Source organism: Streptomyces sp. NPDC090106, from assembly GCF_044747265.1.
GTDB lineage: Bacteria > Actinomycetota > Actinomycetes > Streptomycetales > Streptomycetaceae > Streptomyces.
Genome location: NZ_JBIVDS010000014.1, coordinates 54,623 through 101,919 on the forward strand (window position 1 = coordinate 54,623; position 47,297 = coordinate 101,919).

A 47,297-nucleotide genomic window follows, 5' to 3' on the forward strand; every position below is an offset into this window, starting at 1 on the left:
CGTCCCGGGCACCGGGGACGGGACGGCGTACGTCCACAACAAGCCCCGGACCGAGCCGGGATACATGCCGATGTACAGCGCGGAGGCACATGCCTTTCGCGGGGACATCGCGGTGGAGGTCTGGGTCTACGACACCGAGCCGATCAGCAAGAAGAGGATCATGGACCTCGCGAAGCGGCAGATGGAGCGGCTGTGACGGAGAACCAGAACGAGCCGGTCGAGCCCGAGAGCGTGCCTGAGCCCGAGGCCGAGGCCGTGTCCGAGGCCGTGTCCGAGGTCGAGCCGGAGGTCCTGCCGGAGGTCGTGCCTGGGTCTGGGCCCGCGGTCGACGGGTCCGCCGTACCCGCCGAGCAGGCCGGGAAGCCCGTCCGCCGTGCTCGTGGCCGCGGTCGTGTTCTCGCGATCGCCGGGAGCGTGCTGCTGGTCGGCGCGGTCGTGTCCGGTGTCGGGTACACGGTCGTGACCGTGGACGGCGCCGACCGGGACGCCGGTGCCCCGGTCTGGGACTTCCCGAAGGCCACGACGGACGAGAAGCGGCCCGCCGACGCCGAAGGACTGGCCGGGATGCTGGTGCCGTACGGGACCCACTACTGGAACCGGGGCCCGGACATCGCCGAGTACGGCTCCGACGTGGCACTCAGCGGCGCCGAGGCGACCGCGCTGCGCAAGAAGTCGCTGACCGGCCTGCCCCGGACACAGCGCCGGCAACTGGAGAAGCAGATCGACAGGCAGGCGACCACCGGCATGGTGATGCGCAGCTATGTCAGTACGTACGGCAGCACGGGATCGGGTGTCTCCTCGGTCGAGATCACGCTGACCCAGATGGAGCGGAGGGCCGCCGCCAAGGACATCGTGACGTCCCAGAACGCCTTCATCGACGCCCTGGACCTCTTCCGTAAAGGTCCCGAGGTCAAGGGCTTCAAGAACGCCAAGTGCTTCCTGCTGCCCAAGGACGCGGACCTGGCGCTCGACGCGATGTACTGCTCCGCCTACCAGGGAGACATCCTGATCAGCGCCACCGCCTTCGGCGTCAAGCCGTTGCCCACCGAGGAGATCGTGACACTTCTCGCCGAACAGCTCGATCGCATCGCGGAGCCGGGGGAGGCGGTATGACCGAGCAGACCAGGACCGAGACCGAGACCGAGACCAGGACCGAGCCCGAGGCCGAGACCAGCACCGAGCCCGAGATCGAGACCGAACCGGTTGTGCCGCCGGTACCCTCTGCGCCGCCCGTGGCGCCTGCGGTGCCCGCGGTGCCTCCGCCGCTCGTCGTCCCGGCCGCGCCGAGGAACCGGCGGGTGCTGCGGGCCGTACTGCGGTGGACCACCACCGTCGTCGTGTTCGCGGTCGCCGGCGTGGGCACGGCGTACGGCGTCAGCCGGATGGAGCGTACGGACGTCCCGGGGCTCGCGACCGAGTCGGACGGGCGCTGGGACTACCCGGAGCTCGTGAAGCCGCCGCTGCCCTCCGGCAGCCCGGGTCCGTTCGCCGGGTCGAACCCGGCAGGCAGCCACTACGCGGACCTGCGCGAGCTCCTGCTGCCCGCACCCGAGGGTGCGAAGACCGACAAGGCGCTGGAGGGGCAGGACGGCTGGCTGTCGACGAAGGACCTCCTGAAGGAGTACGCGCAGGACGACGACGTGGACGCTCTCCGGCACGACTTCGTCGACCAGGGGCTGCGCCATGTGGCGGCCCGCGGCTGGACCATGCCGGACGGCACCCACACGCGGATCTACCTCCTGCAGTTCGGCACCGCGGCCGTCGTGGACACGCTGTACTCCGACCGGCTCACCAACTACAACAGCCCGCAGTTCGAGGTGCGGGGGTCGGACGGGGGGTACACCCGGGACGAGCAGTTCCCCTTGGAGTCGGAACTGCCCGGCGTCGTGCGTGCTCCTTACCTCGAGGTCAAGCCGTACGGCAAGGAGCAGGTCCGCCAGGCGTACCTTTCGGCGGGGGACGTCCTCGCGCTGGTGGTGCAGTCCCGCGCGGGCGGCGCGGAGGCCACGCCCTTCTGGCAGACGGTCGTGCTCCAGGGCCAGCTGCTCCGCTGACCCCGTCGGGGCACCTCGCAGAGAACCCCGGGCCCCGGCCGACTAAGCTGGGGCCCGGATCTGGTACCGCCCACCCTCGCTCATCAAGGAGCACCCCGTGCTTGAGGTTTTCTTCGAGTCCCTGCTCGTCCTGGTCTGCGTCGGCGTCCTCGCCTTCGCCGGTCTGACGGTGAAGAAGCTGTACCAGGGCCAGCGCTGACCCCTCCCACGCGATCCAGGAACAGTAGAAGCTCATGATCGAGATCCCGTCCGACCTCCACAAGGACCTCGTCCCCCTCGTCTTCCTGCTCGGCAACTGGGCGGGCGCGGGAGTGCACGACTTCCCCGGCTCCGAGAAGTGCAACTTCGGGCAGGAGGTCTCCTTCACGCACGACGGCCGTGACTTCCTGGAGTACCGCTCGCACACGTGGGTGCTCGACAACGACGGCAACAAGGTCCGCCCCCTGGAGTCCGAGTACGGCTTCTGGCGCGTCGACGCCGACCGCAAGGTCGAGGTGACGATGGTGCGCGACGACGGCGTCGTGGAGATCTGGTACGGCGACCTGGCCAAGCAGAAGCCGCAGATCGACCTGGTCACGGACGCGGTGGCCCGTACGGCGGCCTCCGGCCCCTACAGCGGCGGCAAGCGTCTGTACGGCTATGTGAACAGCGACCTGATGTGGGTCGGCGAGAAGCAGACCCCCGAGGTCGAGCTGCGCCCCTACATGTCCGCGCACCTGAAGAAGGTCGTCACCCCGGAGGATGTCGAGCGCTGGGCCAAGGCCCTGCCCGACGACATGCCGGACGACGGGATCGCCTTCTTCAAGTAGTCCTAGACTCTTCTGTGTGGTGAGCACCGATTGGAAGAGCGACCTCAGGCAGCGCGGCTATCGACTGACGCCGCAGCGGCAACTCGTGCTGGAAGCCGTGGACACCCTTGAGCACGCGACCCCCGACGCCATCCTCACGGAAGTGAAGAAGACGGCGTCGGGGGTCAACATTTCCACGGTGTACAGGACTCTTGAGCTGCTGGAGGAGCTGGGCCTCGTCAGCCATGCCCACCTCGGGCACGGGGCGCCGACGTACCATCTCGCCGACCGCCACCACCACCTCCACCTGGTCTGCCGCGACTGCGAGAACGTGATCGAGGCGGATGTGCAGGTGGCCGCCGACTTCACCGCCAAGCTGCGCAGCGAGTTCGGCTTCGAGACGGACATGAAGCACTTCGCGATCTTCGGCCGCTGCCGCGACTGTTCATTGAAGACTTCAACTACCGAGTCGTAGGGTAGACACATGAAGAGCCCTCTGCTGTCCCTGCCCGGCGCCGTTCCCGCCGAGGGCGTGGACGAAGACGTCGCCGCCCACTACGGCGACCTGTTCCGCGAGCAGCGCGCTCTCGCCGACGGCACCGGTTTCGTGGACCTCTCCCACCGGGGCGTCATCACCGTCACCGGGGACGACCGGCTGAGCTGGCTGCACCTGCTGCTCACCCAGCACGTCAGCGAGCTGCCCGTCGGCCAGGCCACCGAGGCGCTGATCCTCTCCGCCAACGGCCACATCGAGCACGCGCTCTACCTGGTCGACGACGGCACGACCGTGTGGGCCCATGTCGAGCCCGGCACCCAGGAGGCGCTCCTCGCCTACCTGGAGTCGATGAAGTTCTTCTACCGGGTGGAGACCGCGGACCGCACCGCCGACACCGCCGTCGTCCATCTGCCCGCCGGTTCGATCGCCGAGCCCCCGCAGGGCGCGGTCGTCCGCGAGACGCCGTACGGCCGTGACCTCTTCCTGCCGCGCGCGAACCTGGAGGCGTACGCCGAGAAGGCCGGCCCCGCGGCCGGCATCCTGGCCTACGAGGCGCTGCGCGTGGAACACCACCGCCCCCGCCTCGGCTTCGAGACCGACCACCGCACCATCCCGCACGAGCTGGGCTGGATCGGCACCGCCGTCCACCTCCAGAAGGGCTGCTACCGAGGCCAGGAGACGGTCGCCCGCGTCCAGAACCTCGGCAAGCCCCCGCGCCGTCTGGTCTTCCTCCACCTCGACGGCAGCGAGGTCCACCTGCCCCCGGCCGGCACCGGCATCCGCCTCGCGGACGACGGCCCCGACGGCCGCAGGATCGGCTTCATCACCACATCCGCACGCCACCACGAACTCGGCCCGGTCGCCCTGGCCCTGATCAAGCGCAACACCCCGCCGGACGCCCCCCTGGTGGCCGACACGACAGCCGCGTCCCAGGAACTCGTGGTCGAGCCGTAGGACGGCGGGGCGCGGTCGTCACTTGGGGATGGCGATCTTGCCTGCCAGGGTGAAGCCCAGGCCGGTGATCGTCACGGCACTGCCGAGAGCTTCCAGCACCCCGGGCATCACGATGAGCACGGTGATGGCGCCGGCCAGCGCGGCGACCGCGATGATCACAGCCGTGACGGCGTTCGACATCGGAATCCGAGCGATGCCGCCGCTGTCGGCGCCGTTCGGGTGTCCAGGGTCCTGTCCTGTCGGCGGGTCGGATTGCATGCCGGCTCTCCCTTCGACGATCACATCGGTGATCACGTCAGCCCAGGTGAATGACGGGTGGAACGAGAGGCGAACTGCCTCGTCACGGCCACGCGGTGACAGCCGCATATGCCGTGATGTTCTGTGCTCCGAGAGATGCCCAGCGGCCGGGACGGCCAACACACCCCAGACGTACGGAATTTGGGGACGGAGGACGCAGGGGGCGATGCTCCCCTGCCTGCGGTACGGAAAGTACGACGCAGACGACGGGCGCCCCGCCGGGATGTTCCTCCCCGGCGGGGTCCACCGCTGTCCGGGGCCCGCTGTCACGAGCCCCGCGACTGGCTGTCCGACAACCCGAGAACCTGGCTCACCTGGGCTGACAGGGAGAAGGGTGTTCGGCTGCTGAGCGGTCATGTCGACCAATTGGACTGCCAACTCTAAGGAGTTGTCCCCAGTTGGCACCCGGTCGTAAACACCCGGTCGGGACGGCTTTCAGATCTCGACCAGGACCGTGAACGGGCCGTCGTTGGTCAGGGTCACGCGCATCTGGGCGCCGAAGCGGCCCGTGGCCACGGTGGCTCCCAGGGCGCGGAGTCGGGCCACGACCTCGTCGACGAGGGGTTCGGCCACATCGCCGGGGGCGGCGGCGTTCCAGGTGGGGCGGCGGCCCTTGCGGGCGTCGCCGTACAGGGTGAACTGGCTGATGACGAGCAGCGGTGCGTCGATGTCGCTGCACGACTTCTCGTCCTGGAGCATGCGGATCGACCAGAGTTTGCGGGCGAGTTGGGCCGCCTTCTCCTTGGTGTCCTCATGACTGACCCCGACCAGGACACACAGTCCCTCGCCGCTGATCTCCCCGACCGTCTCGCCCTCGACGACGACGCTCGCGCCGTCGACCCGCTGAACCACTGCACGCATGGCCCCCATGATGCCGTGGCGCGGCGGACGCGCGATCTCCGGGTGTCCGGGAACGCGGGGCCCGGGGCTGCGGGGACGCGGGGACCCAGACGTACGTGTGTGCGGGTGTCCGGGGGGTCGTCCAATGATCCTTCAACCGTCCATTAACCGTCCATCTGGGCCGTTCGGGGGCACTCGGTCACATAGCGGCCACCGGGGGTGGCACGATGCTTCCACACGCCGGTCGAGGGGACGGTTGAGGCACATGAGCACACCGAGTACCGGGCAACGCACGGACCGGGACGGCGGCGTACCGGGGCAGTGGTCGCCCACCGGCCCGGCCGAGCCCGACCTCGCCGTACTGAGCCTGCCCGAGCTGCGCACCCTGCGCCGGGACGCGCAGCGCGACGAGGCCGACCTCAGCTATGTCCGGCGGCTCCTCCAGGGCCGTATCGACATCCTGCGCGCGGAGCTGGCCCGCCGTTCCCCGGCGGGCGAGGGCTCCGTCGTGGACCGGCTGTCGGAGATCCTCACCGACGCCCCCGCGCGCCAGCGCTCCTCCGCCCGCCACGTCACGCTGGGCACCCCGCACAACGAGGAGTACGGGCGACTGGCCGCCGCGATGCTGGCCGAGGTCGAGCTCTCCGACCTCGCCGCCCGCACGGACACCGAACTCACCGACGCGATGGGCCGCCTCGTCCGCTACGAGCAGCAGGTCTCCCGCAGCCGCCAGAGCCTCCAGCACACGGCGGACGACTCCAGCGCGGAGATCGCGCGCCGGTACCGGGAGGGCGAGGCACAGGTGGACGACCTGCTGATGTGACCACCTCTGGCGCGGGAGCGGCAGCGGGCAATGGGTGACGGGTGACGGGTGGCCGGTGACTGGTAGCCGGTGACGGGCGGCGGGTTCGGGCCTGGCCGGGCCGGGCCGGGCGCGCGGGCGGCGGGGCCGAGGCGGGGAAAATCCCCGCGCACGCCCCCACCCCCTCTGCCTACGGTGGCTCCATGACCCGCCGCCCCGACACCGCCGTCCACCGTGACACCGCCGTCCGTCCCGACACCGTCGTCCGCCCCGTCACCGAGGCCGACCTCCCCGACTGGATCCGCGCCCTCAACACCGGCTTCCTGCGCACCCCGGCCGTCACCGCCGCCGAGGTCGCCGACCGCGCCACCTACCTCCTGGACCACCGCACCCAGGGCGCCTTCGACGACCACCGCTGCGTGGCGACGTTCCGCTCCTTCGACCAGCAGCTCACCGCCGTGGGCGGTGCCCTCGTCCCCGCGAACGCCATCTCGAACGTCACCGTCACCTCCACCCACCGGCGCCGCGGCATCCTCTCCCGGATGATGGCCGCCGACCTGGCCGCCGCGAAGGAACGCGGTGACGTCGTCGCCACGCTTATCGCCGCCGAGTACCCGATCTACGGCCGCTACGGCTTCGGCCCCGCCACCTCGACGACCGAGTGGACGATCGAGGTCCCGCGCAGCGGTCTGGACCCCCGCTGGTCCGGCCCGCAGGACGGCGGCCGGGTCGACCTCGTGGACCCCGAGGACGTGCGCAAGCTGGGCCCCGAACTCCACGAGCGCGTCCGCCGCGCCCAGCCCGGCGCGATCAGCCGCGACGACCGCTGGTGGCAGATCGCCACGGGCGCCGTACGCCTGGACCGGGACCCCTGGACGGAGCCGTTCTACGCCCTGTACCGCTCGCCGTCCGGCGAGACCGAGGGCCTCGTGGCGTACACGTGCGACTCCGAGTGGTCCGAGAAGCAGCCCGACGAGACCGCGGCCGTCAAGTGGATGATCGCCACGACCCCGGCCGCCGAACACGCCCTGTGGCGCCACCTCTGCTCGATCGACTGGGTCACGAAGGTGAAGAGCGGCTGGCGCGCCCCCGACGACCTGCTCCCCCTCTTCCTCCCCGACCCGCGCGCCGCCCGGATCACCGGCCAGGCGGACTGGTTGTGGGTACGCCTCCTGGACGTCGTCAGGGCCCTGGAGGCACGGACGTACGAGGGTGAGGGGGCGTTGGTCCTGGAGGTGACCGACCCGGCGGGTCTGGCCGGCGGACGGTACCGTCTGGAGGCGGCGGCCGACGGCCGCGGCACCTGCGCGCCGACCGACGCGAGCGCGGAACTCGCCCTGACTGTGGGCGACTTGGCGGCCCTGTGGCTGGGCGACGAGTCCGCCGTGCGGCTCGCGGCGCTGGGCCGGGTCCGGGAAGAACGAGCGGGCGCCGCCCGGTTGGCCGACGCCCTGCTGCGTACGTCCAGGCGGCCTTGGTGCCCGGACATCTTCTGAGTGCTCCTTTCGATGGCCGACAGGAACGAATCCGTAGCTGTAGCTGTAGCTGTACTGCGTGAGGTCTGACTCTTCAGTTGTGGCTGTGCACGACGAGACGATGTTCAGTTGTCGGTGTTCGGTTGCCGATGTTCAGTTGTGGCTGTGCTCGATGGAGTGCTGCTCGATGTGCTGACCGACCGGGCTCCCGGCTCCCCTCCGGAAGGGAGCCCGATCGGCCGGACTGACGACGGACTTGGGCGGTCCGGTCAGCCGGACTGGGCGAGCAGCATCACGAGGATCGCCGCTCCGATGCCGCCGACCATGGTGCTCTTTGCCTTGATGCCGACGGTGAGGAGGACGAAGGCGATGATGCCCATCGGCCCCCACTTCCACTGGACGAGCTGCTCGAACCCGATGGCGAGGGCGGCTATGGCGATGGCGAACGGCATGACGATCCCCCCTGATCCTGTGTGCCGGTCTGGCACCAACCTCTATGAAGTTTGACCATGTTGTAGAAGTTGGCGACCAACTCAAAGTTAGTTATCTCCGTTTGGAAGCGTCTCATAACCACCTTCCCTCGAACTGCCCAAAGATGGCGGGAAGTTGTAGTGTTTGGTCGTGGACCCGAAACACGCCTCCGTCAATGGGCGGGAGCGGGCACAACGGCCACAGAGATCCCATCGGGAAGTGGCCGACGAACTGCGTGCCCGCATCCGCTCCGGTGAGCTGCGTCCGGGTCAGCGCATGCCCACCCAGGCCGTGCTGGCCGACGAGTTCGGAGTGGAGCGGGGCGCCGTCCGGCAGGCCCTGCGCATTCTCCAGTCGGAGCATCTGCTCACCAACGTGTCCAAGGGAAGTCCGGCGACGGTCGCCCACGACCTCGGCAGGGCGCTGACCGGGCCGGGAGCCCCGCCCCAGCCGACGATGGTCGCGCTCGCGCCCCGGGTCGCGGCGGCCTTCGCGGCACCGCACGTCGAGATCGACGCGCTCTGTCTGACCTCGGTCTCCTTCAACCTCGCCCTCGGCGAACCGCTGCGCCAGATTCACGCCGGACGACTGAATCCGGCCAAGGTCGACGTCCGTGTCCTGCTGCCGAGCCGCGACATCGATCTCGCGTTCCCGACCCCGGTCGACGCCTCCACGGACGGTCGCCTGCAACGCCGTTGGCTCGCCCAGCGCAACGCCCAGGGGCAGGTGCTCAAGCACAATCTGCTCGCCCTGCGCGCGACGCACGGCATCGACGTGAGCGTGACCTTCCGCGCGCTGCCGTTCACTCCGCCCGTGAAGCTCTACCTGCTCAACAACACGGAGGCCCTCTTCGCGTACTACACGCTCAGCAAGCGCGAGGAGGAGATCGACCACGAGCATCTGGTGATGTACGACGCCGAGGGCACCCAGTCGACACTGTTCGCCTTCGAGCAGGGCGCCGGACTGCGGGACACGACCTTCGTCGAGCAGTCCCACCTGTGGTTCAACGCCCTGTGGGAGACGATCAGTTCGGAGCTGACGCTGACGGACTGAGCGCGCCGGGGGTGCCGAGGGCGCCGAGGGTGCCCCCGGCGGTGCTACTGCAGGGCCGGGCCGGAGACGAGCAGCGCCAGCATCACCGCGCCGACGGAACTGACGACCGGGCTCTTGGCCTTGACGCCGATGCTGAGCAGCAGCAGACCGAGGATGCCGGCGGCGCCGTACTTCCACTGAAGGGTCTGCTCGACGCCGACGACGAACACGGCGGAGAAGAGGTAGATGACGGGCACGGGCTTCCCCCTTCGGGCGTGAGGCGGGTATCCGGGGCGAGGACGCCCGGGACGGGAGGCAAAACTTCCGCCAACTCAACCAAGTTGGCAACCAACTCTGATGTAGTTGTCCCCACTTGGCCCCTGCTTTGAAACAACTTCCGGGCAACTCCCCAGGGCTGGAACTAAGTTGTAGCGTTTGGTCGTGACCCAGGAGAACGTGGCAGTGAACGGCAGCAGAAAGCTCTCGCCCCAGGAGATCGCCGACATCCTCCGGGACCGGATCCGCAACGGTGACCTGAAGGCGGGCGACCGCCTGCCCACACAGGCCGAACTGGCCGAGGAGTTCGGCGTCGAACGCGGCACCGTCCGCCAGGCGCTCCGCGCCCTCCAGGAGGACGGGCTCCTCACGAACGTCAGCAAGGGCAGCCCACCCCGCATCGCCACCCCCGCCCCGTCCCGAGGCGAACCCCAGCCCACGATGGTGGGCCTGGCGCCCCGCCTCGCCGAGGCGTTCTCGGTCCCGAACGTCCGCGTGGACGCGGCATGCCTGACGGCGGAGAGCCTCATGGTGGCCATCGGTGAACCGGTCCGCCTCATCCACGAAGGCCGCATACGCCCGCAGTCCATCGACGTCCGCATCCTCCTCCCGTCGCGGGACATCAACCTGGCGTTCCCGGTCCCGGTGGAGGGCGGCGCCGACGAGACCGTCGTGCACGAGCGCTGGTACTCGATGCGCAACGCCCAGGCCCAGGTCCTGCGCCACAACCTCCAGGGCTTCCGCTCCACCCACGGCATCGAGGTCAGCGTCACCTTCAGGGCCCTGCCCTTCACCCCGCCCGTGAAGCTGTACCTGCTCAACGGCGACGAGGCGCTCATCGGCTACTACGTCCTGACCGAGCGCGAGGAGGAGTACGAGAGCCAGACCCTCGAGATGTACGACGCCCTCGGCTCCCAGTCCCTCCTCTTCTCCTTCGCGAAGGCGACGGGCCAACGGGACGCGGCGTTCGTTGAGGAATCCCAGAAGTGGTTCGACGCCCTCTGGGAAACCATCACGACGGACCTGACACTCTCCTAGTGACTTCTGAGACGAAGCAGACTGGTTCGGTGACAGCAGAGACAAGAAACGCTCCAGAAGAACTCGGTGAACTCCGGGAACTGATCAAGGGTGCGAGGGTCGTGCTGTGGGACTTCGACGGCCCGATCTGCCGGTTGTTCGCGGGGCATTCGGCGGACGAGGTGGCCAGGAAGCTGGTCGTGTGGCTGGAGGGCCGAGGACTGCACGGCCTGGTGACGGACGACGAACGGGAGTCACTCGACCCCCATGTCGTTCTGCGTGCCGTCGACGGCCGGCACCCGGGCAGTGACCTGGTCGCGGAGTTGGAGGAACGTCTCACCAAGGAAGAACTGCATGCGGCGTCCTCGGCGATGCCCACGCCCTACGCGGACCCGTTGATACGCACCTGGGCCGCAGTCGGCTCCCGCCTCGCCATAGCCACCAACAATTCCCCGCGGGTCGTCCGCAAGTACCTGGAGAGCCGCGGTCTGACAGCCTGCTTCCACCCCCACATCTACGGCCGCACCCAGGATCTCCATCACCTCAAGCCCCACCCCCACTGTCTCAACCGCGCCCTGAGCGCCATGGGGGCCGCCCCTTCCGCGGCTCTGATGATCGGTGACACGCCCACCGACTATCGGGCGGCCCGGAGCGCCGGTGTGCCGTTCCTGGGCTACGCGCGTAACGAGGACAAGGAGAAGCTGTTGCGAGAGGCTGGGGCCTCGTCCGTGGTCGGTTCGCTCGAGCTGGTTCGGGAACTGCTCCTGGAACGTGAGCATTGACCCCACCACCTTCCGGCTTGTGGGTAGCAACCCACCAACATGCCGTCCAATTGGACTGGTTGATGTACTGCTGGTCTGCCCAGCTCATCTGATCCCTTAACCAGTCGGCCAACTGGACTGTGCAAGTGGCCTGTTCTGGTTTGCAGGTGGCTGGTGGGCGGTACGGTCGAATCATGAGCGCACCCCGGGCCGGTGACGGCGGCAAGGAGTTCACGAGAGTCGCCGAAGAGCTCCGTGCGCGCATCGCGAACGGCACCTATCCGCTGAACTCCGTCCTGCCTTCGCAGCGTGAGCTGGCTGAGCTCTTCGATGTCTCGCGGGACACGATCCAACGGGCGCTGGGCGAACTGACCGCAGAGGGACTGATCCTGACGCGGCAGGGAAGCGGGTCACGAGTGATCAGCACTCCGCTCGTCCAGTCGCAGGTGCCCGGCCCGACGAAGTCGGCCGAAGGGACGACGCTGGGCCCCCTCATAGACGCCGTGTTCGAGAAGCAGGAAGTCCGTCTGGACGTCTTCACGCTGACATCCGAGTCGCTGGACGCCTACCTCCACCTCCAGGCCGAGCGGATCCGGCGGCGCCGAATCGCCCCGGAGCGCATCGCTCTGCGGATGCTCTTGCCCGAGGACGGGGCGAGTCTTCCCTATCCCAGGGTGAAGGACGACGCGGACGATCTTCGTCCGCAGCGGAGGCTGCACGACATCAGCCGACGGCACAGCGAATCGTTGCAGCATTTGCTTGTGGAACTGCGTGATTTGAAGCTGGTGCCGGATGTCGAGGTGGAGATCCGTCGGGTGCGGATGGTTCCCGCGTTCAAGCTGTACTTGTTCAATGACGTCGAGGCGCTGCTCGGGATGTACAACGTCATGGAGCGGACGATGACCTTGGACGATGGCGAAGCGGTGCAGGCGCTGGACGTCATCGGGCTGAGCGCCAGGCTGACCCATCACGTCAAGGACGACGACCCGTACTCTCCGGGGTCCCTCTTCGTGGCGAACATGAAGTCCTGGTACGACTCCGTATGGGATCTTCTCGCGAATTGAGCGGAGTGCACCAACGGCTCGTATTCAAGGGCGGTGGTGACCCTGAGGCCAATGATTCCAGGGGGTGTGAATGCTGTACGGTGCCCCTACCGCAACGCCGGTAAACAAAAGTTTCCGGATCGCGAGCGGAGGCCTGCAGATCAAGCAAGACCTCTGTCGAGTCCAGCCAACACGTGTCAAGCCACTCGTTGTGCGCAGCTCGAGTGTCACCCTAGGCGCGTCGCGTCCAATATCAAGGAGCACGCCCTTTCAGTCCGTGGTGTTCTAGTTCGTGCGAGTTCGGAGCGGCCCAGTGGCCCCACCCTTCGTCCCCAGCCCTGGCGGCGGGGGGAGTGCCGCCGTCGAGCGGCCTCGAATCGCTTCCTCCGAGGCGTTCGAGGAGTTCCTGCGGCATGCCGAGGCGTCGGGGAACGCCATCAGTGGATTTCACAATCGCAATCACGTTCTGCCGGTGACGGGACCTCTGGCGAGACTGATGGATCTAGCCGCCGGTACCTCGGTGATCGTGCGACGACGAAAAGCCGACGCGCTGCCCGTGGTGATCAGGACCTGGCTGAACGAAGGAGAGATCCTCCGGGCCGTCAAAGGTGTTCTGCCGCATGTGCCGGAGTGCCTTCACGAGGGGGACGGGTTCGCGATCCACAGCTATGTGGAAGGTGTTCCGCTCTCCAGCGTCTGCGACAACGGGAAACCGGTGGACCGCCTTCTGATCCAGGCGCTTGCCACTCTGCTCGCGGGAATGGCCAGGGTGCGGGGTTCGGCACTGCCGGCGCTGCCGCTGTCCTGGCCCAGCAACCACACGGACAGCCAGGGCTTCCTGCGGGCTCTGGCGGGCATGGCGGATGTACATGTTCGGCAGTCCAATTGGCCCGCATTCGGTGGACTGTTCGCGGCACTGGGAATTCCCGAGGACGCGCTGATCCGGTTTGCCGAGCGGGTCCCCACCATGGGCCGGCGTCCGTACAGCCTGCTCCACGCGGATCTTCACCGCGACAACGTGATCGTGACGTACGGCGGTGCTCCGCCCTTGATCTGTGTCGACTGGGAACTGGCGACCTACGGCGATCCTCTGCACGATCTCGCGACCCATCTGGTGCGCATGCGGTATCCGGCCCATCAGTGGGACGAGGTCATCTGCGCATGGACGGACGCGATGTCACTGGTCCGTCCGGCTGCCGTCAACGCTGTGGGCAGAGACCTTCGGAACTACGTGGCCTTCGAGCGCGCGCAGTCCGTCTACCCCGACGTCATGCGGGCCGCGATGTCACTGGAGCAGTCCTGCGACCAGAAGGGGCTGGACGAAGCCACGGCGCAGGTCCGCAGCGCCTTGGAAGCTGCCGCTGAGCCGCTCAGGCTGCGTGATGTGCCGAGCGAGCCCGAGATCGAGCGGATCCTCCTGCGCTGGCGAGCCTCCAGGCAACCTTCCGGCACGGAGTGGCGGACACTGAGCGGCCGGATCAGCTGGACCCCGGACGGGCGGGTGCCGGAGCGAGGGGACTTCCCCCACTCCGCCGTCGCCGACGCCCTCTTGCTGGAAGGGGCCGCGCCTGCGAGCAGGGTGTTCAAAGGAACCGCTCACCTCAACTCGGTGGTCCGGGTGCCCGGAGTCCCGACTCCCGTCGTGGTGCGGCGCAAGGTGGCGAACCTGTGTCGGCGCGAGCGGAGTTTCCTCAGCGAGCATTCCGTCCTGGCGCTCATCGAGAAATCGGCGGTGAAGGTTGCCGCGCCTCGGGTTCTGGCGCTGGGCGAGAGTCATGCGAAGGATCCATTCGCCATCCATACCTACGAAGGTCCTGCCGACTCGGGTCACAAGCCCGACCATCCGGTCCACGGCCTTCTGCCGCACGAGGCCGATGGTCTGATCCGTCAGCTCGCCGCCCTGACCGCGGTGGACTGCTCCCCACTTGATCCTTTCGCGGGTCAGGGGACGGACTTCTTCAACTGGCTCAGTGAACAACTTGTCCTACTGGTGGCGGAGTTGCCGAAAGAGTCACAGCAACTCGCCCGTGTGCTGGGGCTTCCCTCCGCCGCCAGGCTTCGCGAGATCCTGGCGCAGCACCATGTCAGCAGGCGCAGCGCCGCCCTGCTGCACGGTGACCTGAACCCCTGGAATTTGGTGCGACGCACCGATGCGTACGCACTGACTCTCATCGACTGGGAAATGGCGGTGGTCGGTGATCCGCTCTACGACCTGGTCCGGCACATGCACCTCACCCCGACCCGGCCGGAGATCCGGCGTCGGCTCTTCCACATGTGGACGAGGGACCTGTCCGCCGAGTTCACCCGTGGCTGGGAGCTGGACTGGCGCGTCTACCGGATGATCGAGACCGTTCGATCCGCATACATCGACCTCGACCGGCTGGTGACCGGAGCGGATCTGGACGCCCCTAACGTTCGGCGCGCCGTGGACTCGTACGCGCTGACCCTGGAAGCGGCCATCGGTTTCCTCGGTCTCTCCGTGCGGCCGCGCGTGAACCCCTACCTGGCTCGCGCGTTGGCATAGCCCGGAAGCGGCTCCGGAGGCGCGGGTCCGCCGGCCCTCGCCCCGTACCCTCACCCCATGACCACCCCCGGCCTGCGCCAGCTCAAGAAACAGCGGATGTACGAGACCGTCTCCGACATCGCCATCAGGCTGTTTCTGGAGCGGGGGTACGACGAGGTGTCCGTGGTGGAGATCGCCGCGGCGGCCGAGATCTCGAAGCCGACCCTGTTCCGGTACTTCCCGGCCAAGGAAGACCTCGTCTTCCACCGGATCGCCGATCACGAGGACGAGGCGGCGAGGGTCGTGCGGCGGGACAGGGACGTGGCGCCGCTCGTGGCGTTGCGGCGGGACTTCCTCGACGGGATCGGGCGGGCCGATCCGATCACCGGGCTCAGTGATCACCCGGCGGTGCTGGCCTTCTACGACCTTCTCTACGGCACCCCCGCCCTCGTCGCCCGCCTCCACCTCCACCTGGAACGCTCCGAGCTGGCCCTCGCCGAGGCGCTCGGCGGGGATCTGGACGCGCGGCTCGCCGCAGCGCAGATCGTCGCGGTGCGGCGCGTGCTCGCGCAGGAGAACTGGCGGCGCATCACGGCGGGGGAGGGCGTGGGCGCGGTGACATCGGACGCCTTGGCCGCTGCGGGGCTGGCCTTCGACCGGCTGGAGGCCGGGTTGCCGCAGTACGCGTGAGTGTCCGGCCAGAGCATTGATCCTCGGTTAAAAATGTAACTCGGTTACGAAAGTGGCGTACGCTCGTTCCATGACGACGCCCTCCGACCCCTCCCCCGCACCCGCCCTCACCTCCGCCCTCCACCTCGAACGCGCCCACCACGACACCTGCCGTGCCGCGCTCGCCGCCATGGTCGACGGGGCTCAGGAGCAGGTCGTCAGCGGGGTGGACGTGTCCGCGTCGGGGGCCGACGCCGAGGTGCTCGGGTACCGGTTGCGCAGCAAGGCGAAGGAGATGCGGGAACTGCCCGAAGGGCCGCTGTTCTTCGGCAAGTTGGAGTTCGGCGACGAGGGCGGCGAGCACGCCGGGCAGACGTACCACGTCGGGCGGCTCCGGGTCGGTGAGCATCCCGCCGCCCCGCCCCTCGTCGTCGACTGGCGTGCCCCCGTCTCCCGTGCCTTCTATCAGGCGAGCGCCCGCGACCCGCAGGGCGTGGCCGTGCGCCGCCGCTTCGGGTGGGCGCCGGGGAGCAAGGGGGACTCGGCCGATCTGACCGGGCTGGAGGACGAGCATCTGGGGCGCGGCGAGTCGAAGGCCGGCGGCATCGTCGTACAGGAGATCGAACGGCCGCGGGTCGGGCCCATGCGGGACATCGCCGCCACCATCCAGCCCGAACAGGACGATCTCGTACGAGGGGACCTCGCCGTCTCCGTGTGTGTGCAGGGCGCTCCCGGCACCGGGAAGACCGCCGTCGGGCTGCACCGCGCCGCCTATCTCCTCTACACGCACCCGCAGCGCATCCGCCGCGGCGGCATGCTGATCCTCGGCCCCAACCGCACCTTCCTGACGTACATCTCGGAGGTGCTGCCCGCGCTCGGGGAGACCGGGGTGCGGCAGTCGACGCTCGGGGAGGAGATCGGGCGGCACGCCGTCACCGGCGTCGACCGGCCGGACACCGCGCGGATCAAGCACGATGTGCGGATGGCGGAGGTGCTGCGGCGGGCGCTGTACGCACGCGTCTCCGCCGATGCCGCCGGGCCGGTCGTGATCCCCGAGGGGTCCTACCGATGGCGGGTGCCGGAGGAGGCCTTCGCGGCGATCGTGGCCGGGGTACGGGCGGAGGAACCGCCGTACGGCGTCGGACGGGAGCGGGTGCGCGAGCGGCTCGTCGCCCACCTGCGGGCGCGGGCGGAACGGCGCGCGGGACCACCGCCCCACTCCTGGCTGCGCCGGATGACACGCGCGGTCGGGCCGTACGTCGACGCCGTGTGGCCCCGCGTGCGGTCGGAGGAGGTGGTCGCCGAACTGCTGCGGGGGGAGCGGGAGACGGACACCCTTGAGGTGCGCGAACGGCGGGCTCTGCTCTGGGAACGGCCGCCGCGGTCCTGGAGGTCGGCGCGCTGGTCGGCCGCCGATCTCGTGCTCCTCGACGAGGTCGCCGGGCTGATCGAACACCCCGAGGGGTACGGCCATGTCGTCGTCGACGAGGCGCAGGACCTGTCCCCGATGGAGTGCCGTGCCATCGCCCGCCGGGCCGCCTTCGGATCGCTGACCGTGCTCGGTGACCTCGCCCAGGGCACTACGCCCTGGGCGGCCCGGAGTTGGGGCACCCTGCTCGCCCACCTCGGGAAACCGGACACGGCCGTCCTGCCGCTGACCGTCGGATTCCGGGTGCCGGAGGCGGTCGTCGGGCTCGCCAACCGGCTGCTGCCGCGCCTGGACGTCGACGTACCGGCCGGCCGATCCCTGCGCCGCGACGGCGAGTTGCGCCTGCGGTACGCCCCGGACGACCTGCCCGGCGCGGTCGTCGACGCCGTACGCGAGGCCCTCGCCCGGGAGGGGTCCGTGGGCGTCGTCGCCGCGGAAGCGGACGTCCCCCGGCTCCGCTCCGCACTCGGCACGGCGGGACTCCCGCCCTCCGCCCCCGACGACCTGACCGCCCGTCTCACCCTCGTACCGGCCTCCCTGGTCAAGGGACTTGAGTACGACCATGTCGTCGCCGTCGAGCCCGCCGCCATCGCGGAGGCGGAGGAACGCGGCTTGCAGCGGCTGTACGTGGTGCTCACGCGGGCGGTGTCGGGGCTGGAGGTGGTGCACGGACGGGAGTTGCCGTTCTGACGCCGTCGCCGGGGCGGGCGCGGCGGCGGGCGTCGCCCGGGGCACCCGTGCCTCGCGTGTGCGGTCGCCGGCCGTGGGACATCATGAGGGATGCGCTCAGAGGGCTGGCAGATCACAGAGGAGCTGGAGGAGTTCGTCGCGGCGGCGGAGGACTTCCTGCGGGCTGAACCCGACCGGCACAACACGCCGTTGACGATCCTGGACCGGTTGCGGCGGCGTGGGTCCGAGGGGGTCGTCTTCGGCTGGACCGAGGGCGACGGCGGTGAGGTGGGGGCCGTGTTCTACCGGCTCGGCACCGGGCGGGTGACCGTCACGCCGGTCGGCCCCGAGCAGGCCGACGCCCTCGCCGTACGGCTGGTCGGGCTCGGGGAGCGGGCCTGCGGGGTCACCGCCGATCACGACAGCGCGACCGCGTTCGCCGAGGCGTGGCGGCGGCGGACGGGTGCGGAGGCGGTGCGGGACTGGCGGGGGCGGCTGCACCGGCTCGACGCGCTCGTCCCGCCCGAGCGGATGCCGGAGGGGCGGGTCGCCGCGAGGGCCGGCCATGAGCAAGTCGTATGCTGGTGCCGCCAGTTCTGCGTCGACGTGGGCGAGCGGGCGACCGTCGACCTGCTCGACTCCGGCGCCTGGGAGGCGTCCCGGTTCGCGGACAAGCACTTCACGTTCTGGGAGACCCCGGACGGCACCCCCGTCTCCATGGCCGGATCGACCGGCCTGGTCGGCGGCATGGTCCGGGTGGACCCCGTCTCCACACCGGCCCACCTGCGCGGACACGGCTACGCGGCGGCCGTCACCGTCGAGGTGACCCGGGCCGCGCTCGCCGCGGGCGCCGAGGAGGTCGTCCTGTTCACCGACCCCGGCAATCCGACGAGCAACGCCCTGTACCGGCGCATCGGTTACGTCCCCCTGTGCGAGTACACCGGGTACGCCTTCCGCGAGGGGGCCACGGCATGAGGATGCCCGAACCCCCCGCGGGCGGCCCGGGCGGCGGCTCATGAGCGGCGCGATCCGTGTCGGCGCCCTCGCCCCGCTCACCCCTCCGGGCTGGACCGAGGCCGGTCAACACCTTCTGGCCGGACTGGAGTTGGGAATCCGGGACGTCAACGCGGGGGGAGGGGTGGGCGGTCGGGCGCTGGAGCTGGTCGTCCGGGACACGGCCGCCGATCCGGGGCGGGCCGAGGCCGCCGTGGAGGAGCTGGCCCGCCTCGGCGTCACCGCGCTGGTGGGGGAGTACCACAGCGTCGTCGCCCGGTCCGCCGCCATCCGCGCGGACGCCCTCGGCCTGCCCTTCCTCTGCTCCTCCGCCGTCCTCGACGCGCTCACCGAGCAGCCGACGGAGTGGGTCGCGCGGATCGCCCCGGCGCAGTCCCGGGGCTGGCGGATCTACGCCGACCACCTCCTCGGCCTTTCCGGCGGCCGGGGCCGCCGCGTCGCCGTCGCCACCCAGCCGAGCCTCTACTGGGCGACCGGCACCCGCGTCCTGCGCGACCACCTCACCCCGCACGGCGGCACCGTCACCGAACTCGACACCCGCGCGCTCCCGCCCGACGCCCTGTGCGACGCCCTCGTCGGGGCCCGCGCGACCGCCCTCCTGCTGCTGGCCGGGCACCCGGACCCGGTGGTGCCGATCGTCCGGGCCGTACGCCGCGACCCGCGTCTCGCGGACCTCCTGATCGGCGCCCCGGCCGGGCAGCCGGAGTTCCCCGAGTGGGCCGAACTCCTCGGGGCGGACGGCACCGGCATCCCCTTCCTGCGCCATCTGCCCGAGCGAATCGGCCCACCGGGACGCCGAGTTGAGGCCGCCCTGCGCCACCACCTGGGCCATTCCCCCTCCTTCGCCGCCTTCGAGGGGTACGACACGATCGCCGTCCTCGCCGAGTCCCTGCGCACGCACGGCACGGACCGGAAGGGCGTCGCCGCGTCCTGGGCCCACGTCGAGGCCGAGGGCACCCGGGGGCGGATCGCCTTCTCCCGGGTGCCCGGCATCGGCGTACACCAGTGGACCTGGCCGCCGGTCCAGGTGGCCGACCGCGACCCGGAGGACCCGGACCGCTTCCGGACCCTGCGCACCGGGTGACCTCACACGCCGGGCGCGGACGCGGGCAGCGTACGGCCCAGCCGGGCCAGCGGGGACAGCGCCATCACCAGGGGTGACAGCAGCATGCCCGCCGCGGTCACCAGGAGACCGGTCCGCGTCCCCCACGCCTGGGCGAGGAACCCGCCGAGCAGCGAGCCGAGCGGCGTCATGCCCATCCCGACGAAGCTGACCGTCGCCGCGGCCCGGCCCTGCATCCCGTCCGGGGTGACGCTCTGCCGTACGGCCATGACGGTGACGTTCACGAGCTGACCGAACGTCCCGAAGGCGAAGTTGACCGCGAGGAGCGCCGGCACCGTCACCGCGGAGGTGCCGTGCAGCGCGGGCACCAGCAGGAACACGCCGTCGCCGAGCGCCGCCGCGCCCACCAGGACCGTGCCGTACCCGAACCGTCGCGGCAGCCGCGCCGCCAGCACCGCGCCCAGCAGCGCCCCCGGCCCCGTCGCCGCGAGCACCAGCCCGACGGCCGTCCCCGACAGCCCCAACTCCCCTGGCAGGAAGACCAGATAGACGGTCATCACGGCCGAGAAGGAGAACTGGAAGGCCGCCGACGCGAGGCACACGGTCCGCAGCGCGGCCTCACCGGCGACGAAACGGAGGCCCTCGTGGATACGCCGCCGGACCCGGGGCGGACGCCGCGCCGAGTCCGGTCCGGGGAGCGGCTCCCGTCGGCCGATCCGCCGTACGGACAGGAACGACAGCGTGAAGAACAGGGCCGCGCAGGCGGCGGCGACCGGCGCCGACAGCATCGTCACCAGCGCGCCGCCCAGCGCCGGTCCGCCGATCTGCGCGGCCGAACGGCTGCCCTCCAGCGCGCTGTTGCCCCGCACCAGCTGGTCCACCTGGTCGCGCCGGACCAGTCGTACGAGGGAGGCCTGGTAGGCCACGTCGAAGAACACGGAGAGCGCCCCGACCGTGAACGCGACCACCAGCAACGCCGGCAGACCGAGCAGGCCGAGCAGACCGGCCACGGCGGCGGCCCCCAGCGCGAGCGCCCGGCCCGCGTCCGTCACCGCCATCACCGTGCGGGTCCGCCAGTGGTCCACCCACGCGCCGACGAACAGCGACAGCAGCAGAACCGGCGCCTGGCCCACCGCCCGCAGCACCCCCAACCGGCCCGCCCCGGCGTGCAGGGTCAGCACCGCGAAGAGCGGCAGCACCACCAGGGTCGCGTGCTCGCCCAGTTGGGAGGCCGTCTGCCCCACCCAGAGCCGGCGGAAGTCCCGGTCGCGCAGCAGGTCAGGGGCGGGGGACGAGGACGGCAGTGGCACGAGAACCCCTCCCAGCGCGCCGCGGGCAGGCGGAAGGAGCGCTCGCCGTACCGCGCGCCACCGGCGACCGCCCCTCAAGGGCGGCACGCTAACTCCCGCCCCACGGAAGGCGAAAGCCGTTTTCCCTCAGCGGGTCAGTGCGGGGCGAGGACGCAGAACTCGTGGCCGTCGGGGTCGGTCAGACACGTCCACGGCACGTCCCCCTGACCGACGTCGAGGTCGGCCGCGCCGAGCCCGCGCAGCCGGGCCACCTCCGCCGCCCGGTCGGTGTCGGGGTACGGCAGCAGGTCGACGTGGACGCGGTCCGGCACGGACTTCGCCTCGGGCGCGCGGAGGAACTCCAGGTACGGCCCGGTGCCCCGCGGGGAGCGCAACGAGGCGTGGGTGTCGGCGACTTCGCACACCGTCCAGTCCGTCGCCGTACCCCAGAACCGCGCCATGGCCCGCGGGTCCGCGCAGTCGACGACCACCGCGGCGATCGGTCCGGTGTCCCGGTAGACCTCCCGGGGCTCCAGCACGCAGAACTCGTTGCCCTCCGGGTCCGCGAGCACCGTCCACGGCACCGCGCCCTGACCGATGTCCACCCGCGTGGCACCGAGCGCCTCGACGCGGGCGATCAGCTCCGCCTGATGGGCGGGCGAGATGGTGGCCAGGTCCAGATGCGTCCGGTTCTTCACCGCCGGCTTGCCCTCCGGCACCGGGACGACGTCCACCCCGACGTACACCGGGTCCGGCCAGACGAGCCCGCCCGCGGGCCCGACGTACGTGGCCGCACCGGCGCCGTAGGCGCTCCACCCGAGCGCCTCCGCCCAGAACCGCCCGACCACCGGGGCGTCGACGGCCTTGACGATCACATGCACGGGTCGGAGCGGCATGGGGTCGATCCTATGCACGCGCCGCGCGCCCGAGGGCGCCGCCCGGCGTGGTGTGGCGCACTTTTGCAAGCGGGTGCTTGCAATAGTTAGCAGGGGTGGTGCAAGGTGGACGCATGGCATCGCTGAACGTCGGCAATCTCGGTGAGTACCTGCGCGAGCAGCGTCGCAACGCGCAGCTCTCGCTGAGGCAGCTCGCCGACGCCGCCGGGGTGTCCAATCCGTATCTGAGCCAGATCGAGCGCGGGCTGCGCAAGCCGAGCGCGGAGGTGTTGCAGCAGGTCGCCAAGGCCCTGCGGATCTCCGCCGAGACGTTGTACGTCCGCGCCGGGATCCTCGACGCCGAGCGGGACCGGGACGAGGTCGAGACACGTGCGGTCATCCTCGCCGACCCCTCGTTGAACGAGCAGCAGAAGCAGGTGCTGCTCCAGATCTACGAGTCCTTCCGCAAGGAGAACGGATTCGGGAGCGACATCGGGGACACCCCGCAGGTTCAGGAACCTCCGCAGGTTCAGGAACCTCCGCAGGCTCAGGAACCCCCGCGGGTTCAGGACACCCGGCAGGGCCAGGGCGCCCCGCAGGGTGGGGACGCCGCGGGCAGCGACACCGCAGACCCTGAAAAACCCTCACACGAACCCTCATAAAGAAAGCGACCGGGAGGACCATCACCATGGCCATCACCGACGACATCCGCAAGGCCGTCACGGACCCGACCCCGCTCTACTTCCTCGCCGGCGCCGGTGACCTCGCTCTTCAGGAGGCCAAGAAGGTGCCCGGCCTGGTGGAGCAGCTGCGCGCCGAGGCGCCGTCCCGGATCGAGGCCGTGCGCGGCACCGACCCGAAGGTCGTCCAGGAGAAGGCCCAGGCCCGCGCCAAGGAGGCAGGCGCCAAGGTCAAGGAGACCCAGGAGGCCGTGCAGGCCAAGGTCACCGACTTCCTGGCGTCCCTCGACGGGGACATCAAGAAGCTCGGCACCACGCTCGACGCCGACCTGAAGAAGTTCGGCGAGAGCGCCCAGGACTTCGCCCTGCGCAGCGTCGGCGTCGCCGCCGAGTACGCCGTGAAGGCCCGCGAGACCTACGAGAAGGTCGCCGAGCACGGCGAGCAGACCGTGAAGACCTGGCGCGGCGAGGCGGCCGAGGAGATCGAGGAACTGGCGATCGCCGTCGAGCCGAAGGCCGAGCCCGTCGAGGTCAAGGCCGAGGAGCCGAAGCCCACGCCGGTCGTGCCCGCCCCCGCGGCGGCGGCCCCGGCCAAGAAGGCCACCGCCCGCAAGACCCCGGCGAAGAAGACCACCGCCAAGAAGACCACGCCCCCGGCCAAGTAGTACGGCCGAGCAGTACGGCCGTACGGCACCGGGCAGTGGTCCGGTGGCCGGGACATCACGACCCCGGCACGGGCCGGGCACCTCTGGGGTGCCCGGCCCGTTCTACGGGTACGGTGACCGCGTAACGACGAGCCGAGTCTGGTGGTGGACGTTGTGCTGATGCAGGGCTTCGCGGGGTTGATGTGGCTGATCTACCTCGCCATGTTCGGATTCGCGGTGGTGGCCTTCGTCCTCGCCGCGGTGTTCCGTGACGACGCGTACCGGGCCGCCAACAAGCAGGGCAAGGGCTTCTGGCTGATCATCCTCGGGATCGCGGTCGTCGTGAACCTGCTGGTGCCGATGCTCTTCCTGCAGATCGCGGGCCTGATCGCCTCGATCGTCTTCATCGTGGACGTCTTCCCGGCCCTCAAGCAGGTGTCGGGCGGTCGCTGGGGCCGCCGCCAGGGCGGCGGAAGCAGCAGCGACGGCCCGTACGGGCCCTGGAACGGCGGCCGGTAGTACCCGGCAGCACCCCGCCTGCCACCGGCGTGACGGCGTGATGGACACCGGGCCGGACCCGGTGTCCTGGCTCAGCCCAGCCGGTCCAGCAGCAGCACGGCCACGTCGTCCGTCAGCTCACCGCCGTTGAGATCGCGCACCTCGTTCACCGCGGCCCGCAGCAGCGACTCGCCGCGCAGTCCCTCGGCCAGCTGCCGCCGGACCAGCGACACCATCCCGTCCTGGCCCAGCCGTTCCCGGCCCTCGCCGACCCGCCCCTCGATGAGGCCGTCGGTGTAGAGCATCAGGCTCCACTCCCGCCCCAGCTCCACCTGCATCCGCGGCCAGCGCGCCCCGGGCAGCAGGCCGAGCGCGGGGCCGTTGTTGTCGTACGGCAGGAGCCGTGCCGGTTTGCCCGGGCGGGCGATCAGCGGGGCCGGGTGCCCGGCGAGGCACAGGCCCGCGCGGCGGCCGTCCGGTGCGATGTCCACCGTGCACAGCGTCGCGAAGATCTCGTCGTCGGCGCGCTCGTGCTCCAGGACCTGCTGGAGCGTGCCGAGGAGTTCGTCGCCGCACAGTCCGGCGAAGGTCAGCGCCCGCCAGGCGATGCGCAGCTCGACGCCGAGCGCCGCCTCGTCGGGGCCGTGCCCGCAGACGTCGCCGATCATGGCGTGCACGGTGCCGTCGGCGGTCCGTACGACGTCGTAGAAGTCACCGCCCAGCAGGGCGCGCGAGCGGCCCGGGCGGTAGCGCGCGGCGAACCGCAGGGACGAGCCCTCCAGCAGCGGCGTGGGCAGCAGGCCGCGTTCCAGGCGGCGGTTCTCCTGGGCCCGGACGCGGCCCTCCGCGAGGCGCCGTTCGGCGGTGTCGGAACGTTTCCGCTCCACCGCGTAACGGATCGCGCGGCTCAGCAGCCGGCCGTCCATTTCGTCCCGGAAGAGATAGTCCTGGGCGCCCACGCGGACGGCCTCGGTGCCGCGTTCGGCGTCGCCGGTGGCGGTGAGGGCGAGCACGGCGTGGCGGGGCGCGAGCTGGAGGACGTGCTTGAGCAGGGCCAGTTCGTCGTCGCTGTCGCCGCGCACGGGGACGGGCTGTTCGAGGTCCAGCAGGATGCAGTGGACGTCGTCGGTGAGCAGCCGTTCGGCCTCGGTGAGGTTGCGGGCGGTGCGTACGCGGATGGGGTTGCCGGCCGAGTCCAGGAGTTCGGGCACGAGTGTCGAGCCGCCGGGATCGTCCTCGATCACCAGCAGCGTCAGATGAGTGCTGCCGTTCTTCTCGACCGTACTGTCCTTCGCGCTGTCCTTCGTGCCGCTCCTGGCGCCGTTCCTGCCGCCGTTCTTGCCGCTGCTCTTGGAGCCGTTCTTGGGGCCGTTCCTGGCGTTGTTCCTCGCGCCGGCCTTCGCGCCGTTCTTGGACGCGACGGCGTCCGTGGAGGCGGCGGATGCGGATGCGGAAGCGGGTGCGGGTGCGGCTTGCGGCGCCTGACCACCTTCCACGGCCGGGATCGCTCTCTGCCGCGGTACGGGTACGGGCATCGTCTGGGTTCCTTCCCTCCCCCCGAGGGCATGGCGGGGACGAGGGACCTCGACCCACCGACGGGGACCATAGCGGTAGTCGGCGCCGCAACGGAATGGTGTGCGACACCCGGTCGGGCAGGCAGCCGCTGTCATATGCCGCGATCCCTACCGCAGTTGGACACCCCGCCCGAGGTGCGGGAATGACGAACGTCACGTCCGCGGCGGGTTTATCCGGCGGCCCGGGTGCGCTGGGTCACGTGACCCCGGTCTCAGGGCGGTGCGGGGCGCGTCAGGTCAGGGCGCGGCAGGGCGCGGCAGGGCGTCGGACGTCAGGCGTCAGGCGTCCGGCGTCAGGCGTCCGGGCGTACGACGGCGAGTATCGGCATCGAGCCGGCCCCCGCGATCGTCACCGTCCGCCCGGGGCGCGGCGCGTGGATGATGGCGCCGTCACCGATGTACATCGCGACATGGCTGGCATCGCTGTTGTAGATGATGAGGTCGCCGGGCCGCATGTCCTCGACGTCGACGTGCTGGAGTTGCTTCCACTGCTCCTGCGAGGTCCGCGGGATGGCCGTCCCCGCGTCGGCCCAGGCCTGGCTGGTCAGCCCCGAGCAGTCGTAGGAGCCGGGTCCCTCGGCGCCCCACTCGTAGGGCTTGCCGAGCTGCGCGGTCGCGTACGCCACGGCCTTCTTGCCCTGTTCGGAGGCCTCGCCCTGGATCTCGTCGAGGATGCCGGAGTCCAGCCAGGCGGTCTGGGCCTGGTAGGCGGCCTCCTGCTCCAGCTTGGCCAGCCGCTCCTTCTCCTCCTTCTCCAGCTTGGACTCGAGCTCCTCGGCGGCCTTGATCTGCTTCTGGACCTTCTTCTTCGCGGTCGCCTTGGCCTTCCGGTTGGCCTCCAGCTTGTCCCACTGGGCGGAGGCGTCGGCGGCGTACTGCTCCAAGTCCTCCTGGGTGCGGGTCATTTCCGCGATCAGGCCCTTGGTGGCGCGCTGCCCCTGGATCACCCGTCCGGCACCGTCGAGGAACTGGGTGGGGTTGTCGCTGAGCATCAGCTGTGCCTCGTCCGGCAGTCCGCCCGTGCGGTACTGCGCCGCCGCGGCGGCGCCCGCCCGCTTCTTCAGCTCGGCGAGCTTCTCCTGCCCCTTCACGATCTTCTTGGCCAGCGCCACGATCGCCGCCGACTGCTCGTCGGCCTTCTCCTCGGCGGCGTTGTAGGCGTCCGTGGCCACGGCGGCGTCGTGATAGAGCTCGTCCAGCTTCTTTCGGACGGCTTCCAGGTCCTTGGTGGTCACCGGTGCGGCGGAGGCGCCGGGCGTCGAGGCCGGACTCGATGCCGGTGTCGGGCTCGCTGTAGGCGTCGGGCTCGGAGCGGCGGAGGCGCTGCCCGCGGCCCCCAGGACAGTCACCGCACAGACCACGGCTACGGCCACCGAGACCAGCCCGCGCTTGCCCGCACCCATAACCCCAGCCCCCATACCTGATTTACCGTCAGTAACTTACGGTTCCCGGGGGATCGTGCCATGCCGTGCCGCAAAACGACAGGGGTAGTGCCTCGTGTGACAGAGGTAGTGCTTCCCCCGTTTCCGTCCTTGAAGACGATCTCCCCGCCAATGTGACGAACGACGCAGGGAGATCGTTCCCCGCAGGTCAACGGGGTGGCGCGGCAACGGATCGACGGGGCAACGGATCGACGGGGCGACGGGGTTGCTGGGTGGCGGGCCGGTGGGGCGGGCCGGTGGGGCGGGCCGGGGTCGCGGGCCGGCGGGCCGGTCGGTCAGGCGCGGGGCGCCAACGCCTCCCACGTCACGGTGACTTCCCCCTGCCGCCACCGCCCCGGCCCGTCCGCCACCGGCCAGTCGCCCCGCAGGTCCCGCACCGTCCGCATCCACCGCTGCCGGGCGCCGTACGACGCGTAGGGCGCCGCGGCGGCCCACGCGCGGTCGAAGTCGCGGAGGAAGGCGTGCACCGGCTCACCGGGGACGTTGCGGTGGATCAGCGCCTTGGGCAGGCGTTCGGCGAGGTCGGAGGGGCGTTCCAGGGAACCGAGCCGGGTCGCGAAGGTGACCGTGCGCGGGCCCTCGGGCCCGAGCGCGACCCACACGTGCCGGCGCCCGATCTCGTCGCACGTCCCCTCGACCAGCAGCCCGTCGGGGTCCAGCCGCGCGCACAGCCGCTCCCAGACCCCGGCCACCTCGGCCTCGTCGTACTGCCGCAGCACGTTGGCGGCGCGGATCAGCAGCGGGCGCTGGGGGAGCGGGATCTCGAAGCCGCCGTGCCGGAAGGCGAGGCCCTCGCGTTCGTAGGGCTTCGCGGCGCTCACGCGCGCGGGCTCGATCTCGATGCCGACGACCCGCGCGCGGGGTGCCGTGCCGCGCAGCCGCCGGAGGAGTTCGAGCGCGGTCCAGGGCGCGGCCCCGTATCCCAGATCCACCGCCACGGGGTCGGCGGCGCGGCGCAGGGCGGCGCCGTGGACGGCGGCGATCCAGCGGTCCATGCGGCGCAGGCGGTTGGGGTTGGTCGTCCCGCGCGTGACCGAGCCCACCGGGCGGGACGGGGCGCGGGCTGACATAGGTACGAGGGTATGCGCAGGCCCGGGGACGGGGACCCGGGCCCTGGAAGGAGACCGGGGTCCCTGGACGAGGAACGCGGGCCCTGGAAGGAGACCGGGGTCCCTGGACGAGGGACGCGGGCCCGGAAAGGGGGATGCGGGTCCGGAAAGGGGGATGCGGGTCCGGAGAGGGGGACGCGGAGTGGCCCCGAACAGTTGAGCGAGGGTCGGTAATCCTCCGGCAAAAAACGCCCCGGCCGGAATGCGACCCCCGCCCACCGATGTTGCACCCTCGTGGAGGGTCCCCACACCCTCCGCCACGGCATGCCCGCACCAAGGAGGACCGCCACGTGAGCCAGTACGTCAGCAGGCTCGCTCGCCGCTCCCCGACGGCATCCCCGCGGCTGCGGCTGCACCGCCGCCCCCGCCGCGTGGCCATGCTCTCGGTGCACACCTCGCCGCTCCACCAGCCCGGCACGGGCGACGCGGGCGGTATGAACGTCTACATCGTCGAGCTGGCCCAGCGCCTCGCCGCGATCAACATCGAGGTGGAGATCTTCACGCGCGCGACGACGGCCTCGCTGCCGCCCGTCGTGGAGCTGGCCCCGGGCGTCCTCGTCCGCCATGTGGACGCGGGCCCCTACGAGGGCCTCGCCAAGGAGGAGCTGCCCGCCCAGCTCTGTGCCTTCACGCACGGCGTGATGCAGGCGTGGGCCGGCCACCGCCCCGGCTACTACGACCTCGTCCACACCCACTACTGGCTCTCCGGCCATGTCGGCTGGCTCGCCGCCCAGCGCTGGGGCGTCCCCCTCGTGCACGCCATGCACACCATGGCCAAGGTCAAGAACGCCAACCTCGCCGACGGCGACACCCCCGAGCCCGCCGCGCGCGTGATCGGCGAGACGCAGATCGTCGACGCCGCGGACCGCCTCATCGCGAACACGGCCGAGGAGGCCGACGAACTCGTACGGCACTACAGCGCCGACCCGTCCAAGGTCGCTGTCGTGCACCCCGGCGTGAACCTGGACCGCTTCTCCCCGGCGGACGGCCGGGCTGCGGCGCGCGCCCGTCTGGGCCTGCCGCAGCACGCGCTGATCCCGCTCTTCGCGGGCCGCATCCAGCCCCTGAAGGCCCCGGACGTCCTGTTGCGCGCGGTGGCGGTCCTGCTCGACGAGCGGCCCGAGCTGCGCTCCCGCATGATCGTCCCGATCGTCGGCGGGCCCAGCGGCAGCGGCCTCGCCAAGCCGGAGGGCCTCCAGAAGCTCGCCGCGCGGCTCGGCATCGCGGACGTCGTGCGCTTCCGCCCGCCGGTCGGCCAGGACCAGCTCGCGGACTGGTTCCGCGCAGCGTCGGTCCTGGTCATGCCGTCCTACAGCGAGTCCTTCGGCCTGGTCGCGATAGAGGCCCAGGCCGCGGGGACGCCCGTGCTGGCGGCGGCCGTCGGCGGTCTGCCGGTCGCGGTGCGCGACGGCGAGACGGGGTTCCTCGTCCGCGGGCACGATCCCGCCGCGTACGCGCGCGTGCTCGGCATGTTCGCCGACGACACCGACCTCGTGCCCCGTATGGGCGGGGCCGCCGCCCGGCACGCGCTGTCCTTCGGCTGGGACACCGCCGCCGGAGCCACCGCGGACGTCTACACGGCCGCCCTGCACGCCCACCGGCGTCGCGTACGCTCCCACCATGGCTGACGCGCACGAGGTCATCGAGGCCGCCCTCAAGGACGCCGAGCTGGAGTGGGAGAGCCCCACGCCGGGCACCTACGTCGTCCAGCTCCCCGGCACCCGCAAACTCCGCACCACGGTCTCCCTCCGCCTGGGCCGCCACTCCCTCTCCCTGAACGCCTTCGTCATCCGGCACCCCGACGAGAACGAACCCGGCGTCCACCGCTGGCTCCTGGAACGCAACCTCAAGCTGTACGGCGTCGGCTACGCGGTCGACCCCCTCGGCGACATCTACGTCACGGCGAAGCTGCCGCTGGCCTCCGTCACCCCGGACGAGCTGGACCGTCTCCTCGGCCAGACCCTGGAGGCCGCCGACGGCGCCTTCAACACCCTCCTCGAACTCGGCTTCGCGACCGCCATCCGCAAGGAGTACGCCTGGCGGGTCTCCCGGGGCGAGCCGACGCGGAACCTGGACGCGTTCGCGCACCTCACGCGGAAGCCGACGGACTGACCCTCCCGGACGCCGGGCCGGCGAACCGCCCGGGTGTCACACCCACCAACTTCCTGAAGTGCCGGGTCAGATGGGACTGGTCGAAGAACCCGGTCGCCGCGGCCACCTCCCCGGGCCGCCGCCCGTCCAGCAGCAGCCGCCGGGCGCGGGCCACACGGCGGGAGGTGAGGTACTGGTGCGGGGCGATCCCGTACGCGGTGCTGAACGCCCTTACGAGATGGGCGGGATGGGCGTGCAGCAGCACCGCGGCCTGCTCCAGGGTCACCCCCTCCACGACCCGGGAGTCGAGCAACTCCCGCAGGTCACGAGCGAGTCGGGGATCGGGCCGGGCGGGCGGCGACAGGGCCGGGCCGCGCGGTCTCAGGTGCTCGACCAGCCGCTCCCCGATGAACGTCAGCCTGCTCGCCGCCTCCAGTTCGTCCCCCGGACGGGTGAGCGTGCCGTGCAACTGCCCGACCCTGAGGCGCAGAAGGGGGTCACGGAGGTCGGGTGCGTCGACCGCCGGTCCGATGAGGTCCTCGCCGAGCACGGACTCGTCCAGGTACAGCACCCGTTTGCGGAAACCGTCCGGTGTGGCCGGTGAGCCGTTGTGCGGGACGTGCGGGGGCAGCAGGGTGACCGTGTCGTGCGGGGTGCCGTGCTCGTGCCGGTCCAGGTCGTACCGTACGGCGCCGTCGTCCACGATGAGCAGCGTCCACGCGTCATGGACGTGCATGGGATAGGCGTACTCGGTGAAGTGCGCGTGGAACACCTCGGTGACGCCCGGGACGGCGGGGCGCCACGCGGTGACGTCCTCGCCGCTGGCCATGCAAAGAACGTACAAGACGCTGTCGCGGGGTGCCCGGCAGTCTCGTCCCATGAGCATGCAGACCACCGGGACCACGGGACCGACCGAGACCACCGGGACCACGGGACCGACCGAGACCACCGTGACCACCGTGACCACCGAAGTCGTGGACGTCCTGGACGCCGGCGCGCCCGTCCGTTTCGACACGAAGATCGCCGTCCTGCTGCGCGACGACCTGGAGCCCTGGCAGCGGCTGAACGTGACCGCGTTCCTGGTCAGCGGCCTGGGCACGCAGCTGCCCGAGGTGATCGGCGAGCCGTACGAGGACGGGGACGGGGTGCCGTACCTGCCGATGTTCCGGCAGCCGGTGATGGTCTTCGAGGCCGCCAAGGAGACACTGACGGCCGCCCACGCACGCGTGCTGTCCCGCGCTCTCCCTCGCGCGGTCTTCACGTCCGACCTGTTCGCCACAGGCCACGACCGCGCCAACCGCGCCGCGGTCCGCGCCGTGGGAACGACGGACCTGGACCTGGTGGGACTGGCGGTGTACGGACCGCGCAACGCGGTGGACAAGGTGGTGAAGGGGGCGCGGATGCACCCCTGAGGCCTGAGGTCGTGAGGGTCAGCGAGGCCGGGGCCCGGGGTCGCGCTTCCGCCGGAGGGAGGCTCTCAGCTTCTGGGCTTCGAACTTTCTGCCGCGGGCTTCGAGCACCTTGGAGAGGGTGTTCGTGGTCTGCCAATAGAGTGCGTGCGCCTCTCCCAGCGCGGTGCGTACGCGTTGCCGGGTGTCTCGGGAGAGTTGTTCGGCCTCGGCGTGCCGGCCGAGTGAGAGCAGGACGCGGCTCAGTGTGTCGGCCGTGTTGAGGGTGTGGTGGTGGTTCGCCCCCAGCACCCGGAGCGCCCGCCGTCCCGTCTCCACGGCGAGCTGTTCGGCCTCGGCGCGGCGGCCGTGGCCGAGCAGGACGAGACACAGGGTGTCCGCGACGTCGATGGTGTCCGGATGGTCCTCCCCGAGGAGATGCCGCATCCGCTCCAAGGTGTCGACGATGACCGGCTGGGCCTCGTCGAACCGGGTCAGCTGTTGCAGGGAGTTCCCCATGCTGTGACGGCTCTGGAGGGTGTGAGGATGGTCGTCGCCTAGCAGGGACCGCTGCCGCTCCACGACGCGGGTGAGGATGCGGAGCGATTCCCGCCATCTGCCCCGTGTCCCGTGGCTGGTCGCCAGACGCTGGGCGGATCTGAGCGTCTCGGGATGGTCGTCCCCCAGCAGATTCCGGCGCCGGGTGTGAATGTCCTGGAACATGGCGTGCGAGGTGTCCATCCTGCCCAGGACGGCCAGCGTGACAGCGAGGTCGTTGGCCGAGGACAGGGTCTCGTCGTGATTCTCGCCCAGCACCCGCCGACGCCGCTCCAGCACATCCTCCACCAGCGGCAGAGCCTCCGCGTGCGCACTCAGTCCGTCCAGCGCCCAGGTCACCATGTGCGCCGCGCGCAGGGTGTCGGGGTCGTCCTTTCCCAGAGTCGAGGACCATGTCTCGTACAGGTGCTCGGCGAGTACGCGGGCAGTCTGCGACTGTGCGCTGCGTACGAGATAGTGCGCCGAGTCCAGCAGGACGCCTCGCAGTGCGGCCCGGTCGCGCAGCACCGGCAGTGCCGCCGCCAGGTGAGGGCTGAGCGTGGCCCACCCCGCCCAGTTCCCCGGTGACTCCGGATCTCCCGGATGGACCGTCGCCAGCAGCGACGCCACGTCTTCCACTGTGGCGTCCGGGGCGCCGTCGTCCTGCTGCCGTACGACCGCCTGAGTGAGCCGGTGCACCTGAAAGGCGTCCGGTCTCACCACCGCCAGCCCGTACCGGGCGAGCGGGGTGAGGGCGCTGCCCGGCCAGAGGAAGTCGTCCGGGGCGCCGGGAATGGTGGTCAGGTCGGGGTGGGCGGTCTCCAGCCAGCTGGTCGGGATCGGCTCGGGGCCGAGGAACGCCGCGAGGCGGAGCAGAGCCGCGGCCTCCGGGTGATCGGCGTCGAGGCGTCTGGCGGCGATGGTGACGGTGGCGGCGAGGGACGCGGGATAGTCGTGCGGGGCGCTGTGGCCGAGGAGCCGGGCGGTGTTCGTGGCGAGCAGCCGTAGGTACCGGTCGGCCGGGATGCCCTGGCTCATCGCCCCGGCGGCCTGGGCGAGGGCGAGCGGCAGATCGCCGAGCGCGTCCGCCAAGGCGTCCGCGTCCTCGTCGGTCAGGGTCGGCAGCTGCCCCTTCAGATAGGCGACGGACTCGCCGCGGCTGAAGACGCCCAGCGACACCCCCTGCACCACACGGCTCCAGGCCGCGTTGCGGGTGGTGATCAGCACGTGGCCGCCGCCGGCGTCCTCGGGCAGCCAGGCCGCCAACTGGTCCGGATCCTCGGCGTTGTCGAGGACGATCAGCCAGCGGCCCACGGTACGGAGGTGTTCCTTGGCGTACCGGGCGTTGACCTCGACCCCCGCCTCCGGCTTGGCCACGCCCACCCGCTCCGCGAGTTCCGCGTAGCGCGTCGCGACCTGCTCGCTCTGCTCGGCGTCGACCCACCAGACGAGGTCGTACTCGTCGGCGTACCGGTAGGCGTACTCCAGCGCCACGAGCGTTTTGCCGATGCCGCCGGTGCCGCGCACGGCCTGGACGGCGGCGTGGCGTTCGGCGAGCAGCTTGGTGTGGAGTTCGTCGATGACGCCATCGCGCCCGGTGAAATGCGGATTGCGTCGTCGGCCGCGTACGTCCCAGACGGCGGGGCGGTGTCTGGGAGCGGCGGCCGGGAAGGGGGGTTGCGGGCCGTGCGGGGCGGGCGCGGGCGTGGGCACGGTCGCCGCGCCGGGGAAAGCGGGCGGGCGGGTCGGCAACGAGGGCCCGCGGACCGCTTCCAGCAGCGCGGTGAGGGCGTCGGACTCGCTCAGGCCGTGCAGGTCCTTGCGCAGGCGCGGCGCGAGGATCGCCGGAAGCAGACCCGTCGTCAGCGGCTCGACCACGAGAGGAACGAGACGGCCTCGACGGGCGAGGGCTGCGGACCACTCCTCCTCGGTGAACCGTCCTGGTGCGAAGTAGTGCGGCGAGAAGACGGCTACGACGGCGGATGCCTTGTCGAGGGACTCACTCATCTTCTGTACGAAGTCGTCACCGGCACGCCAGTGCCACCGGTCGAGGACGACCTCGAAACCGGCCTCCTGGAGATGCCACGCCACCCACTCCGCCCACTCCTTGTCAGGACCGGCGTGACTGATGAAGATCAGCTCGGCATTGTCGGACATGCCCGTCTCCCACCCCAGCGGCCCCGGCGGCCCCCCGCTCCTCCCTGTATACCGTCCGTGTGCGGCTCGCGGCGGGACGTGGCGGAAAACAGGGAGGACAGCGGGGGGCTGTCGGCGCTGACGCGGGCGTCAGCCGGCGCTGACCTCGGGCCGGGGCGCGAGGGGGGCCTGCGGCGCGGGGACGTTCTCGGCGGAGAGGGCCTCGGTGGAGACGGCTTCGGCGGCGAGGGCCTTGGCGGAGACGGCTTCGGCGGACACGGTCTCGGCGGAGACGGCCTCCTCGTCGGGCAGGCTGCGCATGAGCAGGGCGTAACCGAGTCCCGCGACCGTGCCGACGAGCGCGCACAGTCCCCACAGCCATTCGGCGCCGTAGTGGTCGATGACGAGGCCGGACATCAGCGGCGCGACGAGCGAGGCGACGGCCCAGGAGAGCGTGTACATGCCCTGGTAGCGCCCGCGTCCGTGCACCGGGGAGAGCTGTACGACGAGACCGGTCTGGGTGGGGGCGTTGACGATCTCGGCGAGCGTCCACACGCAGACGGTGAGCGCGAAGACGCCGACCGACCCGGCGAACGCGGTGAGCCCGAAGCCGTACCCGGCGAGGAGCGAGGAGACGACGAGCAGCCGCTTCGGGTCGCGGTGCTGGATGAACCGGGTGACGGGGATCTGGAGCACGACGATCAGGACGCCGTTCACGGCGATGGCCATGCCGTAGTCGGCGGGCGTGAACCCGGCCGAGCCCATCGCGACGGGCAGACCGACGGACCCCTGCTGGAAGACGAGCGCGACGAGGAAGGAGAGGGTGACGACACCCATGAACCGCCGGTCGCGCAGCACGGTGCCGAGCCCGACGTCCGGAACCTTCTCGGCTCCGGTGTCCAGGGCTACGGGCCGGGACTCGGGCAGCTTGAGGAAGACGACGACGGCGCACACGGCCGTCATCCCGGCCTCGATCAGGAACCCGGCGAGGTAGCTGTACTCGGCGATGAACCCGGCCGCCATCGAGGAGACGGCGAAGCCGAGGTTGATGGCCCAGTAGTTGAGCGAGAAGGCCCGCACCCGGTCCTCGGGGCGCACGATGTCCGCCATCATCGCCTGCACGGCGGGCCGGGACGCGTTGGACGCCATGCCGACCAGGAACGCGACGGCGGCGATGGCGACGGGGTGGTGCATGAACCCGAGCAGCGCGACGGCCGCCGCGGTGGACGCCTGCGCGACGAGCAGCGTGGGCCGCCGCCCGAGCCGGTCGGTCATCACCCCGGCCCCCAGCGAGGAGACGACCCCGCCGAGACCGTGCAGCGAGGCGACGAGACCGGCGTAGGCGGCGGAGTAGCCGCGGTCCAGGGTCAGGTACAGCGCCATGAAGGTGGCGACGAACGCGCCGAGCCGGTTCACGAGGGTGCTGGTCCACAGCCACCAGAACTCTCTGGGCAGGCCGGAGACGGTTTCCCGCGCGGCGCGTCGGACGGTGGCGAGCGGCATGGCGGGTTCCTCGACTGTACGTGCGTAAGTGGCTCGGGGGGCAGGCAGAACTTACGGCGAGGGGGTCCCGGTGGACCACTCAATTAACAGATCCGGTCAACAGTCCCGAGGCCTGTCCTGGCCCTGCGCAGGCCTCTGTCCCGGCCACCGAACGGGCGCGGCGCCCCATGGCCCCTTGGATTACGCTCAGGGGCATGGCCGACGCACCGTACAAGCTGATCCTCCTCCGCCACGGCGAGAGCGAATGGAACGCGAAGAACCTGTTCACCGGTTGGGTGGACGTCAACCTCAACGAGAAGGGCGAGAAGGAGGCGGTCCGCGGCGGTGAGCTCCTGAAGGACGCCGGTCTTCTCCCCGACGTGGTCCACACCTCGCTCCAGAAGCGGGCGATCCGCACGGCCCAGCTCGCGCTGGAGGCCGCCGACCGCCACTGGATCCCCGTCCACCGCAGCTGGCGCCTCAACGAGCGCCACTACGGCGCTCTCCAGGGCAAGGACAAGGCCCAGACCCTGGCCGAGTTCGGCGAGGAGCAGTTCATGCTCTGGCGCCGCTCCTACGACACCCCGCCGCCGCCGCTGGACCGCGACGCCGAGTACTCCCAGTTCGACGACCCGCGCTACGCGACCCTGCCGCCTGAGCTGCGCCCCCGCACGGAGTGCCTGAAGGACGTCGTCGTCCGCATGCTGCCGTACTGGTTCGACGGCATCGTCCCCGACCTCCTCACCGGCCGCACGGTCCTCGTCGCCGCCCACGGCAACAGCCTGCGCGCCTTGGTCAAGCACCTCGACGGCATCTCCGACGCCGACATCGCCGGCCTCAACATCCCCACCGGCATCCCCCTCGCCTACGAACTCGACGCCGAGTTCAAGCCCCTCACCCCGGGCGGCACCTACCTCGACCCGGACGCGGCAGCGGCGGCGATCGAGGCGGTCAAGAACCAGGGCAAGAAGAAGTAACGCGACGCCGATCAGCCCCCGACCTGCGAGTTTCTCGCGGGGCGGGGGCTTTTTGGTGAGGCTGGGCCGTCCCTGGGCCGTCAGCGATATGTGGGCCGCTTCCAGAGGTGTGCTGCGTACCCCAATGGTTGTCGGTGCTACCGGTATGCTTAGCCCGCCTTACCTGAACCTCCCTTGAACTCCGTGTGGGCGCACGTGAGTTCCAAGGCCCCGGCCCGGCATGCGGGTCGGCTGGAGGAGAAGGGAGGTGGTAGAGGTGAGTCTTGAGAAGGACAAGCCTCGCAGGTGGACCGGTGCCGAGAAGTGGCAGGTCTGGCTTGCGGGGGCCGACCTACTGGCGACCATTGCTACCAGCGTGATGCAGTTCGCTCGATGAGCGACTCACGCGCGAGAACGGTCGGGATCGGGTGCTGCGCATGCAGCGAGCCCGGTCTACGCTTGGGCGACCGGGCTCGTTGACTGCTAGAGGGCCTGGATCTGGGTGCCACCGGATCTGGGCCCTCGGTCGTTCTAGAGTCTCCTAGAACCTTCGCGAGCTATCTCAATCTAACTAGATGCTTCTAGAGCTTGCATACCAATCTCTCACGAGCTGCTAATCCAATCAACTTTGTGAGCCTGTGAGGGAAGCTAGATCTCTCTTCTCTTCCGAGAACGTCGTCGTAGTTGAACTGTTCGCGGTGGCTATCTAGGGAGACACATCCCTGATCGTTACCCCGCTGCTCGTCACCGGCGAGCGAAGACGGATGCCACGGCCTTGCGCGTGCGCTCCAGACTCGACGGCATCAGGTGCGCGTACACCCGGAGCGTCAGGCCCGGGTCCGAGTGGCCGAGGTACTCGGCGAGGGCCTTGACGTTCTCCCCGGCGTCCAGGAGCACCGACGCGTAGAAGTGGCGGAGCGCATGCATGCCGTTCTCCCGGGACTCGGCGTACGACTCACCCCGCTTGCGCTCGGGGATCACCCCCGCCGAGGCCAGCGCCCGCTTCCACGCCTCCTCGTTCAGCGACGTCCGCCAGACATGCCCACCCCGAGGCCCGGTGAAGATCAACCGCTTGGTCACCGGAGGCCCGTCGGCCACCTTCCACGGCAAGGTGATCTCCACCGGCGGGAACCGCTGCAAGTGCAGCCGAAGCGCATCGGCGACCGGCCCCGGAAGCGGCACGTCCCGGAGTTTGCCGCCCTTCGGCGGGGCGAACACCGCCTTGCTCCGGCTCAGCTTCAGTTGCTGGACCACGTGCAGCGTGCCCGCGTCGAAGTCGATCGCGTCGACCGCGACGCCGAGAATCTCGCCCTGTCGAAGCCCGCAACCAGCACCCAGGTCGACCATGGCCCGGAAGCGCTCGGGCATGCCGGCCCGGACGGAGAAGACACGTTCCGGCGTCCACGGGCTCACCCGCCTGTCGTCCACCGTGGGCGGCCGAACGGAGCGAGCAGCGCACGGATTCCGGGGAAGGTGCCCGTCGTCCACGGCCGCACTCAGCGCCGCGCGCACGTTGGAGTAGATCGTCCGGGCATACGCCCCATGGACGCCGTTCTCCTTGAGCTGCCTCAGCCAGTCACGGATATGCGCGGGCTGGAAGGAGCCGAGAGGCCGCGTACCCAGGTACGGATACGCGTGCAGCCGAAGCTGCGACTCCATGGACGCCTGAGTGTTCGGGTCGGGCGCGTGCGTGACCCACTTCTCGGCGTACTGCTGGAAGGTGGTCCGTGCCGCGCGAGGGTCGATGTACTGCCCCCGAGCCATGTCCGCTTCGGTGTGTGCGAGCCACTGTTCGGCAAGCCGCTTCTGTCGGTCCGGAAAGCTCTTCGCCTTCTCCGTACCGTCCGGCCCCACGTAGCGAGCGCGGTAACGCAGGCCCGTTCCGTGGCGCTCGGTCTTGACCTTGCGTGCCTTGCCGTCTGCGCCGGTATCAGCCTTGTACCAGCGGTCCTGGATGTGCCCGGCCATCAGGCGGCCAGACCTTCGCGGTGTCGGTGACGGATGACGGGGGTGCGGGGACGACGCCGAAGGTCGAGAACGAGGACCAGGAGGCGGAGCACGGGCGAGGGCTGGGCATGGTCAGCGTCATCGCCCACCGGGTGGTGGTCCACGACACCGACGCCGGCCACACGATCACCGCGGAACTGTTCACCGAGGCTGGAAGCAGGGGAGGACATCCGTGCTGACGGACGGAGCGGTTCGACGCGGGTACTGGTGCGAGTGCTGGACGCAGGACCTCAGCGAGGAGGGGGTGCCGGCGCTCCGGGCGTCCCTCGATGCCTACTCGGCTTCCCAGGCGGACAGATGGGTTGCGGTGACACTCCGCACGATCTCCCCGGCCCTGGACTCCGATGCTTCGGATGTGGCGTGGGCGTGGCTCTCGGAAGGGCGTATCGCCACCCGGCAGGCCCTCTTACGGTGCGAGCCCTGCGCGGTCACGGTCACGCAGGGCCAGACGCGCATCACGTGGACGATCAGGCCAGTGCTCTTCCTACCGCTTGCGCATCGCCAAGGGGTTGAACTCCCAGCCTGCGCACACGACTTCAAGCCCCACGCGACCGACTGAGTTACAACTTTCTCTACTGGTTCAAGGCACCCGCCGCGCACAGCGCGGCGCGCGGCCCGTCGCCCGGGCCTGCGCTCCTGTCTGCGCCCCGCTCCAGCCCGGCCGCCGTCCGCACGCCTGACAGCTCGGGTTGATAAGTGACGAACCCCCGAGGCGACCGAGGCGGTACGCGAGTGCGGCTCAAGACGGCGCCTCCGGCGGGGGCGCTCAAACTCCGGGGTGGAGGGGGCTCCGTGGGCGGCCGCCGACCCGTGGGTTACTGAGGTGGGGGACTCCCATCCCGTCTGCCGTCGACTCAGGCAGAGCCGAGCAGACACGGCACCGGGCGCACCGCGCCTGCTCCACGGAGTGTGGGTCGACGGCAGACGGGATGGGAGTTGGGGCGATGGCAGGCGAGAAGATCCCGGGTATCGGTAGTAGTAGCGTTCGCCCGACACGCTACAGGCCAGCAGCAGGAACTACATGAGCAACCGAGGGATGCGATCTGACCTGCGAGCCTGCCCGAGGGAAGGGTAAACAAGCGTTCTACTATCGGTAGGTACTGGAAGCCCGGAAGGAGGAGTCGTCGTGATGGCAAAGGGCACGCAACAACGCGTTCTAGTCTTCTCACTGGAAGACCTTGTTCGGCAGGGACTGGCAGGCCGGTTCCGCTCCTCCTTTTTCTCTCGCCCCATGGTTTGGGGCCCTAGTCAAATCGAACAACTGTTTGACTCATTTGCGCGAGGCTTCCCTGTAGGGCAACTGGTGGTCTACGAAGCCCCAGCACCAGCCCAGGATGTCGAAATCGGCGGCACGACGATTCACGCATCGGAGGACTCGAGGGCCTGGCTTCTCATCGACGGTCTGCAGCGGCTATCCACACTCATCGGAGCCTGGAGGGCTAGCGATGACTCACCCTATGCCGTCTGCTACGACCTTGAGCGACAGCGCTTCGTAGCCGGGCCCGCCAGGCATCCGCTGATGCTGCCTGTATCTGCAGCTGTACATCCAACCTGGCTAGAGGAGTGGCTTGAGGACCGTCCCTTCCTATCCGAAGCAGAAAAAGCAGATCTGCGCACGCTCTCCAGCACCCTCATCAACTACAGCATCCCAGTCACGGTCATGATGAACCTGGGTGACGACCGTTATGAACTATTCCAGCGCCTCAATCAAAGCGGAGCGTCACTCACCAAGACAGATATCGAACGCGCCCAGTCCCGCCCCAAAGAACGGCCCAGGGGGCTGCAGGGCATCGCCCATAGCGTAGAGACGCAGGGATTTGGCCGCATGAGCCCCGAGGTTGCGGCAAGCTGTGTCGTAGCAGCAGCCAGGAGTGGGCGCAGCCAGCTGCCGCCAGCCGGGGTGGAGACCTTGTACGCGTACGAGAGTATGTCCGTTATCGAGCAAACCAAGGCTGAACACCGCGCCCGCCAGGCGTTGAGACGGGTCATCGACTACATTCGGCAGACTGCCCGAATCCCCCATTTGCGACTATTGCCGCAACCTGAAGTACTCGTCGTGCTCGTTCGCACCTTCACCCACTGCCGCCACACCGATGACCCGCGCGCAAGAGAACTGCTACGCCGGTGGGTGTGGCGCGCGGATAGCAGCCCTCAAACCATCGAGACGGCATACGCACCTGTTGCCCCGACGGCCTTTGAGGAAGCGCAGCGTCTGCTCGCGTCAGCTCCTCTACGCGAGGCCCACCGCTACCGTGCAGACCTATCGGCACTCAACCTTTCCTCGGCGGCCGGCCGCCTCAACGCTCTTGGAATGCTGCATGCTTGGCCGGTGGCCGTAGCTAATAACCCCATGGGTGTGCCTGCGGGTTTCCCTCTAGAAGCACCACAAGCCTTGACTCCGTGGCTAGACAGCGGCGCAGACGTTTTCTCGTCGTTTGTCCCTCAGAGTTACGGTCAGCGCCTAAGCCTGGGCTGCTTCCTCCTGCACCCACCTGCACCTGCAGCAATACTTCGGGAAGGGCTCCTGGAGCTAGCCGGCAGCGATATTAGTGCACTGCATCACCACCTCTTCGACGCACACCAGATCCAACTCCTGGACGAGGGTCGACTTCTCGAACTCGTCGAGCAACGTGAGCGCACACTTCAAGAAACCATTGGCAAGCGAGTCCAATCGTTTGCCCGCTGGGGATTCCGTGAAGGCCGCAGGCCAACTCTGTCTGACACACCCAAGGACCTCAATGGCCCCACAAACAACTAGAGCCCGCGTTCTACTCGGTAGCCGTCAGGTCGGTACACTAAGTTTCCAAAATGGACGATCCGCTTTCCAGTACGAGGATCTGGATCCCGACCACCCCATCCTTGGTCTAGCCTTCGAGTATGACCCTGAAGTCGCGAGCAGTCAGGTCACCGGGGTACCAAGCTGGTTTGCTAACCTGCTCCCAGAACGCGGATCGGCGCTGCGCAGAATTTACAACCAGCGCCTCCGCCGAGAAGCCCACGACTTTCTCTTGCTTATCTATCTCGGCCACGATCTTCCTGGCGCAGTAGTCGTAGAGGCTGATGGTGAGCTCCCTCAGAACATGTCAGAGGCGCTCGAAGAAGCCCACACAGCCACCCAGACCGAGACCCTGGGCTTCTCTCTGTCTGGAATGCAACTAAAATTCTCCATGCAGGAAGATGGCACTGCGTTCCGACTCCCCCCGCACAAAGGCGAGTTGGGCGATTGGATCGTCAAGCTACCCAGCACCGTACTCCCGGATCTCCCTGCCAACGAGCATCTCGTCATGAGCTGGGCTAAATCCATTGGCATCGACGTACCGGAGCACCGACTGGTGCCACTCACCGCCATCACTGGCGTCGAAGAGGACTACCTGGAAGGTGGAACCACAGCTTTCGCTATTCGACGCTTCGACCGTACCCCCGACGGTGGACGCGTGCACCAAGAAGATTTTACGCAGGTATTCGATGTGCTTCCCGCCGACAAAGATCGCGGCCAGCATGAGGCCATTGCTCGAGTTCTCCTTGAAAACTGTCCGCAAGACCTTGATGAATACGTACGACGGATCGTTCTGTGTATTGCTGCCGGAAATAACGATGAACACCTAAAGAACTGGTCTTTGCGCTACGCGGACGGTCACACCACCCGCCTATCACCCGCTTACGACATGCTCTCAGCCACGGCATACAGTGCGTTTCGCCGCCAAGGCCTCACGCTGTCGATCGGCGAGCAGAAGGATATGCGTTGGATCACCCGTGATCATTTCCGGCGGTTCGCTGAAGCGGTGGACACTGATCCTGCACCTGTCCTGGCCGTAGTAGATGAGGCGGTCGCCAATCTGCATCACACGCTGCCGACCGTCGCGGACACCGTCGGGGCGCCGGAGTTCGTTATTGATCATCTTCGTGACCGCCTTAACGGCCTTCCTTTGATGCGCGGAACCTGAGAGTGTCTCTCAGCACGGCCTATGCGCGGACCGGCGTGGCCAAGAAGGTAACCTTACTGCTTCTGACCTGGGTCAACAAGAGAGGCACACGCGCCCTCCGGAGCCGTTGCGGTTTGGTGCTGCAGAGTTCAGCGCAGGGACCGCCGCTCGTCTACGTGGCGTGCCGGCACACTTAGGAACACGTCGGGCATCGCAGAGCCGTAGAGGATGTTGAACGTCTCCAGTCGACAGGACCAAGCCCCATCACAACGGCCGACGAACCGGTAGTTTATATGCCATTGCGGCCATTGGTCACGAGCCAGATGAACGGCAGGTGGGCGCCGATTGCGTCGTGGCATGGCAAACATGCTCACCTCTGGTGGGTCCACGCGCAGCAGCCCCTCGACCTCGCGGAGGATCTTCCCGGGTGCCGACAGATCCTGCACCTGTGTACGAGGCTCGAAGGGATCGGATTCCCGCATGGCGACCTCATGGAAACCAGCAGTCATGCCCGGAGGCAGCAAGAAGGCCATTGGGGCGGCTTTCTGCGAGCAGCTTCAGAGCCACCGCGCGACTTTTTCGTCCACGACGTGCACACCCGCTGAACGACAACATCCATGGCCCCAATCATCAGGCGTAACGCCGCACTGCGGCCACAGAGTTATGTGTCGTGCCAGAACCGTGCCAGATACTGCGGGGAACCACGGGGAACAGCGGTCACACCCCAGAGGCAGCCTCCAGGTCATGACACCGCTCAGCAGCAGGTCAGCGGGGACTGTCGACCCCGTAGAACCCAAGCTTCCCAAGCTGAGGGCCCACGCACCGTAGTTACGGGACCGTCGTCGCGACTTGCTCTAGTCGACGGCAGCGGCAGCGTGGCTGAGGCCGGTGGGGGTGCAGCGAGGCATACGCGCGCGTGCTCGGTCGGCCGCCTCGCCGTCGTGGCTGGCTGTCGTCGTCTGAGGTAAGAACCCCCGTATCTAGCTCCGGGCAGTTCATTGGTCACCCGCTTGCGTCTGGCACGTTGGGGTTCTGCATCCTGAGCACCATGACAAACCCCGAGGGCCCATACGTGAAGGTGCACTTCCGGATGGAGATCGAGGACGACTGGCCGCCGGCCTCCGTGGAGAGTCTGTGGGCGGTCGACCAAGGCGACGGCACCGCACGGCTCGATAACACTCCCTGGTTCGTACGGGGCATTGCCTACGGGGACATCGTGGCCACCGAGCCCGATGAGGAGGGCGTGCGATGGGCCGGCGAGGTGGTTCGTCGTTCGGAGAACTGCACCATCCGCCTCATCGTGCTCCGTGACGGTGGTTCAGGAGCCGCACGGCAGAGCGTGCTCAACGCGTTCCACGCACTCGGAGTCAGCGGCGAGGGCATAGAACGGTTCCGGATGGTCGCCCTGGACGTCCCGCCCACCGCCGATCTCACCAAGGTGCAGAAACTGCTCAACCATGGTGTGACCAAGGAGTGGTGGCACATGGAAGAGGGGTGCATCACCGCGCAGTGGCGGGCTGCATCCGCCGACTGAGGCCGCTTACGTGATCCCCTGCCGGGCCGCCCCTGGGCCGTCCGACGTCGCTCAACAGTGGCCAATGACGACCAACGAAAACCACCAGGCGCACGAGCCCACCGCCCCTGACCAGCAAAAACCCAGCTCCCCAACATCCCCGACAACACTCAGGGCAAGAAGAAGTAAGCCCTCCTTGCATCGAGCCCCCTCCCTGCGTTTGTCCGCGGGGAGGGGGCTCTGTGTGTGTGGGGGCCGGGGCGTCGGACTCGCCCGTGAGGGAGTCGGAGGGTGTGGGTGTCGTCAGAGGAGGTCTCGCCAGAAGGGGGCCGTGGCTTGGGGGTTCCAGTTCTCGTCGGTCTCGCCCCGTGCCTCGTCGAACTCCTGGTGCATGTAGTCGGTCAGGTCAAGGCCGTAATAGATGATGTCGGTCTGCCACACCGAGAGCACGGGATGGCCGAAGCTTCCCCGGCCGGCGGGCAGGTAGCGGTGGGCGTAGACGGGCACCAGTACCGGTACGTCCGCCAGATGCCGCCGCGCCGCGGCCAGCGCGGCCGTTCCGTCGGCCGGACGTTCACCCCAGCCCTCGTACCAGAACCCGTTGTGCTCGACATCGAGCAGCACCCCCTCGACCGGCCAGGCGAGTTGTCGGCGCACGCTGTCCAGATCGCCGCCGCGCCACTCCGGCCAGGGCCTTGACCAGGTCTGTCCGTCCTCCGGAGGGACGTTGACCGGTAGCCCGGCGGCGAGGAACGCCCGGTGGTCGTCCGCGAACTCGAAGCCGTATTCGCGCTCGACGCGCGTGAACTCGGCGTCCGTCAGACCGGGTTCGAACGCGTAGAGACCTGTCTGCGCCAAGCGGCGCGCGGCGTCCGCGCCCAGGCGTACTCCCTCATCGCTGATCACCGCCGCACGCTAGCGCCGGCAGTGGCCGATCGTCACCCGACCACCCGACCACCCGACCACCAGACCAGCACAGGCGCAGCCGAGCTCGTCTACTCGCAGGTGCCGCACACCCCCGTAGCAGGCAGTTCCACGAAGCAGCGCTCGCAGACGCGTACCGGTCTGTCCGGTTTTCCCTCCCGGCGGGTGATCGCTGCCTGGAGGCGTGGGGCGAGGGCGGGGGTGCCTCCGTCGGGTGGGATCGTCGCCCCGAAGCGGCGGTAGCAGGCGAGGCGGGACGCGGCGGCGTGGTGTTCGCGCTCCAGCTCGTCGTCCACCGGCGGCTCCCCGGCGACCGACAGGACTTCCTTGTAGCCGCTGCCGACCTTGCCGTCGCCCGTGTGGACCACCAGTGCCGTCAGGGGCGGATCGCCGCGCCGGTGGGCTTCGCGCACCACCTGGCCCAGGACCTCGCCGATCCAGTACTGCAGCAGCTTCCTCGTGCGGATGCCGGTCCGGCGCTGGATCTCCTCCGCCAGCTCGCCGTAGGTGATCACCGCGTGGTACGTCCCCGCCACACCCACGAGGACCGTGTACGCCTCCGCGCTCCACGCCTCGCGGGCCTCCTGCGCGGTCGGCCCGCCTTCCCGTTCTCCCATTCCCACCCCCGTGTGATCCTGACGGCCGCCCCTCGCCCGGGACTTCACGGAAGACGACGGGCGCCGACGACCGTAGCCGGTCACCGACGCCCCTTCAACGCCCTTTCAACGCCCCGTCAACGCCCCGCCACTCGCGTGGGCGCCCCGTCTCAGCTCAGCGCCCCCGCGTCATGGACCACCCGTCCGCCGATCACCGTCGCGCCCACCGTCAGCGTGTCGATCCGTGCCGGGTCGACGGTGAGGAGGTCGTCGGAGAGGACGGCGAAGTCCGCCAGCATGCCGCGGGCGAGGCGGCCCTTGTGGTGCTCGGCGTGCTCGGCGTAGGCGGAGCCCACGGTGTAGGCGTGGAGGGCCTGTTCCGGGGTGATCGCCTCGGCCGGGGCCAGCGGTGCGCCCTTCGCGGTGCGGCGGTTGACCATGTCGTGGATGCCCAGCAGCGGGCTCCCGTGCGCGACGGGCGCGTCGCTGCTGCCGGGCAGGACGGCCCCGGCGTCGAGCAGGCTCCGCATGCGGTAGCAGTGGTGCGCGCGCTCCGGCCCCAGCGCGGCGATCATGCCGTCGCCGATCTCGGACACGAACCGCCCCTGCGGCACCGGGACGATCCCGTTGTCCGCGAGACGTCGGACCTGCTGGTCGGAGGCGACGGCGAAGTGCTCGATCCGGTGGCGCGCGTCCCGCCGCGGGTGGGCGGCCTGCGCGGCCTCGAAGGCGTCCAGGACGACGTCGATGGCGGCGTCCCCGATGGCGTGGGCCGCGATCTGCCAGCCGCACCGGTGCGCCTCGGTGATCGTGCGGTGCAGCCAGCCCTCGTCGAAGAGGAGGAAACCGACGTTGTCGGGCTCGTCGTCGTAGCCGCAGCACATGTGCGCCGAGCGGCCGATGAGCGAGCCGTCCGTGGCGATCTTCGTGGCGCCGATCTTCAGCCGGTCGTCCCCGAACCCGCTGCGCAGCCCGAGGTCGAGCCCGAACCAGGTGTCGCCGCCCCCGACCGCCCCCATGTCGTGCAGGACGGTCATGTACGGCATGACCGTGGTGCGGATGTCCAGGACGCCCTCCTGCACGGCACGGTGGAAGGCGTGCAGGTCGGCCGGGCCGTGGCCGACGTGCTCGGCGGCGGCGATGCCCGGCTCGGTGAGGCTGGTGATGCCCTCCGTGACGCCCTGGGCGTTGCCGGCCGCGATCGCCGCGACGATCGAGTCCACGGGGGAGGGCCGGAAGGCCTGGGTCACCAGGTGCATCGCGGTCTCCTGGAGAAGGCCCACCGCCCTGCCGTCCGCGTCCCGTTCGACGTTGCCGCCGTCGAGATCGGGCACGCCCCGCCGGCCGGCGAAGCCCGCGCGGGCGAACGCCGCGGTGCTGGCCACGCCCATGTGGCAGGAAACGTGCTCCAGCCATACGGGACGGCCCTGCGCCGCCTCGTCGAGCGCCTCGGCCGTGGGATGGGCGCCGATCTTGTTCTGGTCGTACCCGGCGCCGAACAGCCACTCGTCGGGCCCGAGACGGGCCGCGCGTTCACGCACCGCGGCGTACAGGGCGTCGAGGCTGGGGACGGTCCGGGCGTGCAGGTCGAGCTGGAGGAGACGACGGCCGCGCATGCTCAGGTGCTGGTGGGCGTCGTTGAAGCCGGGCACCACGGGGGCGCCCCCCAGATCGTGGACCTGCGCGGCGGTGCAGCCGGCGACCTCGTCGTCCAGGCCGACGACACGGCCCCCGACGACCCCGAGGGTGTGGGCGGTGGGACGGTCCGCGTCGAGCGTGGTGAAGCGGCCGTTGGTGAACAGGGCGTCGAGGCGCATGGGTGGTCCTAGGGGGGAGACGTGCGGACGTACGGGGGTGGAGGTGTGCGGGGTGGGGGGGGGGGCCCCCCCCCCCCCCCCCCCCGCGCCCCCCCCCCCCCCCCCCCCCCCCCCCCCCCCCCCCCCCCCCCCCACCCCCCCCCCCCCCCCCCCCCCCCCCACG

General features: G+C 69.8%; 44 protein-coding genes and 1 pseudogene (1 of these 45 cut by a window edge). 29 read left to right on the forward strand and 16 right to left on the reverse strand.

The features are described from left to right. From ACIPSE_RS36340 to ACIPSE_RS36365, 6 genes are all read left to right on the forward strand, one after another. Window positions 1-196: the 3' portion of a hypothetical protein gene (locus tag ACIPSE_RS36340; RefSeq protein WP_401671442.1), read on the forward strand. It extends 521 nt beyond the left edge of the window; the window shows 196 of its 717 coding nt (coding positions 522-717); the start codon falls outside the window, past its left edge; its stop codon occupies window positions 194-196. After that, entirely contained in the window at window positions 193-1,113 is a 921-nt protein-coding gene (locus tag ACIPSE_RS36345; RefSeq protein ID WP_401671445.1) for a hypothetical protein, read from the forward strand. Before ACIPSE_RS36340 ends, ACIPSE_RS36345 begins: the two co-directional genes overlap by 4 nt. Then, window positions 1,110-2,054, forward strand: coding sequence for a hypothetical protein (locus ACIPSE_RS36350; protein WP_401671448.1), 945 nt, complete (start codon window positions 1,110-1,112; stop codon window positions 2,052-2,054). Before ACIPSE_RS36345 ends, ACIPSE_RS36350 begins: the two co-directional genes overlap by 4 nt. 233 nt (window positions 2,055-2,287) lie before the next feature. Next, window positions 2,288-2,863, forward strand: a complete 576-nt coding sequence (locus ACIPSE_RS36355; protein WP_401671450.1) for an FABP family protein — start codon at window positions 2,288-2,290, stop codon at window positions 2,861-2,863. Between the two features lie 16 nt (window positions 2,864-2,879). Next, window positions 2,880-3,317 carry a Fur family transcriptional regulator gene (locus ACIPSE_RS36360; RefSeq protein WP_401671452.1) on the forward strand — a complete coding sequence of 146 codons (438 nt, stop codon included), beginning with the start codon at window positions 2,880-2,882 and terminating at the stop codon, window positions 3,315-3,317. A gap of 9 nt (window positions 3,318-3,326) precedes the next feature. Continuing rightward, window positions 3,327-4,292 (forward strand): YgfZ/GcvT domain-containing protein, encoded by a 966-nt coding sequence (locus ACIPSE_RS36365; protein ID WP_401671455.1) that lies wholly within the window; start codon window positions 3,327-3,329, stop codon window positions 4,290-4,292. 18 nt (window positions 4,293-4,310) lie between these two features. Here ACIPSE_RS36365 and ACIPSE_RS36370 read toward each other — a convergent pair whose 3' ends face one another. Further along, complete coding sequence (locus ACIPSE_RS36370) at window positions 4,311-4,586, reverse strand: hypothetical protein (RefSeq protein WP_401671457.1); 276 nt, start codon at window positions 4,584-4,586, stop codon at window positions 4,311-4,313. A 438-nt stretch (window positions 4,587-5,024) separates the two neighbouring features. Further along, window positions 5,025-5,450: a D-aminoacyl-tRNA deacylase gene (gene dtd / locus ACIPSE_RS36375; RefSeq protein WP_401671459.1), complete on the reverse strand. Its 426-nt coding sequence runs from the start codon at window positions 5,448-5,450 to the stop codon at window positions 5,025-5,027. 244 nt (window positions 5,451-5,694) lie between these two features. Here dtd and ACIPSE_RS36380 point away from each other — a divergent pair, with 244 nt between their 5' ends. Both ACIPSE_RS36380 and ACIPSE_RS36385 read left to right on the forward strand, forming a co-directional pair. Further along, window positions 5,695-6,252, forward strand: a complete 558-nt coding sequence (locus ACIPSE_RS36380; protein ID WP_401671462.1) for an aerial mycelium formation protein — start codon at window positions 5,695-5,697, stop codon at window positions 6,250-6,252. Between the two features lie 182 nt (window positions 6,253-6,434). Continuing rightward, window positions 6,435-7,727 carry a GNAT family N-acetyltransferase gene (locus ACIPSE_RS36385; RefSeq protein ID WP_401671464.1) on the forward strand — a complete coding sequence of 431 codons (1,293 nt, stop codon included), beginning with the start codon at window positions 6,435-6,437 and terminating at the stop codon, window positions 7,725-7,727. Between the two features lie 248 nt (window positions 7,728-7,975). Here ACIPSE_RS36385 and ACIPSE_RS36390 read toward each other — a convergent pair whose 3' ends face one another. Then, the gene (locus ACIPSE_RS36390) at window positions 7,976-8,158 is read right to left on the reverse strand and encodes a hypothetical protein (RefSeq protein WP_401671467.1); all 183 of its coding nucleotides are present in this window, start codon (window positions 8,156-8,158) and stop codon (window positions 7,976-7,978) included. 163 nt (window positions 8,159-8,321) lie between these two features. Between ACIPSE_RS36390 and ACIPSE_RS36395 the strand changes: the two genes are divergently transcribed. Continuing rightward, window positions 8,322-9,230, forward strand: a complete 909-nt coding sequence (locus ACIPSE_RS36395) for a winged helix-turn-helix domain-containing protein (RefSeq protein ID WP_401671469.1) — start codon at window positions 8,322-8,324, stop codon at window positions 9,228-9,230. Window positions 9,231-9,274: 44 nt separating this feature from the next. Here the strand turns inward: ACIPSE_RS36395 and ACIPSE_RS36400 are convergent, their stop codons facing one another. Continuing rightward, window positions 9,275-9,466: a hypothetical protein gene (locus ACIPSE_RS36400; protein WP_401671472.1), complete on the reverse strand. Its 192-nt coding sequence runs from the start codon at window positions 9,464-9,466 to the stop codon at window positions 9,275-9,277. A 178-nt stretch (window positions 9,467-9,644) separates the two neighbouring features. On the opposite strand from ACIPSE_RS36400, the gene ACIPSE_RS36405 reads away from it, so the two are divergent. The 8 genes from ACIPSE_RS36405 (at window position 9,645) to ACIPSE_RS36440 (ending at window position 19,674) form a co-directional block, all read left to right on the forward strand. Next, a complete protein-coding gene (locus ACIPSE_RS36405) occupies window positions 9,645-10,523 on the forward strand; it encodes a GntR family transcriptional regulator (RefSeq protein WP_401671475.1) in 879 nt (292 codons plus the stop codon). Window positions 10,524-10,552: 29 nt separating this feature from the next. Beyond that, window positions 10,553-11,284, forward strand: coding sequence for an HAD family hydrolase (locus ACIPSE_RS36410; protein WP_401671478.1), 732 nt, complete (start codon window positions 10,553-10,555; stop codon window positions 11,282-11,284). Between the two features lie 173 nt (window positions 11,285-11,457). Beyond that, window positions 11,458-12,327, forward strand: coding sequence for a GntR family transcriptional regulator (locus ACIPSE_RS36415; RefSeq protein WP_401671480.1), 870 nt, complete (start codon window positions 11,458-11,460; stop codon window positions 12,325-12,327). A 292-nt stretch (window positions 12,328-12,619) separates the two neighbouring features. Beyond that, window positions 12,620-14,830, forward strand: coding sequence for a phosphotransferase (locus ACIPSE_RS36420; RefSeq protein WP_401671482.1), 2,211 nt, complete (start codon window positions 12,620-12,622; stop codon window positions 14,828-14,830). 57 nt (window positions 14,831-14,887) lie between these two features. Next, window positions 14,888-15,499 (forward strand): TetR/AcrR family transcriptional regulator, encoded by a 612-nt coding sequence (locus tag ACIPSE_RS36425; protein WP_401671484.1) that lies wholly within the window; start codon window positions 14,888-14,890, stop codon window positions 15,497-15,499. 70 nt (window positions 15,500-15,569) lie between these two features. Continuing rightward, window positions 15,570-17,597, forward strand: coding sequence for a HelD family protein (locus ACIPSE_RS36430; RefSeq protein ID WP_401671486.1), 2,028 nt, complete (start codon window positions 15,570-15,572; stop codon window positions 17,595-17,597). Window positions 17,598-17,687: 90 nt separating this feature from the next. Next, the gene (locus tag ACIPSE_RS36435; protein WP_401671489.1) at window positions 17,688-18,551 is read left to right on the forward strand and encodes a GNAT family N-acetyltransferase; all 864 of its coding nucleotides are present in this window, start codon (window positions 17,688-17,690) and stop codon (window positions 18,549-18,551) included. Window positions 18,552-18,591: 40 nt separating this feature from the next. Further along, window positions 18,592-19,674, forward strand: coding sequence for an ABC transporter substrate-binding protein (locus ACIPSE_RS36440; RefSeq protein ID WP_401671492.1), 1,083 nt, complete (start codon window positions 18,592-18,594; stop codon window positions 19,672-19,674). 2 nt (window positions 19,675-19,676) lie between these two features. Here the strand turns inward: ACIPSE_RS36440 and ACIPSE_RS36445 are convergent, their stop codons facing one another. Together ACIPSE_RS36445 and ACIPSE_RS36450 are read right to left on the reverse strand one after the other, a co-directional pair. Continuing rightward, window positions 19,677-20,963 carry an MFS transporter gene (locus tag ACIPSE_RS36445; RefSeq protein WP_401671495.1) on the reverse strand — a complete coding sequence of 429 codons (1,287 nt, stop codon included), beginning with the start codon at window positions 20,961-20,963 and terminating at the stop codon, window positions 19,677-19,679. A gap of 134 nt (window positions 20,964-21,097) precedes the next feature. Next, window positions 21,098-21,838 (reverse strand): VOC family protein, encoded by a 741-nt coding sequence (locus ACIPSE_RS36450; RefSeq protein ID WP_401671497.1) that lies wholly within the window; start codon window positions 21,836-21,838, stop codon window positions 21,098-21,100. Between the two features lie 113 nt (window positions 21,839-21,951). Between ACIPSE_RS36450 and ACIPSE_RS36455 the strand changes: the two genes are divergently transcribed. From ACIPSE_RS36455 to ACIPSE_RS36465, 3 genes are all read left to right on the forward strand, one after another. Beyond that, on the forward strand, window positions 21,952-22,479 hold the full coding sequence (locus tag ACIPSE_RS36455) for a helix-turn-helix domain-containing protein (protein ID WP_401671500.1): 528 nt from the start codon (window positions 21,952-21,954) through the stop codon (window positions 22,477-22,479). A 26-nt stretch (window positions 22,480-22,505) separates the two neighbouring features. After that, window positions 22,506-23,162, forward strand: coding sequence for a hypothetical protein (locus ACIPSE_RS36460; protein ID WP_401671502.1), 657 nt, complete (start codon window positions 22,506-22,508; stop codon window positions 23,160-23,162). A gap of 159 nt (window positions 23,163-23,321) precedes the next feature. After that, window positions 23,322-23,660: a DUF2516 family protein gene (locus tag ACIPSE_RS36465; RefSeq protein WP_401671968.1), complete on the forward strand. Its 339-nt coding sequence runs from the start codon at window positions 23,322-23,324 to the stop codon at window positions 23,658-23,660. A gap of 71 nt (window positions 23,661-23,731) precedes the next feature. Here ACIPSE_RS36465 and ACIPSE_RS36470 read toward each other — a convergent pair whose 3' ends face one another. The 3 genes from ACIPSE_RS36470 to ACIPSE_RS36480 all read right to left on the reverse strand — a co-directional run bounded on the left by ACIPSE_RS36470 (window position 23,732) and on the right by ACIPSE_RS36480 (window position 27,725). Next, the gene (locus tag ACIPSE_RS36470; protein WP_401671504.1) at window positions 23,732-25,174 is read right to left on the reverse strand and encodes a PP2C family protein-serine/threonine phosphatase; all 1,443 of its coding nucleotides are present in this window, start codon (window positions 25,172-25,174) and stop codon (window positions 23,732-23,734) included. 332 nt (window positions 25,175-25,506) lie between these two features. After that, the gene (locus ACIPSE_RS36475) at window positions 25,507-26,616 is read right to left on the reverse strand and encodes a C40 family peptidase (RefSeq protein WP_401671971.1); all 1,110 of its coding nucleotides are present in this window, start codon (window positions 26,614-26,616) and stop codon (window positions 25,507-25,509) included. 314 nt (window positions 26,617-26,930) lie between these two features. Continuing rightward, window positions 26,931-27,725, reverse strand: a complete 795-nt coding sequence (locus ACIPSE_RS36480; RefSeq protein WP_401671506.1) for a class I SAM-dependent methyltransferase — start codon at window positions 27,723-27,725, stop codon at window positions 26,931-26,933. Between the two features lie 329 nt (window positions 27,726-28,054). On the opposite strand from ACIPSE_RS36480, the gene mshA reads away from it, so the two are divergent. Both mshA and ACIPSE_RS36490 read left to right on the forward strand, forming a co-directional pair. Further along, on the forward strand, window positions 28,055-29,392 hold the full coding sequence (gene mshA / locus ACIPSE_RS36485; RefSeq protein WP_401671509.1) for a D-inositol-3-phosphate glycosyltransferase: 1,338 nt from the start codon (window positions 28,055-28,057) through the stop codon (window positions 29,390-29,392). Then, window positions 29,385-29,876, forward strand: coding sequence for a YbjN domain-containing protein (locus ACIPSE_RS36490; protein WP_401671511.1), 492 nt, complete (start codon window positions 29,385-29,387; stop codon window positions 29,874-29,876). Before mshA ends, ACIPSE_RS36490 begins: the two co-directional genes overlap by 8 nt. Here ACIPSE_RS36490 and ACIPSE_RS36495 read toward each other — a convergent pair. Beyond that, complete coding sequence (locus ACIPSE_RS36495) at window positions 29,854-30,684, reverse strand: AraC family transcriptional regulator (RefSeq protein WP_401671513.1); 831 nt, start codon at window positions 30,682-30,684, stop codon at window positions 29,854-29,856. The genes ACIPSE_RS36490 and ACIPSE_RS36495 overlap by 23 nt on opposite strands. On the opposite strand from ACIPSE_RS36495, the gene ACIPSE_RS36500 reads away from it, so the two are divergent. Next, window positions 30,683-31,267, forward strand: a complete 585-nt coding sequence (locus tag ACIPSE_RS36500; protein WP_401671515.1) for a DUF2000 family protein — start codon at window positions 30,683-30,685, stop codon at window positions 31,265-31,267. The two genes, ACIPSE_RS36495 and ACIPSE_RS36500, sit on opposite strands and share 2 nt — an antisense overlap. A gap of 18 nt (window positions 31,268-31,285) precedes the next feature. Here ACIPSE_RS36500 and fxsT read toward each other — a convergent pair whose 3' ends face one another. Beyond that, a complete protein-coding gene (gene fxsT, locus ACIPSE_RS36505) occupies window positions 31,286-33,937 on the reverse strand; it encodes an FxSxx-COOH system tetratricopeptide repeat protein (RefSeq protein WP_401671517.1) in 2,652 nt (883 codons plus the stop codon). Between the two features lie 129 nt (window positions 33,938-34,066). Then, complete coding sequence (locus ACIPSE_RS36510; protein WP_401671519.1) at window positions 34,067-35,419, reverse strand: MDR family MFS transporter; 1,353 nt, start codon at window positions 35,417-35,419, stop codon at window positions 34,067-34,069. 194 nt (window positions 35,420-35,613) lie between these two features. Between ACIPSE_RS36510 and ACIPSE_RS36515 the strand changes: the two genes are divergently transcribed. Continuing rightward, on the forward strand, window positions 35,614-36,375 hold the full coding sequence (locus tag ACIPSE_RS36515; RefSeq protein ID WP_401671521.1) for a phosphoglyceromutase: 762 nt from the start codon (window positions 35,614-35,616) through the stop codon (window positions 36,373-36,375). 723 nt (window positions 36,376-37,098) lie between these two features. On the opposite strand, the gene ACIPSE_RS36520 is transcribed toward ACIPSE_RS36515, so the two are convergent. Continuing rightward, complete coding sequence (locus tag ACIPSE_RS36520) at window positions 37,099-38,322, reverse strand: tyrosine-type recombinase/integrase (protein WP_401671523.1); 1,224 nt, start codon at window positions 38,320-38,322, stop codon at window positions 37,099-37,101. Between the two features lie 8 nt (window positions 38,323-38,330). Between ACIPSE_RS36520 and ACIPSE_RS36525 the strand changes: the two are divergent. The 5 genes and pseudogenes from ACIPSE_RS36525 to ACIPSE_RS36545 all read left to right on the forward strand — a co-directional run. Next, window positions 38,331-38,540, forward strand: a pseudogene (locus tag ACIPSE_RS36525) (ATP-binding protein); the annotation flags it as partial. After that, a complete protein-coding gene (locus tag ACIPSE_RS36530) occupies window positions 38,534-38,920 on the forward strand; it encodes a hypothetical protein (protein WP_401671526.1) in 387 nt (128 codons plus the stop codon). The pseudogene ACIPSE_RS36525 and the gene ACIPSE_RS36530, both read left to right, overlap by 7 nt. A 570-nt stretch (window positions 38,921-39,490) precedes the next feature. Continuing rightward, window positions 39,491-41,119, forward strand: coding sequence for a DUF262 domain-containing protein (locus ACIPSE_RS36535; protein ID WP_401671528.1), 1,629 nt, complete (start codon window positions 39,491-39,493; stop codon window positions 41,117-41,119). Then, window positions 41,100-42,305, forward strand: coding sequence for a type II toxin-antitoxin system HipA family toxin (locus ACIPSE_RS36540; RefSeq protein WP_401671530.1), 1,206 nt, complete (start codon window positions 41,100-41,102; stop codon window positions 42,303-42,305). The genes ACIPSE_RS36535 and ACIPSE_RS36540 overlap by 20 nt, the downstream gene beginning before the upstream one ends. Before the next feature lie 1,027 nt (window positions 42,306-43,332). Further along, window positions 43,333-43,818 carry a DUF4265 domain-containing protein gene (locus ACIPSE_RS36545; protein WP_401671533.1) on the forward strand — a complete coding sequence of 162 codons (486 nt, stop codon included), beginning with the start codon at window positions 43,333-43,335 and terminating at the stop codon, window positions 43,816-43,818. A 282-nt stretch (window positions 43,819-44,100) separates the two neighbouring features. Here ACIPSE_RS36545 and ACIPSE_RS36550 read toward each other — a convergent pair whose 3' ends face one another. From ACIPSE_RS36550 to ACIPSE_RS36560, 3 genes are all read right to left on the reverse strand, one after another. After that, window positions 44,101-44,703, reverse strand: a complete 603-nt coding sequence (locus ACIPSE_RS36550) for a hypothetical protein (protein ID WP_401671536.1) — start codon at window positions 44,701-44,703, stop codon at window positions 44,101-44,103. Window positions 44,704-44,792: 89 nt separating this feature from the next. After that, complete coding sequence (locus tag ACIPSE_RS36555) at window positions 44,793-45,338, reverse strand: hypothetical protein (protein ID WP_401671539.1); 546 nt, start codon at window positions 45,336-45,338, stop codon at window positions 44,793-44,795. A 149-nt stretch (window positions 45,339-45,487) separates the two neighbouring features. Further along, complete coding sequence (locus ACIPSE_RS36560) at window positions 45,488-47,134, reverse strand: amidohydrolase (protein WP_401671541.1); 1,647 nt, start codon at window positions 47,132-47,134, stop codon at window positions 45,488-45,490. Window positions 47,135-47,297: the final 163 nt, after the last annotated feature.

Excerpts from the sequence above, each read along its gene's own strand:
- ACIPSE_RS36440 (WP_401671492.1), top strand. The coding sequence starts at position 18,592 with ATGAGCGGCGCGATCCGTGTCGGCGCCCTCGCCCCGCTCACCCCTCCG.
- ACIPSE_RS36380 (WP_401671462.1), top strand. The coding sequence starts at position 5,695 with ATGAGCACACCGAGTACCGGGCAACGCACGGACCGGGACGGCGGCGTA.
- ACIPSE_RS36465 (WP_401671968.1), top strand. The coding sequence starts at position 23,322 with ATGCAGGGCTTCGCGGGGTTGATGTGGCTGATCTACCTCGCCATGTTC.
- ACIPSE_RS36495 (WP_401671513.1), bottom strand. The coding sequence starts at position 30,684 with ATGGCCAGCGGCGAGGACGTCACCGCGTGGCGCCCCGCCGTCCCGGGC.
- fxsT (WP_401671517.1), bottom strand. The coding sequence starts at position 33,937 with ATGTCCGACAATGCCGAGCTGATCTTCATCAGTCACGCCGGTCCTGAC.
- ACIPSE_RS36520 (WP_401671523.1), bottom strand. The coding sequence starts at position 38,322 with ATGGCCGGGCACATCCAGGACCGCTGGTACAAGGCTGATACCGGCGCA.
- ACIPSE_RS36365 (WP_401671455.1), top strand. The coding sequence starts at position 3,327 with ATGAAGAGCCCTCTGCTGTCCCTGCCCGGCGCCGTTCCCGCCGAGGGC.
- ACIPSE_RS36385 (WP_401671464.1), top strand. The coding sequence starts at position 6,435 with ATGACCCGCCGCCCCGACACCGCCGTCCACCGTGACACCGCCGTCCGT.
- ACIPSE_RS36435 (WP_401671489.1), top strand. The coding sequence starts at position 17,688 with ATGCGCTCAGAGGGCTGGCAGATCACAGAGGAGCTGGAGGAGTTCGTC.
- ACIPSE_RS36470 (WP_401671504.1), bottom strand. The coding sequence starts at position 25,174 with ATGCCCGTACCCGTACCGCGGCAGAGAGCGATCCCGGCCGTGGAAGGT.
- ACIPSE_RS36480 (WP_401671506.1), bottom strand. The coding sequence starts at position 27,725 with ATGTCAGCCCGCGCCCCGTCCCGCCCGGTGGGCTCGGTCACGCGCGGG.
- ACIPSE_RS36390 (WP_401671467.1), bottom strand. The coding sequence starts at position 8,158 with ATGCCGTTCGCCATCGCCATAGCCGCCCTCGCCATCGGGTTCGAGCAG.
- ACIPSE_RS36430 (WP_401671486.1), top strand. The coding sequence starts at position 15,570 with ATGACGACGCCCTCCGACCCCTCCCCCGCACCCGCCCTCACCTCCGCC.
- ACIPSE_RS36500 (WP_401671515.1), top strand. The coding sequence starts at position 30,683 with ATGCAAAGAACGTACAAGACGCTGTCGCGGGGTGCCCGGCAGTCTCGT.
- ACIPSE_RS36535 (WP_401671528.1), top strand. The coding sequence starts at position 39,491 with ATGGCAAAGGGCACGCAACAACGCGTTCTAGTCTTCTCACTGGAAGAC.
- ACIPSE_RS36475 (WP_401671971.1), bottom strand. The coding sequence starts at position 26,616 with ATGGGTGCGGGCAAGCGCGGGCTGGTCTCGGTGGCCGTAGCCGTGGTC.
- ACIPSE_RS36455 (WP_401671500.1), top strand. The coding sequence starts at position 21,952 with ATGGCATCGCTGAACGTCGGCAATCTCGGTGAGTACCTGCGCGAGCAG.
- ACIPSE_RS36450 (WP_401671497.1), bottom strand. The coding sequence starts at position 21,838 with ATGCCGCTCCGACCCGTGCATGTGATCGTCAAGGCCGTCGACGCCCCG.
- ACIPSE_RS36510 (WP_401671519.1), bottom strand. The coding sequence starts at position 35,419 with ATGCCGCTCGCCACCGTCCGACGCGCCGCGCGGGAAACCGTCTCCGGC.
- ACIPSE_RS36540 (WP_401671530.1), top strand. The coding sequence starts at position 41,100 with ATGGCCCCACAAACAACTAGAGCCCGCGTTCTACTCGGTAGCCGTCAG.
- ACIPSE_RS36355 (WP_401671450.1), top strand. The coding sequence starts at position 2,288 with ATGATCGAGATCCCGTCCGACCTCCACAAGGACCTCGTCCCCCTCGTC.
- ACIPSE_RS36350 (WP_401671448.1), top strand. The coding sequence starts at position 1,110 with ATGACCGAGCAGACCAGGACCGAGACCGAGACCGAGACCAGGACCGAG.
- ACIPSE_RS36560 (WP_401671541.1), bottom strand. The coding sequence starts at position 47,134 with ATGCGCCTCGACGCCCTGTTCACCAACGGCCGCTTCACCACGCTCGAC.
- ACIPSE_RS36490 (WP_401671511.1), top strand. The coding sequence starts at position 29,385 with ATGGCTGACGCGCACGAGGTCATCGAGGCCGCCCTCAAGGACGCCGAG.
- ACIPSE_RS36545 (WP_401671533.1), top strand. The coding sequence starts at position 43,333 with ATGACAAACCCCGAGGGCCCATACGTGAAGGTGCACTTCCGGATGGAG.
- ACIPSE_RS36415 (WP_401671480.1), top strand. The coding sequence starts at position 11,458 with ATGAGCGCACCCCGGGCCGGTGACGGCGGCAAGGAGTTCACGAGAGTC.
- ACIPSE_RS36460 (WP_401671502.1), top strand. The coding sequence starts at position 22,506 with ATGGCCATCACCGACGACATCCGCAAGGCCGTCACGGACCCGACCCCG.
- dtd (WP_401671459.1), bottom strand. The coding sequence starts at position 5,450 with ATGCGTGCAGTGGTTCAGCGGGTCGACGGCGCGAGCGTCGTCGTCGAG.
- ACIPSE_RS36555 (WP_401671539.1), bottom strand. The coding sequence starts at position 45,338 with ATGGGAGAACGGGAAGGCGGGCCGACCGCGCAGGAGGCCCGCGAGGCG.
- ACIPSE_RS36425 (WP_401671484.1), top strand. The coding sequence starts at position 14,888 with ATGACCACCCCCGGCCTGCGCCAGCTCAAGAAACAGCGGATGTACGAG.
- ACIPSE_RS36515 (WP_401671521.1), top strand. The coding sequence starts at position 35,614 with ATGGCCGACGCACCGTACAAGCTGATCCTCCTCCGCCACGGCGAGAGC.